The organism is Brevibacterium oceani, assembly GCF_013623835.1.
In the GTDB taxonomy this organism is placed as follows: Bacteria; Actinomycetota; Actinomycetes; order Actinomycetales; family Brevibacteriaceae; genus Brevibacterium; species Brevibacterium oceani.
On the sequence record NZ_JABKDE010000010.1, the window covers coordinates 1 to 57671 of the forward strand.

General features: G+C 65.6%; 45 protein-coding genes and 1 riboswitch (1 of these 46 running past the window's edge). Of the genes, 24 read left to right on the forward strand and 21 right to left on the reverse strand.

What is annotated here, in order from left to right:
* Nucleotides 1–156: 156 nt before the first annotated feature.
* Entirely contained in the window at nucleotides 157–1245 is a 1089-nt protein-coding gene (locus tag HK401_RS18320; RefSeq protein ID WP_258234327.1) for a glycine cleavage T C-terminal barrel domain-containing protein, read from the forward strand.
* 244 nt (nucleotides 1246–1489) lie between these two features.
* On the opposite strand, the gene HK401_RS18325 is transcribed toward HK401_RS18320, so the two are convergent.
* The 3 genes from HK401_RS18325 to HK401_RS18335 all read right to left on the reverse strand — a co-directional run bounded on the left by HK401_RS18325 (nucleotide 1490) and on the right by HK401_RS18335 (nucleotide 5134).
* Nucleotides 1490–2950 carry an APC family permease gene (locus tag HK401_RS18325; RefSeq protein WP_181276096.1) on the reverse strand — a complete coding sequence of 487 codons (1461 nt, stop codon included), beginning with the start codon at nucleotides 2948–2950 and terminating at the stop codon, nucleotides 1490–1492.
* A 283-nt stretch (nucleotides 2951–3233) separates the two neighbouring features.
* A complete protein-coding gene (locus HK401_RS18330; RefSeq protein ID WP_181276097.1) occupies nucleotides 3234–3530 on the reverse strand; it encodes an antibiotic biosynthesis monooxygenase family protein in 297 nt (98 codons plus the stop codon).
* A 224-nt stretch (nucleotides 3531–3754) separates the two neighbouring features.
* Nucleotides 3755–5134 carry a site-specific DNA-methyltransferase gene (locus HK401_RS18335; protein ID WP_181276098.1) on the reverse strand — a complete coding sequence of 460 codons (1380 nt, stop codon included), beginning with the start codon at nucleotides 5132–5134 and terminating at the stop codon, nucleotides 3755–3757.
* 37 nt (nucleotides 5135–5171) lie between these two features.
* On the opposite strand from HK401_RS18335, the gene HK401_RS18340 reads away from it, so the two are divergent.
* The 3 genes from HK401_RS18340 to HK401_RS18350 all read left to right on the forward strand — a co-directional run bounded on the left by HK401_RS18340 (nucleotide 5172) and on the right by HK401_RS18350 (nucleotide 9300).
* Entirely contained in the window at nucleotides 5172–6857 is a 1686-nt protein-coding gene (locus tag HK401_RS18340) for an FAD-dependent oxidoreductase (protein WP_219922075.1), read from the forward strand.
* 119 nt (nucleotides 6858–6976) lie between these two features.
* A complete protein-coding gene (locus HK401_RS18345; RefSeq protein ID WP_181276099.1) occupies nucleotides 6977–8005 on the forward strand; it encodes an ABC transporter substrate-binding protein in 1029 nt (342 codons plus the stop codon).
* Nucleotides 8002–9300, forward strand: coding sequence for an alpha/beta hydrolase (locus tag HK401_RS18350; RefSeq protein WP_181276100.1), 1299 nt, complete (start codon nucleotides 8002–8004; stop codon nucleotides 9298–9300). Before HK401_RS18345 ends, HK401_RS18350 begins: the two co-directional genes overlap by 4 nt.
* A 31-nt stretch (nucleotides 9301–9331) precedes the next feature.
* Here HK401_RS18350 and HK401_RS18355 read toward each other — a convergent pair whose 3' ends face one another.
* A complete protein-coding gene (locus HK401_RS18355) occupies nucleotides 9332–10783 on the reverse strand; it encodes an XRE family transcriptional regulator (protein WP_181276101.1) in 1452 nt (483 codons plus the stop codon).
* A 181-nt stretch (nucleotides 10784–10964) separates the two neighbouring features.
* On the opposite strand from HK401_RS18355, the gene aceA reads away from it, so the two are divergent.
* Nucleotides 10965–12275, forward strand: a complete 1311-nt coding sequence (aceA, locus tag HK401_RS18360) for an isocitrate lyase (RefSeq protein WP_181276102.1) — start codon at nucleotides 10965–10967, stop codon at nucleotides 12273–12275.
* A 308-nt stretch (nucleotides 12276–12583) separates the two neighbouring features.
* Complete coding sequence (aceB, locus tag HK401_RS18365; protein ID WP_181276103.1) at nucleotides 12584–14194, forward strand: malate synthase A; 1611 nt, start codon at nucleotides 12584–12586, stop codon at nucleotides 14192–14194.
* Nucleotides 14195–14280: 86 nt separating this feature from the next.
* On the opposite strand, the gene HK401_RS18370 is transcribed toward aceB, so the two are convergent.
* Nucleotides 14281–14886, reverse strand: coding sequence for a mycothiol transferase (locus HK401_RS18370; RefSeq protein ID WP_181276104.1), 606 nt, complete (start codon nucleotides 14884–14886; stop codon nucleotides 14281–14283).
* A 185-nt stretch (nucleotides 14887–15071) separates the two neighbouring features.
* On the opposite strand from HK401_RS18370, the gene HK401_RS18375 reads away from it, so the two are divergent.
* A complete protein-coding gene (locus HK401_RS18375; RefSeq protein ID WP_181276105.1) occupies nucleotides 15072–16127 on the forward strand; it encodes a helix-turn-helix transcriptional regulator in 1056 nt (351 codons plus the stop codon).
* 263 nt (nucleotides 16128–16390) lie between these two features.
* Nucleotides 16391–16780 (forward strand): universal stress protein, encoded by a 390-nt coding sequence (locus HK401_RS18380; protein ID WP_181276106.1) that lies wholly within the window; start codon nucleotides 16391–16393, stop codon nucleotides 16778–16780.
* Nucleotides 16781–16879: 99 nt separating this feature from the next.
* Here the strand turns inward: HK401_RS18380 and HK401_RS18385 are convergent, their stop codons facing one another.
* Nucleotides 16880–19957 (reverse strand): FAD-binding and (Fe-S)-binding domain-containing protein, encoded by a 3078-nt coding sequence (locus HK401_RS18385; RefSeq protein ID WP_258234328.1) that lies wholly within the window; start codon nucleotides 19955–19957, stop codon nucleotides 16880–16882.
* Between the two features lie 271 nt (nucleotides 19958–20228).
* Here HK401_RS18385 and HK401_RS18390 point away from each other — a divergent pair, with 271 nt between their 5' ends.
* Together HK401_RS18390 and HK401_RS18395 are read left to right on the forward strand one after the other, a co-directional pair.
* Nucleotides 20229–20483 carry a hypothetical protein gene (locus HK401_RS18390; RefSeq protein ID WP_181276214.1) on the forward strand — a complete coding sequence of 85 codons (255 nt, stop codon included), beginning with the start codon at nucleotides 20229–20231 and terminating at the stop codon, nucleotides 20481–20483.
* 492 nt (nucleotides 20484–20975) lie between these two features.
* Nucleotides 20976–22001 carry an inositol monophosphatase family protein gene (locus HK401_RS18395; RefSeq protein ID WP_181276107.1) on the forward strand — a complete coding sequence of 342 codons (1026 nt, stop codon included), beginning with the start codon at nucleotides 20976–20978 and terminating at the stop codon, nucleotides 21999–22001.
* A 121-nt stretch (nucleotides 22002–22122) separates the two neighbouring features.
* On the opposite strand, the gene HK401_RS18400 is transcribed toward HK401_RS18395, so the two are convergent.
* On the reverse strand, nucleotides 22123–22620 hold the full coding sequence (locus tag HK401_RS18400) for a hypothetical protein (protein ID WP_181276108.1): 498 nt from the start codon (nucleotides 22618–22620) through the stop codon (nucleotides 22123–22125).
* A gap of 70 nt (nucleotides 22621–22690) precedes the next feature.
* On the opposite strand from HK401_RS18400, the gene HK401_RS18405 reads away from it, so the two are divergent.
* Nucleotides 22691–24637: an amidohydrolase gene (locus HK401_RS18405; protein WP_219922076.1), complete on the forward strand. Its 1947-nt coding sequence runs from the start codon at nucleotides 22691–22693 to the stop codon at nucleotides 24635–24637.
* A 51-nt stretch (nucleotides 24638–24688) separates the two neighbouring features.
* Nucleotides 24689–26005 carry an acyltransferase family protein gene (locus HK401_RS18410; protein WP_181276110.1) on the forward strand — a complete coding sequence of 439 codons (1317 nt, stop codon included), beginning with the start codon at nucleotides 24689–24691 and terminating at the stop codon, nucleotides 26003–26005.
* Between the two features lie 53 nt (nucleotides 26006–26058).
* Here the strand turns inward: HK401_RS18410 and fabG are convergent, their stop codons facing one another.
* The 4 genes from fabG to HK401_RS18430 all read right to left on the reverse strand — a co-directional run bounded on the left by fabG (nucleotide 26059) and on the right by HK401_RS18430 (nucleotide 30183).
* Nucleotides 26059–26877 carry a 3-oxoacyl-ACP reductase FabG gene (gene fabG / locus HK401_RS18415; protein WP_309136044.1) on the reverse strand — a complete coding sequence of 273 codons (819 nt, stop codon included), beginning with the start codon at nucleotides 26875–26877 and terminating at the stop codon, nucleotides 26059–26061.
* A gap of 92 nt (nucleotides 26878–26969) precedes the next feature.
* The gene (locus HK401_RS18420; protein WP_181276111.1) at nucleotides 26970–28133 is read right to left on the reverse strand and encodes an acyl-CoA dehydrogenase family protein; all 1164 of its coding nucleotides are present in this window, start codon (nucleotides 28131–28133) and stop codon (nucleotides 26970–26972) included.
* A complete protein-coding gene (locus HK401_RS18425; protein WP_181276112.1) occupies nucleotides 28120–29349 on the reverse strand; it encodes a CaiB/BaiF CoA transferase family protein in 1230 nt (409 codons plus the stop codon). The genes HK401_RS18420 and HK401_RS18425 overlap by 14 nt, the downstream gene beginning before the upstream one ends.
* 324 nt (nucleotides 29350–29673) lie before the next feature.
* On the reverse strand, nucleotides 29674–30183 hold the full coding sequence (locus HK401_RS18430; RefSeq protein WP_181276113.1) for a DUF1990 family protein: 510 nt from the start codon (nucleotides 30181–30183) through the stop codon (nucleotides 29674–29676).
* Nucleotides 30184–30376: 193 nt separating this feature from the next.
* On the opposite strand from HK401_RS18430, the gene HK401_RS18435 reads away from it, so the two are divergent.
* From HK401_RS18435 to HK401_RS18475, 9 genes are all read left to right on the forward strand, one after another.
* Nucleotides 30377–31165 carry an SDR family oxidoreductase gene (locus HK401_RS18435; protein WP_181276114.1) on the forward strand — a complete coding sequence of 263 codons (789 nt, stop codon included), beginning with the start codon at nucleotides 30377–30379 and terminating at the stop codon, nucleotides 31163–31165.
* A 159-nt stretch (nucleotides 31166–31324) separates the two neighbouring features.
* Nucleotides 31325–31443: riboswitch (glycine riboswitch) on the forward strand.
* 124 nt (nucleotides 31444–31567) lie between these two features.
* Complete coding sequence (gcvP, locus tag HK401_RS18440; RefSeq protein WP_181276115.1) at nucleotides 31568–34501, forward strand: aminomethyl-transferring glycine dehydrogenase; 2934 nt, start codon at nucleotides 31568–31570, stop codon at nucleotides 34499–34501.
* Nucleotides 34501–35772 carry a glycine cleavage system aminomethyltransferase GcvT gene (locus HK401_RS18445; RefSeq protein ID WP_181276116.1) on the forward strand — a complete coding sequence of 424 codons (1272 nt, stop codon included), beginning with the start codon at nucleotides 34501–34503 and terminating at the stop codon, nucleotides 35770–35772. The genes gcvP and HK401_RS18445 overlap by 1 nt, the downstream gene beginning before the upstream one ends.
* 164 nt (nucleotides 35773–35936) lie before the next feature.
* Nucleotides 35937–36335 (forward strand): glycine cleavage system protein GcvH, encoded by a 399-nt coding sequence (gene gcvH / locus HK401_RS18450; RefSeq protein ID WP_181276117.1) that lies wholly within the window; start codon nucleotides 35937–35939, stop codon nucleotides 36333–36335.
* Between the two features lie 90 nt (nucleotides 36336–36425).
* A complete protein-coding gene (locus HK401_RS18455; protein ID WP_181276118.1) occupies nucleotides 36426–37904 on the forward strand; it encodes an L-serine ammonia-lyase in 1479 nt (492 codons plus the stop codon).
* A gap of 599 nt (nucleotides 37905–38503) precedes the next feature.
* Complete coding sequence (ectA, locus tag HK401_RS18460; protein ID WP_281412351.1) at nucleotides 38504–38998, forward strand: diaminobutyrate acetyltransferase; 495 nt, start codon at nucleotides 38504–38506, stop codon at nucleotides 38996–38998.
* 299 nt (nucleotides 38999–39297) lie between these two features.
* A complete protein-coding gene (ectB, locus tag HK401_RS18465) occupies nucleotides 39298–40596 on the forward strand; it encodes a diaminobutyrate--2-oxoglutarate transaminase (RefSeq protein ID WP_181276120.1) in 1299 nt (432 codons plus the stop codon).
* Nucleotides 40597–40728: 132 nt separating this feature from the next.
* A complete protein-coding gene (locus HK401_RS18470; protein WP_181276121.1) occupies nucleotides 40729–41136 on the forward strand; it encodes an ectoine synthase in 408 nt (135 codons plus the stop codon).
* A 230-nt stretch (nucleotides 41137–41366) separates the two neighbouring features.
* Nucleotides 41367–42077: a hypothetical protein gene (locus HK401_RS18475; RefSeq protein ID WP_181276122.1), complete on the forward strand. Its 711-nt coding sequence runs from the start codon at nucleotides 41367–41369 to the stop codon at nucleotides 42075–42077.
* Nucleotides 42078–42129: 52 nt separating this feature from the next.
* Here the strand turns inward: HK401_RS18475 and HK401_RS18480 are convergent, their stop codons facing one another.
* The 7 genes from HK401_RS18480 to HK401_RS18510 all read right to left on the reverse strand — a co-directional run bounded on the left by HK401_RS18480 (nucleotide 42130) and on the right by HK401_RS18510 (nucleotide 49638).
* A complete protein-coding gene (locus HK401_RS18480) occupies nucleotides 42130–43149 on the reverse strand; it encodes a ketopantoate reductase family protein (protein WP_181276123.1) in 1020 nt (339 codons plus the stop codon).
* A gap of 16 nt (nucleotides 43150–43165) precedes the next feature.
* Nucleotides 43166–44008 carry an SDR family NAD(P)-dependent oxidoreductase gene (locus HK401_RS18485; protein ID WP_181276124.1) on the reverse strand — a complete coding sequence of 281 codons (843 nt, stop codon included), beginning with the start codon at nucleotides 44006–44008 and terminating at the stop codon, nucleotides 43166–43168.
* Nucleotides 44005–45318, reverse strand: coding sequence for an MFS transporter (locus HK401_RS18490; protein ID WP_181276125.1), 1314 nt, complete (start codon nucleotides 45316–45318; stop codon nucleotides 44005–44007). The genes HK401_RS18485 and HK401_RS18490 overlap by 4 nt, the downstream gene beginning before the upstream one ends.
* Nucleotides 45319–45461: 143 nt before the next feature.
* Nucleotides 45462–46406 carry a polysaccharide deacetylase family protein gene (locus HK401_RS18495; RefSeq protein WP_181276126.1) on the reverse strand — a complete coding sequence of 315 codons (945 nt, stop codon included), beginning with the start codon at nucleotides 46404–46406 and terminating at the stop codon, nucleotides 45462–45464.
* A gap of 92 nt (nucleotides 46407–46498) precedes the next feature.
* Entirely contained in the window at nucleotides 46499–47530 is a 1032-nt protein-coding gene (locus HK401_RS18500; protein WP_181276127.1) for an Lrp/AsnC family transcriptional regulator, read from the reverse strand.
* Between the two features lie 158 nt (nucleotides 47531–47688).
* Nucleotides 47689–47997, reverse strand: coding sequence for a hypothetical protein (locus tag HK401_RS18505; protein ID WP_181276128.1), 309 nt, complete (start codon nucleotides 47995–47997; stop codon nucleotides 47689–47691).
* Between the two features lie 129 nt (nucleotides 47998–48126).
* On the reverse strand, nucleotides 48127–49638 hold the full coding sequence (locus HK401_RS18510; RefSeq protein ID WP_181276129.1) for an alanine/glycine:cation symporter family protein: 1512 nt from the start codon (nucleotides 49636–49638) through the stop codon (nucleotides 48127–48129).
* 375 nt (nucleotides 49639–50013) lie between these two features.
* Here HK401_RS18510 and HK401_RS18515 point away from each other — a divergent pair, with 375 nt between their 5' ends.
* Nucleotides 50014–50880, forward strand: coding sequence for a glycerophosphodiester phosphodiesterase (locus HK401_RS18515; protein ID WP_181276130.1), 867 nt, complete (start codon nucleotides 50014–50016; stop codon nucleotides 50878–50880).
* Between the two features lie 92 nt (nucleotides 50881–50972).
* Here the strand turns inward: HK401_RS18515 and HK401_RS18520 are convergent, their stop codons facing one another.
* Both HK401_RS18520 and HK401_RS18525 read right to left on the reverse strand, forming a co-directional pair.
* Entirely contained in the window at nucleotides 50973–51425 is a 453-nt protein-coding gene (locus HK401_RS18520) for a pyridoxamine 5'-phosphate oxidase family protein (protein WP_181276131.1), read from the reverse strand.
* A gap of 201 nt (nucleotides 51426–51626) precedes the next feature.
* Nucleotides 51627–52679: a hypothetical protein gene (locus HK401_RS18525; protein ID WP_181276132.1), complete on the reverse strand. Its 1053-nt coding sequence runs from the start codon at nucleotides 52677–52679 to the stop codon at nucleotides 51627–51629.
* Between the two features lie 100 nt (nucleotides 52680–52779).
* On the opposite strand from HK401_RS18525, the gene HK401_RS18530 reads away from it, so the two are divergent.
* Entirely contained in the window at nucleotides 52780–55335 is a 2556-nt protein-coding gene (locus tag HK401_RS18530) for a thioredoxin domain-containing protein (RefSeq protein ID WP_181276133.1), read from the forward strand.
* A gap of 83 nt (nucleotides 55336–55418) precedes the next feature.
* Here the strand turns inward: HK401_RS18530 and HK401_RS18535 are convergent, their stop codons facing one another.
* Entirely contained in the window at nucleotides 55419–56372 is a 954-nt protein-coding gene (locus HK401_RS18535; protein ID WP_181276134.1) for a TetR/AcrR family transcriptional regulator, read from the reverse strand.
* Nucleotides 56373–56507: 135 nt separating this feature from the next.
* Here HK401_RS18535 and HK401_RS18540 point away from each other — a divergent pair, with 135 nt between their 5' ends.
* A protein-coding gene (locus tag HK401_RS18540) for an MFS transporter (RefSeq protein WP_181276135.1) crosses the window boundary here: on the forward strand, nucleotides 56508–57671 show its 5' portion. 303 nt of this gene lie beyond the right edge of the window; only the first 1164 of its 1467 coding nucleotides appear in the window; the start codon lies at nucleotides 56508–56510; the stop codon falls past the right edge of the window.

The following is a 57671-nucleotide window of genomic DNA, read 5'->3' on the forward strand; positions in this document are numbered from 1 at the left end:
CGATCCGGTATTCCGGGGTGTAAGAGCGACGCTGTCGCTTCTGATCTGACATATTGAACATCCTTCCAGCAGGACTGCGAATCCCGCTAACTTGGGTGTCCACTATTCGAGGGTAGCCTCACGCGCGGCTACATTCCCCGGGACGAGGGCGGGATGATGGCCGAGTACCAGTCCCTCGTCAATGACGTCACCCTGTGGAACGTCGCCGTCGAACGTCAGATCCAGGTCAAAGGCCCCGACGCCGAGGCGTTCGTCAACTTCGTCATCACCCGTGATGCGACGAAGATCCCGGTGATGCGCGCCCGCTACGTCATCCTGTGCAACGAAGCCGGCGGCATCCTCAACGACCCGATTCTGCTGCGAGTGGCGATCGACGAATTCTGGTTCAGCCTCTCCGACACCGACCTCATGCTCTGGCTGCAGGGCGTCAACGCCGGGCACCGGTTCGATGTCACGATCGGCGAGATCGACGTCGCGCCCGTCCAGGTCCAGGGCCCGAAGTCCGTCGACGTTATCGCCGATCTCGTCGGAGAGGAAGGACGCACGCTGCCGAGCTACGGTCTCATGGAGGCCCAGGTCGGCGGCCATGAGGTCATCATCTCCCAGACCGGGTTCACCGGTGAGAAGGGGTACGAGATCTACCTCAAGGATGCGACGAAGTACGCCGAGGACATGTGGAACGCCGTCCTCGAGGCGGGCGCGCCCTACAATCTCAGGGTCGTCGCTCCCAGCCACCACCGCAGGATCGCCGCGGGCATCCTCTCGTGGGGGCAGGATATGGACTTCGAGACCCTGCCGTTCCAGGTCAACCTGTCCTACCAGGTGCCGAGGAAGAAGGAAGCCGACTACATCGGCAAGGCCAAGCTCGAGGAGGTGCGGGCCCAGATCGAGGCCGGAACGCCGCCGTACCGGACCCAGCTGGTGGGGCTGCTCGTCGGCGGCAAGCCGATCACCGACTATGCCCCGGACTTCTGGCTCGTGTCTGCGACATCCGATGGAGAGGCCGTCGGCTATGTGACATCACCGTGGTACTCGCCGGAACTCGAGGCGAACATTGCGATGGCCCACGTGCCCGTGGAGTCGACGGCACTGGGCACCGAATACTGGGTGCATCTGCCCGAACCGTTCGCGGATACTCCGGGAGTCCCGGTCCGCGCCGAGGTGGTCGAGATGCCGTTCCGCCCGAGCGTCAACCCCAACCAGCGTGAGCGGCTGAAGATGAGGGGTCTCGACGCCGCCGTCTGACTCCACGCCGCCGTCTGAGAAGCGTTCTGCCACTCCCAGGACCGGGCGCGGTCGCCGTTGCGCAACGCCGGCGGCCGCGTTCGTACGTCCTGGCATCCAACACCGTTAGCGGCATCTCCTCCAGATACTCACGCATCCCTCACCTTTCGCGACACAACACCCCTTTGCGCCGGTGTGATTTGTGGCAAACGGCGAGGGATGCGCTGCTGCCCCGCCGAGGTGTCGTGAAAGCGTCGTCGACCCTTCACTTCCGGCGCAGCGACTTCACCTTCGCGAGCAGCTCCATCTCCGCGTTCGGGCCGGCCTTGATGCCGGTCGGCAGCCGGAACATGAAGACGATGCCGACGAGCAGCCACGCCGCGAAGCCGACCCACGACTGCCAGGCCAGCTGTGCTGAGACCGGGGTGATCGGGACGTAGAGGATGAAGAGGATGAGCGTGAGCACGGATGCGATCACTCCGATGACCACGCCGCCTCCGCGCGGGCCGCCGATGCGCAGGGGCCGTTCCATGTTCGGCTCACGTATGCGCAGCACGAGGAATCCGACGCTGACGAGGAAGTAGGCGATGACGATGGCGGGCGATCCGGCATCGACGATCCAGCCGAGCGCTGCAGTGCCGAGGAATGGGGCGATCGCCGAGAGGGTGCCGATGAAGATGATCGCGTTCGACGGAGTGCGGTATTTCGGGTGCAGCTTGCCGAACCACTTCGGGATCATGTCGGCAGCGGCCATCGCCCACATCAGGCGGGAGGATCCCATGAGGAACGCGTTCCATGAGGTGATGATGCCGGCGAGACCACCGGCGATGACGATCTTGCCCCAGATCGTCGACCCGAACATGACCGACAGGGCGTCGGCGGTGACGAGGTCGTGGGTGCCCAGCTGATCGGCGGGCATTGCCATCGAGGTGGTGCCGATGATGATGACGTAGAACGCGATGGCCATGATCACGGAGATGACGACGAGCTTGCCGATCTTCGCGGGCGGAAGTTTGACCTCCTCGGCGGATTGGGGGATGACGTCGAAGCCGACGAAGAGGAACGGCACCACGGCCATGACGCCGATGAATCCGGCTCCGCCGCCGGTGAACAGCGGTTCGGTGTTCTCGAAGTCGCCGCCGACGAATCCGCCGGTCAGCAGCATGAGGCCGACGATGATGAGGAACCACACGACGAAGGTCTGGACGAGCGAGGCGACCTTGACGCCGCGGATGTTGACCCACGCGATGATGATCGCGGTGATGGTTCCGACCAGCGCCCAGGTGAGGTAGACGTCGAATCCGGCGACGTTCCACAGCTTGATCTGCTCGAGGTTCGGGAACAGGTAGAGCGCGGTCTTCGGCACCGAGACCGCCTCGAACATGACGACGCTGATGTAGCCGCCGGTGATCGCCCACGACCCGAACAGAGACACGCGCGGACCCATCGCGCGGATGAGGTAGTTGTGCTCACCGCCGGCGTGGGGCATGGCCGCCACCATTTCGGAGTACACAGTGCCGACGAAGCACATGATGATGCCGCCGACGACGAAGGCGAGGATCGCACCGAGCGTTCCGGCCCCGTTGAGCCATTCCCCGGTGAGCACGACCCAGCCGAAGCCGATCATCGCGCCGAAGCCGATGAACAGGGCATCGACCGTGCCGAGCGCGCGGACGAAGCCGTGGCCGCGGTCGTGAATGACTGTCTGTGCGTCGGGCTGACTCATGGTTACCTCGTCACTTTGATGTGGGTGGCCGAGGACTCGATCCGCTGCGAGATCGGGTCGACTCTGGAACTCTGAAAGCAGAGTAACAGCAATCTGAGCGTTATCGGAGCGCTCCGTGGACAACGGAGAGCAGCGTCGCGGTCGACGAGGTGACCTGAGTGTACGCAGACGACTACAGGACGCCGACTCAATGGTCGACGTCCTCTGCTTGATCTTCACTCGCCGAGGTGGTGCGGCGGTTCGTTTGAGACGATGCGCAAGGCTGCCCGGCGGTTCGTTCAGCTCATTCGTCGAGGTCGACGACCTCGAATTCGAGGAGCTCCGCGGCGCTCGAGAGGGGCTCCTTGCCGGTGGACTCGTGCGAGGACTTGCGGCCCTGCTTCCAGTTCTCGAAGTCTTCCTTCGTGGCCCACTGGGTGTAGACGAAGTACTTGTCGCCGCCGGCCACGGGGCGCAGCAGCTGGAAGCCTTCGAAGCCCGGAGCACCGTCGACGGAGTGCTTGCGATCGGCGAAGCGCTTCTCGAGTTCGGCGCGTGCCGGTTCGGGAACGGTGAGGGTATTGATGGCGACGACTGACATGCGAACTCCTTCTCATCAGAGGCGTTGGTTGTCGGTGAGCGGCTGGCTCACCTCGACCCTACGACTCGGAGCCGAGTGCTGTCTGAAGAGTCCGACTGTTCGCCTCCGGTGTCTCAGAATCAGCCTTCTGGGAGGTGAGTGTTTGGTCGATCCGCCGTGTTCACGAGCTTCAGAACGCCGCGGATCGACCAAAGATCTCAGCGGCGGATGGAGGCGGCGAGGCACTATGGGCCGTCGACCACGCTGACCACGTCGAGCTGCGTGAACTGCAGTCCCGGTGCATGGACTTCGGCGGCGCGGCGGATGCGTTCGGCGGTGAGCTCGCTGATCGTCGGGAACGCGGCCTCGGTCCCGTCACCCGTGACGCCCGTGACCTCGCCCCCTGCGGTGGCGTCATCGCGCCCGCCACCCGCGGCACCCACGCCCATCACGGCCTGCGCGTTCTTCGAACGCAGCGGCTCCGGGGTCTGGACGAGCACGAACGACCGCGAACCCTCGTCGCGCCGGTTCGCCTCCATCACCGCCTGCGCAGTGGTCCCGGAACCGGCGAAGAAGTCGAGCACGATCGCCTCGGGGTCGAAGAACGTCTGCGAGTCCACGAGAGCCTTGACCAGCTCCACCGGCTTCGGATAGCTGAACACCCCGCCGAGTCCCAAGGGGTCCAGATCGTTCTGCCCGCCGAGCGCCTTGATGATCGAGTACATCTTCGAACTCGCCTTCTCCGCCGGGGTCACCCGCACCACCGCATGCTTGCCCGCATCATCCCAGGGCCGCAGGATGTACTCACCCGTCGCCAGCTTCGCGTCCACCTCGGCGAGTTTCTTCGCCCCTTTCACCGACAGGATGTCCTCGTACATCAGCCGCCGCTCGGACCCGCGGGCGTACCGACCGAACCCGGCACGCAGCACATCGGTCTCCACGAGCATCCGACGCCCGTCAATGACCTCGAGCTTCGCCGGCGACTTCTTCTCCGTGAGGAACGGCCCGACCAGACTCGCGTTCCGCCCCCACACGTGGATGTAATCGTGCCCGCGGACGAACGAACGAGCGTTGCCTCCGCCCTTCGCTCGCTGGTGAATGAGCGTGCCCAGCGAATTGTCCTCGCCGAAGATCTCGTGCCCGAGCAGCTGCGCCCACGCGCTCTCCCGGTCATCGAGATGGAGGAAGAGGACCCCGTCCTCGCGCATGAGCTCGCAAGCCAGCAGCAGCCTCGGCGCCATGAAGGACAGCCAACTGTCGTGATCATGCCCGTGATCCTTGTATGTGTGCGCATTGCCCGTGTTGTACGGCGGATCGATGTAGACGACCTTGACGCTGCCGCGATGCGTGGCCAGCAGCGCCGTGAGCGCGGGCAGATTATCCCCGACGACGAGCAGATTGTCGCGCGGATCGGGAACCGCGATCGATCCGTCGTCGCTGCGCAGGTGCGGACCGTGGTCACCTTCGCCGAGGTGGGGGCCGGGCTTCGCATCGCCACCGCCGAGGTGGGGGCCGGGCTTCCCGTCGGACTCGCCGAGGTGGGACCCGGGAATCGCTGAGTCGATGAGGCGACGGCCGAGAGCGAAGGCGGCGGCCTTGCCCGGCCATTCCAAGACGGTCGTCATCCTTCTCCTTCATCCCGAACGGTGCCAAGATTGCTGTATGAGTATTTCACGAGTGGCCGTCGTCGGTGCCGGACTCCTCGGTCTCGCCGCCGCCCGCGAGATCACCCAGCGACTTCCCGATGCCGAGGTCACCGTCTTCGACAAGGCCGATGCCGTCGCCGCGCATCAGAGCGGTCACACCTCGGGCATCGTCGACTCCGGGCTCGAACAGATCCCCGGCTCCGAGGCGGCGAAGCTCGCCCGCCGAGGCGTGCAGAAGCTGGTGCCCTATATGGCCGAGAACGGAGTGCCCTACCGCGAATGCGGACAGCTGCTCATCGCTCAGAACACCGATGAGGCCGAGCGGCTGGAAGAGCTCTTCACCCGAGCCAAGGACAATGGAGTCCCCGGCGCCCGGCTGCTCGAACGCCACGAGATCGCGGCAGTCGAACCCGCGGCCCGGGGCGTGCTCGGGCTGTTCGCACCCCATGCCGCGGTCGCCGATTTCGCCGCACTCACCGAGGCGCTCGCCGTCGACGTGCGCGCTGCCGGCGGCACGATCCGACTGAGCACCGAGGTGACCGACTTCGATGTCATGAGCAACGAGGTCCGCCTGCGCGGACGGACAATTGCGCCAGGGGCGCGGAGTGAGCGCAATGCCGCGGATGATGCCGGCGGTGAGGGCGACTCGGACGCGGGAAACACCGGAGACGCCGATCGCGGTGGTCGTGCTGGTGGCTCGAACGATTCGGACAGCTCAAGTGATGCCGACATCGACGAGCAGGTCTATGACCGTCCCCGGACCTACCGCGGCAGCGAGGGCCGGGAACCGGTCATCGGCATCGGCGATGAGCTGCGCAACCGCTTCGGCGAACAGGAGTGGTTCAAACAGGCCGAATCGACGATCGGCGACTGGGCGGACAGGCTCTCGAGCTCATGGTCGCGCGGTTCGAGCACCACAGGTACGGGCACACACGGTTCGGATGCGCGTGGTTCGGGCGCGCGCGGCTCGGGTCGCGATTCCGACCGCGCCTCGGGGAACGAGCGTGGCGCGGGTTCAAGCGCCGAGGAGGTGCTGGGCACCTTCGACATCGTCATCGTCTGCGCGGGGCTGCAGGCCGATCGCCTCGCAGTCGCCGCCGGATTCGACGAGCAGCCTCGCATCGTTCCCTTCACCTGCGACTACTACACCGCGCAGGCATCGGGAACCGGACGGCCCTCCGGCCCCGAGTCGACATCTGGCACCGCAGAGGTTCGCGGCATCATCGGCACCGTCCCCGACCCGAATGCGCCCTTCGCCGAGACCTCGATCATCCGCGGACTCGGACACTCGCTCACCATCGGACCGAACACCTTCGTCGCCCTCGGTCGAGAGTCCTACGCCCGGCGCGGATTCGACCTCGGCGACATCGGCTCGACCGCGCGATTCAAGGGATTTTGGAAGTTCGCCGCCCAGACCGCGAAGTCCGCGGCCAAGGGGGTGAAGACCGTGGTGAGCAAGTCCGCATTCGTCGACGAGGTGCGCAGAATCGTCCCCGAACTCGACGCCGATGCCGTCAGCACAGGCACGCGCGGAGTCCGGGCGCAGGCGATGAACGACGATGGTGAGCTCGTCGACGGTCTCACCGTGACCCGGCGCGGAAGACTGACCGTCGTCAGGGCCGTGCCGAAGTGGGGAGCCACCTCGGCGCTGGCCATCGCTGAACGGATCGCCGACACGGCATTGGACGCTCACGGCCGCTGAGCTCACTTCGACGGGCGGACGTCGCTGTGTACGGATCGTACGGCCGCCCTGGGCCGCCGACTGCTCCTGTGGTAACTTAACTGAGGCTAACCAAACCTCCTGTGAAAGTGACACTGCCCTTGAGCGCATCCCGACACATCCCCGCTTCGACATTCTCGACCCGCCCGGGACGTCGCCGCCGATATGCGGCCGTGTCCCTCGCACTCGCCCTTGCTCTCACCGGATGCGGAGGAGGATCCGCCGAGGATGAGGGTGAGGGGCAGGCGAGTGCCGGCAGCGTCGAAGACGCCTACGGCTCTGTCGACATCGCGAAGGCCGAGCGTGTGGTAGCGCTGTCGGTCTCCGACGCGGACGCGGCACTGGCCGCCGGCGTCGTTCCTGTGGCGATGACCGAAGCCCCTGTCGAGCCCGTGATGCCGTGGGCGAAGGACACGATCGACGAACTCGGCGGAGACGACCCGGAACTCTTCCAATGGTCGACCGAGGACACGATCCCGTACGAGGACATCGCGGCGTGGGAGCCTGACCTCATCCTCGCCACCGGCAACATCATCGGTGAGGACACCTACGACCAGCTCGGCGAGATCGCCCCGACTCTCACCACCGCCGAGGAGGGCACAGCCGACAGCTGGCAGTCCCAGACAGAGCGGATTTCGACTGCGCTCAACAGGAAATCCGAGGGTGAGAAGGCCGTCAAGACCGCACAGTCGGCGCTCGACGATGCGGCGAAGGCTCATCCTGACCTCGCCGGTGAGTCCTTCCTCGTCGCGCTCTTCCACAGCCCGGACGAGGCCGGTGTCCTCTATGACAAGGACGCGGCGACCGTGCAGTTCTTCAGCGAGCTCGGTCTCACTCTGGATCCGGTGGCCGAGAAGATGGCAGCGGGCGACGTTCCCGACAGTCTGTCGCTGGAGAAGCTCGACGTCCTCCAATCCGATGTCCTCGTCGGTTACTTCCCCGAGGCTCAGCTGCAGAAGAAATATGAGAACGTCCCCACATTCACGAGCCTGCCGGCGGTCGAAGGCGGGCACTTCTACCAGCCCACCGATGAGGAATGGCGCGGGCTGCGCTCGGTCTCCGCACTCGCGCTGCCCGAGATCGTCGACCCGATTGCTGAGAAGCTCGACAAGGCCGTGGCCGGATTATGAGTGCGTCGGGACAGCAGGTCCAATCGGAGGATCCGGTCTCCGCAGTGTGCGCGTGGAGCGAGGCCGGTGAGTCGTGGCGACTGCGACTCGTGCTTCCGGACTCACTCATCCCCGCAGCGGCGGGGCCAGGTGCGGACGAAGACGTCTTCGCCGACGTCAACGGCATCACCGATCGGCGCGATGTGCGGGGCGGGGTGATGCCCCGGGTTACCGGAGAATCGCAGGAACAGCGTTTACTCGATCTCACGGTTCCGCGCGGATTCCGAGGCAGCCTGCAGTTCCTGCCCGTGGCACGCGGTCTCGGCGTCGCGGACCGGTCCACGTGGCTCGCGGCGCTCGAGCGGGCGTTTCTGCCGCTCGGCGCGTACGGGCTGCGAGAGGTCACGGACATCCGCGGCCGGCGGATCCTCGAACTCTCGGCCCCCGATGCCCGACCGCTGGTCTGGACCGGAGAAGGCGCGCCGGAGGTCGGGGCTTCCGCCTCCTCGGGGCCGACGGTCGGAACGTCTGCCTGCGACGAACAGGTCGTCACCCTCGATTCCACGCCGCGCAGGATCTGGATCCATCGTCCGGAACGGGCTCCCGCCTCGGCGCCGGTGCTCGTTGTCTTCGACGGGGAATGGTTCGTCCGTGGAGGTCTGCTTGCCGGCATCGACGAACTCATGCGCCCGCCGTCGGTGGTCATCGCGATCGACCATGCCCCCTGTGCCGAGGCGACGGTGTCGACCGATGCATCAACGTCGGCCGATGACTACGCGGCAGCGGATCTGCGCGCCAGCGATCTCGTGATGAATCCGCGGTTCTGCGACGATGTGCTCGACCTCGTCCGCCGCATCGCGCCGGACGCGCCAGAGCGGGCACTCGTCGTCGGCGCCTCGTACGGCGGACTCGCCGCGACCTATTTCGCGTTGCGGCACCCGCGGTCATTCCGCGGCATCAGCCTGTCGCCCTCGTACTGGCAATCCGATGAACAGGGCCGACGGATCTGGGACTTCGTGCCGGAGGTCGGGGGCCTCGCCGAAACCGTCGATCAGAGTGCCTCTCACGAAGGCGTAGGCCAAGGTGCGGGGGATGGTGCAGGGCAGGGCGTGCGGCGGGGCGGAACCCGCGAGCAGGCCGAGTTCTGCGTCGACCACGGAACGCTCGAAACGACGATCGCCGATTCCGTCGCCGAAGCCGTCGGGGAGTTCGCCGCTCGCGGCATCGACATCGCACCGACGCCGTTCGTCGGAGGCCACGAAGTCCTATGGTGGCGCGAGCTCATCCTCGTTCGCCTGGCTCAGATCCTCGCGTGAGCGACTGAGTCGCTGCGTCCAGTCCTGGTGCCTACTGCGAGTGACGTTCGAGGAACTCGTAGACCTCGGTGTCGTCGACACCGGGTACCGCTCCCGGAGGGACCGCGGCCAGCAGGGAGGCGTGCATGCGCGCCGACGGCAGCGACTTCTCCTCCCACTTCTCCGCGAGGTCCCCCGGCGCCTGCCGGCAGCACGACGGATCGGGGCACTCGGACCGTGAGCGGATGGTGGATTCGCGGCCCTCGAACCAGCGGACATGGCCGAAGGGAACGCCGACGCTGATCGCGTAGTCGCCGCCGGGCAGAACGCGGGCGGTGCACCAGAACGACCCCTGCGGAGTGTCGGTGTACTGGTAGTAGGGGCTGAAGCGGTCGGCGACGCGGAAGACTGTGCGCGAGGTGAAGCGCTTGCACGCGAACTGGCCCTCGATTGCACCGAGCGGATCGGTCGGGAAGGGCAGACCGTCGTTCGAGTACGCCTTGTGGATCGTCCCCGAGTTGTGCACCTTCATGAAGTGCACGGGCAGACCCAGGTGCTCGGTGGCGAGGTTCGTGAACCGGTGCGCGGCCATCTCGTAGCCGACGCCGAACATATCGCGTAGGTGCTCGACGGAGAGCACGCGCTTCTTCTTCTCCTCTACGAGCATCGGCACCGCCGCACGTTCGGGCAGCAGAATCGCGGCGGCCAGATAGTTCGCCTCGACGCGCTGTTGGAGGAACTCGTGGAAATCCTTCGGTGAATCGTAGCCGAGCACATGCGGAGCCAGACTCATGAGCAGGTGGGAGCGCGGATCGAAGGCGGCATCCGTGTTCGGCAGGTAGAGGCGCTTGTTCTCCGTGTCCGAGATCGACCGGGTCGAATCCGGCAGGTCCGAGACGTAGTGGAGGCTGAACCCGAGCTTCTCCGCGATGAGCGCCGTCTGCCGCTGTGAGACCGTGCCCGATTCGTAGCCGACGAGGTCAAGCAGCTCCGTGGCAGTGGCCTCGAGATCGGCGAAGTAGTTGTTCTTCTCTTTCATCCGATCCCGCAGCTCACGGTTCGCGCGCCTGGCCTCCTCGGGGGTCGCGGCCCTGCGTTCGAGGACCTCGCCGAGCTGTCGCTGCAGACCCACGATCGCCTCGAGGGCATCGGCAGGCAGGGACTTGATGCGCACCTGCGGCAGTCCCAGCGACGAGTACATGGGGGAGGCCTGATTGCGTTCGGCCTCGAGCTCGAGAGCCTGACGTTCGTCGATCGGGGCGGGGTCGATGAGGTCGGCGACATCGGTCTTCAGTGCCTTCGCGATCGCGGCCAGGAGCGTGACAGAAGTTTCTCGCTTGCCGTTCTCGATCGTCGAGATCTGCGAGGCCGCACGTCCCACTTCCTGCCCCAGCTCGCTGAGGGTCAGACCGCGCTGTTTGCGAAAAAATCGGATTCTTCTGCCGATGCTCAACGGATCGGTCTGTTGCTCTTCGGGTTCGACTTCCGCTTCGATGCTGACCACGGCGGCTCCAATCACTTCTGTGCCTCGCTTCACACGTTCGGAAATCAGTATGACAGAACACGAAAATTTCTGAAACCGGAAATATCGAGATTATTCACCCGAAAAAACTCTGTCGAACCCCTTGCAGCCCCTCCAGACTGGATACATCAACAACCCCGAACGAACGAGAAAGTGAAGGACAATGACTGAGAACACCACGCAGAGCAACTTGCACGATGCTGAAGCCATCCGCCGCGACTGGGCGACCAACGCCCGCTGGTCGGGAATCGCTCGCGACTACGAGCCCGAGGATGTCGTCAAACTGCGCGGTTCGCTGATCGAGGAGCACACCCTGGCTCGCCACGGAGCCGAGCGCCTGTGGAACCAGATCACGGCCGGTGACATCCACTCCGGCGACTACGTCAACGCGCTCGGCGCGCTGACCGGCAACCAGGCCGTCGAACAGGTCAAGGCCGGCCTCAACGCCATCTACCTCTCCGGCTGGCAGGTCGCCGCCGACGCGAACGCCGCCGGACAGACCTACCCCGATCAGTCGATCTACCCGGCCAACTCGGTGCCGCAGGTCGTGCGTCGGATCAACAACGCGCTGATGCGCGCCGACCAGATCGAGACCTCGGAAGGCAACAAGAAGGTCGACGACTGGTTCGCTCCGATCGTCGCCGACGCGGAAGCCGGATTCGGCGGTTCGATCAACGTCTACGAGCTCATGCGCTCGATGATCAGCGCCGGCGCTGCCGGTGTCCACTTCGAGGATCAGCTCGGATCCGAGAAGAAGTGCGGCCACCTCGGCGGTAAGGTCCTCGTTCCGACCTCGCAGCACATCCGCACACTCAACGCGGCTCGCCTTGCGGCCGACGTCGAGAACGTGCCCAGCCTCGTCATCGCCCGCACCGACGCCGAGGCGGCCACGCTGATGACCTCGGACATCGACGAGCGCGATCAGAAGTTCGTCACCGGTGAGCGCACCTCGGAGGGCTTCTACAAGATCACGAACGGACTCGAAGCCGGCATCGCCCGCGGTCTGTCCTACGCTCCCTACGCGGATCTGCTGTGGATGGAGACCTCGACGCCGGACCTCGAAGCCGCGAAGAAGTTCGCTGACGCGATCCACGCCGAGTACCCGGACCAGATGCTGTCCTACAACTGCTCGCCGTCCTTCAACTGGAAGAAGCACCTCGACGACGCCACCATCGCGAAGTTCCAGCGCGAGCTCGGCGCCATGGGCTACAAGTTCCAGTTCATCACCCTGGCCGGCTTCCACGCCCTGAACTACTCGATGTTCGATCTCGCCCACGGCTACGCCCGCGAGCAGATGAAGGCCTACGTCGACCTGCAGGAACGCGAGTTCGCTGCCGAGGATCGCGGCTACACCGCGACCCGCCACCAGCGTGAGGTCGGCACCGGCTACTTCGACCTGGTGTCGACGGCTCTCAACCCGGAGTCCTCGACCACCGCGCTGGCCGGATCGACCGAAACCGCTCAGTTCAGCTGAGCAGATGAGGCTGCTGGGCCCCGGGCAGACTTCCGGGGTTCGCGGAGCCCCGCACACCCGGGCTCACGGGCCCGGGTAAGGCGCCGGCCAACGGCCGCCACGAACCCGGCGCGGGTCGGCAATGTTTTCACGGGGTTTGCATTGTCGGTCCGCGCCGTCACACCACAGATCGAACAACCCCGCCAGGCGTCACACGCCTCCACCAGCAGCACCACCGCACCAGCACCACCGCACCAGTACCACCGCACCAGCACCACCGCCACCACCGCACCATCCAGGCAGCCACTACGACGGGTGAGGAGAAGCCCATGTCTTACATCAAGATCAACGCGCCGCTCGAAACCGGCTTCGGCACCGTCCTCTCGGAGCCCGCTCTGACCTTCATCGCAACCCTGCATGACGAGTTCGCCGGCACCATCAGCGACCTGCTGCGCGCACGAGCTAACCGGGCCGAGGAGATGAACGGCGGAACCCTGCCGCGCTTCAAGCCCGAGACGGCCCGCATCCGCGCCGACCGGTCCTGGACCGTCGCCGGCTCGCAGGACGCTCCCGGTCTCGAGGACCGCCGCGTCGAACTCACCGGTCCGGTCACCGAGCCCGAAGTCGTGGCAGCGCTGAACTCGCAGGCCAAGGTGTGGCTGGCCGACCTTGAAGACGCCACGAGCCCGAACTGGGCCAACATCATCGGCGGTCAGGTCAACCTCTTCCGCGCCATCCGCGGTCGGCTGCCGGGAATCAACAATGACAACCAGCCGACGATCGGTCTGCGTCCGCGCGGTCTGCACCTGCCGGAGAAGCACCTGCTCTACGTCGATGACAACGGCGAGGAGTTCGCGACCTGGGGCGCCCTCGTCGACTTCGGCCTCTACTTCTTCCACAATGCCCGCCACCTCATCAGCAACGGCTCCGGACCGTACTTCTACCTGCCGAAGCTCGAGTCCTCGCAGGAGGCTCGTCTGTGGAACAAGATCTTCGTCAAGGCCCAGAACATGCTCGACATCGAGCAGGGAACCATCCGCGCCACTGCTCACATCGAGACGATCACGGCCGTGTTCCAGATGGAGGAGATCCTCTACGAGCTGCGCGATCACTGCGCGGGACTCGAGGCCGCCGGCTGGGACTACCTGTTCTCCGTGGTGAAGAACCTGCGCTACGCCACCGACTACGTGCTGCCCGACCGGGAGCGCCTGACGATGGACCTGCCGCTGATGAAGGCCTTCACCGACCGCCTCGTCGCCACCTGCCACCGTCGCGGTGCGCATGCAATCGGCACGATGTCGAACCTCATGGCCGACCACCCGGACAAGGAGTTCGTGGCCGCCGAGTTCGAGCGCATGCGTGAGGACAAGGCCCGTGAGGCCTGGCAGGGCTTCGACGGCACCTGGGTCGCCGATCCGGCTCTCGTTCCCGCCGCACTGGCAGTGTTCGACGCAGCTCTCGGTTCGAAGCCCAACCAGCTGGAGAACATGCGCCCCGACGTGCAGGTGACCAGCGCGAACATCCTCGACGTCACCGGCCTCGAGCCGATCGTGACCGAAGAGGGTGTGCGGGTGAACATCCGCGTGGCCATCGGGTACATGAACGAATGGCTCGGCGGCAATGGTCACGTGGCGCTGGAGAACCAGCTCGAGGACGTATCGACCGCGGAGATCTGCCGCTCGCAGATCTGGCAGTGGATCCACCATGAGGTGACCCTCGACAACGGCCAGCAGGTGACCCGTCACCTGGTCGAACGCTACCTCGGAGAGGAGCTGGCTGCGATGGATCGCCGCCCCGACGATCACTTCGACGAGGCCGTGGAGATCTTCCGCTCCACCGCTCTCGACGAGCCCTTCGCCGAGTTCCTCACGATGCCGGCCTACAATGACCACCTGGTCGACCGGGTGTCGAAGACCGACGCGGAACTCTACGTCGCCTGACCCCTATTACTACCCGACGGCGGCCCAGCAACCTTGCGCCAGGTTGCTGGGCCGCCGTCACGTAGTTCTGGGAGGACGGGAGCCGGTCAGGACCAGTCGTCCATGCCCTCGGGCGGCCACGGCTCGCCGTCGGCCTCGGCGTTGAGCTGATAGGCGATCGCTCCGTCGATGGACTCGCGGATGATGTCGGCGTGACCGACATGTCGGGCCACCTCGGTGTTGAGATGCAGGAGAATCCAGCGCACGGACATGACGAAGTCCTGCGGCATCCACGGATTCGGCGGAGTCGCGCTCACGGCCCCGAGATCGACACCCGTGTCGACGACGGTCTGCCGGACCTCATCGATGCCTGTGATGACGCGTTCGAAGATCTCCACCACCTCGGCGATGTTGAGATCGGGCACGGCGGAACTGTCGAACATCCCCTCGAGGCCGAGCTCGGCATTGATCGCAGGAAACTCCTCGAAGGGAACCACCCGATCGGGGTTCTCGACTTGCTTGAGCCAACCGTTGATCACCTGAGCGACATGGGCGATGAGGCCCTTGATGCTGGCGGAACTGGTCGTCGGAGTGCTGACTGACTGCTCATCGGTGAGGCCGCGGGCGGTGAGTTTGAGCTGCGTGCACTGCTGAGTGAGGAAACTGAAGGCTGCATCGGTCTCGTCGGTGACGCTGGGTGCGAAGAAGGCCATGATCTCTCCTGATCGTCCGTGTCCGATCCGGTGTTCCGGTTCGTGCCTTCGAGTATTGACCTTCATGAGGACATATAGTGTCCGCATTGGGCGGTGTGATCGGAATGGACACGGCACCGAGGCGAGGACCGAGCCGAGTGTCGAACTGAGCACCGAACCGGGCACCGCATAGAAGAGGAGCCGTCATGCGATCAGAGACGAGGCTGCTGTCGCTGCTGGGGATGTTCGCGTCGGGTCGGACGTATTCGGCGCAGGAACTCGCCGCTCACTTCGAGTGCACACCCAGGACCATCAGGCGCGACATCGCCGAGCTGCGCGAGCTCGGCTACGTCCTCGGGTCCGTGCCGGGAACAGCCGGCGGCTACCGGGCCGAGTCCCGGACGATGCTTCCGCCCCTGCAGTTCGAGGCGGGGGAGGCACTGGCCACCGCGGTCGGTCTCGCCCTGCTGCGCGGCGCAGGTTTGGACACTGCGAATGCGGAGTTGGCGACCGAGAAGCTGCGTGGAATGCTCCCTCCGGAAGCGCGCAGTGCCGTCGATGGGATCAGTGCTGCGGTCTCCGTTCCCGAAGGACACGTGCCCGGAGTCGACCTCGACGCGGTCATCACCCTCGCCGCGACCATCGCCGCCCGCACGGTCACGACTTTCGACTACCTGAAGCGTCCGCCGTCCTGGGGAGAGACCGCCTCGACCGGCGATGAGAACGTACGCGGTGCGACGGCGCAGGCCTCCCGTGCGCAGGGGCAGGCCACTGGTGCGCAAGGGCAGGTCCGTCGCGTCGAGCCCGTACAGCTGGTCGTCCTCGGCGGCCACTGGTACCTCTACGCCTGGGACCTCGAGCGCAGCGATTGGCGCGTCTTCCGCCTCGATCGGATGAGCGGCGTCCACGCCACGACCTTCGTGTTCTCCCCCAGAGACCATCCCGACGCCGAGGCTGCCGTGAGTTCCGCTGTCACCTCGGCCGCGTACCGCCACACGGTGATCCTGCGGACCGATGCGGGTGTGGATGAGGCGAGACGATGGTTCCCGAGCAGGGCTGCGACGGTCGCCGAGGCTGCCGACGGTGTCCGTGTCACCTTCGGTGTCGACGACCTGAGATGGGCGGCGGTGATGGTCGTGATGACTCCCGAACCTTTCGACGTCATCGAACCGGGTGGACTGTTGGCCGAACTCACGGCGCTGGCAGACCGGGCGCGGTCCATCGGCCAGACAGGGAAGTCGCCGCTGGGAGCAGGCGAGTGAACCGCGCCGGTCGCGCGCGGAGCTTCAGGCGAAACGCGACTGCCGCGAGAGCAGTGACTCGGTCGTTGCCGGATCGGCCGAGCCACCATGGCGAGCGGGGTTGGATGCAGTCTGACTCGAGCCCCACCCCCAATTACTACCCGACGGCGGCCCAGCAACCTCGCGCCACGTTGCTGCGCCGCCGTCGGGTAGTAAGGAGGGGAGGTGAAGGGGTGGTGAGACCCGAATGAATGAATCCTGGGTGAGTCCATATACTGGGGGCCATGACGATTCTCATTGGCTACCTGCCCGCTCCCGAGGGTGAGGCCGCTCTGCGTGCGGGATTCGCGGAGGCCAAACTGCGGTCGAGCGCTGCCGTCGTGATCAACTCACAACGACGAGGTGCCAGCGGAACCCCGACCGAGATCGGCCCCGATGAGATCAAACGGATCGTCGACCTCGGCAAGGAGTCCGACGTCGACGTCGAAGTGCTCCAGCCCGACCACGAGGACGATCTGCCCGGCACCCTCAACGACCTCGCCGTCGAATACGAGGCCCAGCTCATCGTCATCGGACTGCGCAAACGCTCGGCGATCGGCAAGTTCATCCTCGGCTCGCAGGCCCAGCGCATCCTCCTCGAGGCCGAAGTCCCGGTGCTGACCGCGAAAGCCTGACCGCCTCACAGTCGGGGGTCGATCGCCTCGCCGAGGAGACCTGGGAACTCTGCGTCGAACGGACTGAAAACCTTCGCCGAGGCGGCTCTGCCATTGACATCAACGGCGCGGTTCCAGCCCCCACCCCCACGCGAGGAGCTCGGCCAGTGACACACCATCGGCGTCGCTGAGATCCGTGATCTGCGTCCGGCACGAATAGCCGTCGGCGAGCACGACCGACGTCTGTGACTCCGATTCGGGCGCGGTCCCGACGTGGCCGCCGGCCTGAACCGAAACCCCGTCGTTCCCCGTCGCTGCGCGACCAGAGCGGGCAGGGGAGGATCTGGCCCGGTCGCCGGCTCGCATACCCCGCTCCCGCAGCGCGGGCAGCAGCGCTACCTCGGCGACGGCGACCGAGGTCTCATAGTGTCCCTCCTCGACGCCGAAGTTCCCGGCCAGGCCGCAGCACCCGCCGAGGAACCGACTGCTCGCCCCGGCCCTGGCCAGCAGCTCCTTGTCCGCCGCGGTGCCGAAGATCGCCGACTGATGGCAGTGCGGCTGAACGAGCGCCTCGACACCGGAGAGATCCGGCAGTTCCGCGCCGATGCTCAGCAGATATTGGGCCAAGGTCTGCACGCGAGCCGCCACCCGGTTCGACGCCTCGTCGGCGACGAGCTTGCGCGAATCGTCCTTGAGCGTGGCCAGGCACGAGGGCTCGACGCCGATGATCGGCACATCCCCGGTGGCATCGAGGGCATCGATCGTCTGCGACAGATTCGCGCGAGCGGCATCGAGCTGACCGGTCGAAATGAGTGGCAGACCGCAGCACACCGTCTGGTCGATCACCCGCACGGTCACCCCCGCCCGCTCGAGCACGGCCACGGCCGCCGCGAGGATGCGCGGGGCGAAGTGGTTCGACCATGAATCGGCGAACAGCACCACCTCGGCGGTCTTCGACGTACCCGCAGGCCGCCGCGCGCCCGCGCCCGACTGCGCACCTGCCTCGGCGCCGGTGCGACCATCCGCAGGCACTGCACCCGCACGCGCACCCTGCCACCACTTCCGGAACGTCGTCGACGCGAACTGCGGGATCGACCGGCGGACGTCGATGCCGGAGATCCGCTTCGCCACGGTCGACAACACCGGCAGCCCCGACACCCGGTTGAGTACCGGCGCCACCGGTGTGACCAGGCGCGCGAGCTGCGGGAGGAACCCGAGCGAGTAGTGCTTCATCGGCCGCAGTCGGCCCTTGTAGGACTGGTGGAGGACCTCGGCCTTGTACGTGGACATGTCGGTGCCGGTCGGGCACTCGGTCCCGCAGGCCTTGCACGACAGGCACAGATCGAGAGCCTCGGCGACCTCGGGCGAATCCCACCGCGGCTCGAGCAGGTCTCCTGACACCATCTCCTGCAGGACCCGGGCACGCCCCCTGGTCGAATGCCGTTCATCGCGCGTGGCCTGGTAGGACGGGCACATCGTCCCGCCGCCGGCCGCCGAATCCGCGCGGCACTTGCCGACGCCGGTGCACCGATGCACCGCCGAGGCGAAGCCCGCCGATTCGCCCTCATACGCCATCGCCAGCCCACCGGGCAGCTCCTGCCGCAGCGGCAGCTCGGTGAGCCGGATCGATTCGTTGAGCGCGTCCGGATCGACGATGACCCCGGGATTGAGCAGATGCTGCGGGTCGAACAGCGCCTTGACCTGCGAGAACAGATCGAGCGCGGCAGGGGTGTACATGAGGCGCAGCAGCTCCGACCGCGCCCGACCGTCGCCGTGCTCACCGGAGACCGACCCGCCGTAGCGGGCCACGAGTTTCGTGGCCGCGACCATGAAATCACGCATGATCTGGGGCCCGTCCGGGTCCTCGAGCGGGAAGTCGACCCGCATGTGCAGGCACCCGTCCCCGAAATGCCCGTATGGAATCCCCCACAGCCCATGTTCGTCGAGCAGCGCCATGAGGTCGTGCAGATAATCGCCGAGGTGGTCGACCGGAACCGCCGAATCCTCCCACCCCGCATGAGCGTCCCGCCCGTCCGGGGTGCGCGAGACCAGACCCGCGCCGTCGGCGCGGATCGCCCACACCTCGGCGGCGGCCGCGGCATCGAGGACCGCGGAGTCCAGGGACTGCGATTCGGCGATGAGGCGCTGGGTCTGTCGGTCGAGCTCGTCCTCGTCCTCACCGGTGAGTTCGACGACGAGCCAGCCGGATCCCTCGGGCAGCGTGGGGACCGCCTCGGCGCCCTTGGTTTCGATGACCCGGGCGAGCATCCGCGAATCGAGGCCCTCGCAGGCGGCGACGGGGAAGTCCTTCAGCAGCGGTGCATCGTGGGCGGCGGCGACCATGTCCTCATAGCCGAGCACGACCGCCGAGGTGTGGCTCGGGTCCTTGACCAGGCGCATCTTCGCGGCCAGGACGATGCCCCAGGTGCCCTCGGTGCCGGCGAAGGCGCGGCGGACGTCGAAGCCGTTCTCCGGCAGGAGGGACTCGAGTCCGTAGCCGGAGACCTGGCGGGAGAAGGTGCCGAAGTTCGTGCGGATGGTGCCGAGGTTCGCAGCCACGAGTTCGTGCAGTCGGGGGAAGATACCGGACGCGTCCGAGTCGTCGAGGGTGACGACGGTGCCATCGATGAGCATGACCGTGAGCGCGAGGATGTTGTCCCCGGTTCGCCCATAGCCCAGTGCCCGGGGCCCGCACGCATTGTTGCCGATCATGCCGCCGATCGTGCACCGTGTATGCGTCGACGGGTCGGGGCCGAACCGCAGCCCGTGCGGCTTGACCTGCTTCTGCAGGTGGGCATGGACGCAGCCGGCCTGCACCCATGCCGACTGCGCGTCCGGGTCGAGGTCGAGCACAGCATTCATATGGCGAGAGAAGTCGAGGATGATGCCGCGTCCGATCGCATTGCCGGCGATCGAGGTCCCGGCCCCGCGGCTGGTGATCGGTACCCCGCGGCGGCGTGCGATCGCCAGGGCGGCCCGCACATCGTCCTCATTGCGAGGGAAGACGATGGCGGCGGGGACGAGCCGGAAGAGGGAGGCGTCGGAGGAATAGGCGGCTCGGTCCGTCGCCTCGATGCTGAAGTCGTCGATGCCCGCAGCACGGAACTCGGCGTCGAGGGCGGCAGGCAGCGTCGTCGTGGACTCGTCTTCGTCGACGGTCGCCCGATTCGCACCGGTGGGATGGGCCATAGTCGTCATGCTTCGCATTGTGCCACTTGGGTTGTCGGAACATCGACTCATTTCACCCCCGGGGTGTGTGGCAGCTCACGATTCGAAATGTGGGCGCGTCGTGCCGATCAGGCCACCTCGGCGTTACCGTTTCGTTATATTACATGCTCAGAGCGGTGCCGTTATCTGGCGTTGATTCCAATATCCGGGAATTCTTGGTGTATTGGCATATTCGTGGTATCTAATGGGACTATACGAATTCGTGGCAACGGGCCACAGTGGGAATGCAGGGGAAGAAACCATGTCGCGCAGAGCTCGAGAATTGACAGTTGATCAGACGGCGTTAGTCGGCGTCGTGCGAAAGGTTGCTCGGCAACGTTCAAAAATCAACACCGACTATGTGATGGCCATTCTGCGCGCCCGTGAAGAGGGCGCGACCTTCGGTGCGATCGCCGAGGCGGCCGGCACCTCATCGCAGGCCGTGCAGGAGATCGTGCGACGGCATGCGCCGGTCAAGCGCAGCGAGCCGAAAGCGGGTGTCGCCGGAGGCGCCTGAACCTTGACATGACGGGGCCGAGGAGGCTCCGGTCGGACCGCTGAGCGCGCACCTTTCCCGCGCCTGCACCAGGGCGGTGACCCCTATCGGATATGGGTCACCGCCCTTGTGTGTTCCGTGAACATTTCACGACCGTTTCATGCTCACTTCGTGTCAGGGTCGCCCTGCCCCTCGAAACAAGGAATCTTATTGTGCGAAATCGGTTCGGCGAGGAAGGCGATCTGCCGAATCGACCATGCGATTCCCCGCACGAAAACCGTTGCCCATTGTCCCGGGCTCGACCGAGAGAAAGTTCGGCTCTGGCGCTCGACGGAAGAATCCGCAGACGCGTTCCGCCCGCGGCGAGAATGTCGAATCCTCGGACTTCTGCACCGCGTTCGAGCGGCTTAGATACAAGAAGTACATACTCGGCGCTGTATTGCAATCTTGTTACAGGGTGCGGGAGAGTGGACTCTGCGCGGCTGCGTCGCGTTCTGTGTCTAGAGTGGCGGTATGCCTCTCGAATCCGAAACCCTGCCTGCCGAGGTCGCCGACCTTGCCCTCATTCGCATCGCCTGCGACCTCTCTCTCATGGCGTGGGAGCAGATGCGGGCATTCCGACCGCTGCTCGGCGCGAGCCTCGACGCGCGGGTCGTCGACACGAAGACCTCACCCAATGATCTCGTCACTCAGGCCGATGCACAGATCGAAGCACTCGTCCGCGGCTATCTGTCCCAAGTGAGGCCGAACGACCTCATGGTCGGAGAAGAGGGTTCGCCTGCGCTCGACCCGGTCGAGTTCTACTCCGCCGAAATCCTCGGACGTCTCCATGCCTTTGACGCTTCGACAGGAGGGCTGGTCGACCTCAGCGACAGCGGACCGTCGCTTGAGTGGCACGTCGATCCCATCGACGGGACCGTCAACTTCGTCCGCGGCATCGAACATCACGCCTTCTCCGTCGGCGTCTGCGAGGGCTCGGCGTCCGATGATGGACTCGGCCTCGGCCGGTGGCTCATCGGGCTCGTCGCCTCACCCGGACTCGACGCCACCTGGCTGGCAGCCGATGGTGTCGGCGCCTATCGGGTCGATGGCCGCCTGGCCGACCACTTCACGGCGGTGTCTGATTCCATGGCGGTCTCCGATGCTCTTCCCTCAGTGGGTGCGGAAGACGGTCAGGCCTCGGCAGGCATCCCCGCGCGGCGGCTGCACGGCACCCCGGCCGGACTCTCCGGCCGACTGCTCGCCACCGGCTTCGCCTACACCGGAGACAACAGAGGTCCGCAGCTGGCCAAGCTTGAGAACCTCATGGACGGCTATGACGATCTGCGGCGCTGCGGTTCGGCCGCAATCGACCTGTGTATGGTCGCAGAGGGCCGCATCAACTCCTATGCCGAACGCGGCTTGGGCATCTATGACTATGCCGGCGGCGCTGTCATCGTCGAGGAGGCCGGGCTCCTCGTCAGCCGCGGAGGGTCCGGCGGGCCGACCGCCGCTGCCGATTCCCAGGAAGAGGTCGACAGGCTCGTCGCCGCGATCTGAATCGAGTCGCCGTCGCGATCATCTCAACCGACCTATATGTGGACCACAGAGTCGTCCCGCCGCCGGATCCGATTCTGCGCGACTGGCGCAACTCGGGGCTCTCGCGCTCGGTCGTCGACCGTCAGTCTCCCTGGGCCGCGCCACCCACACCTGGACGGACGCTCACCCACCGGCGGACGCCGAGGATGAGCGCGGTGACCAGCCCGACGATGAGCAGGCCGTCGGCGGCGATGTAGAACAGGTGCAGGGCAGAGCCGCCGTTGTCGATGCCGGCGAGCACGGCATCCGTGCGCTGGTTGAGCAGCGGGCGGATGACGACGACCTTGATGATGAGCACACCGATGAGCCCGCAGGCCAGCGTTCGGAAGACGCGGTCGACCCCTGACTTCAGCAGCGTCCAGAGCAGGATCACTGCGATGACCAGCTCCACCCAGTTCATCGCCGCGAATACGAGGCGGCCGATGCCCAGTCCGAGTGGGATCGTGATGCCGGGAGCTGTGAACTTCAGCGGAGCCTCGATGAGCGAGATCCCGATGATGAGACCGAGCCACACAGCCGGCAGGAGGATGCGCGCTCCCGCCGCCAGACGGGTGTCCTGAGTGCTGAAGATATTGGCCATGATCGGCATTCTACTCCGAGTAGAAAGGGGCTTCCGCGGGCGAGCTGAGGCGGCCTTTAGACTGGTGCCCATGCGTCTGTTCTCCAACGCCGTCGTGCGCACCTTCGCACCCACGCCGGACCCGTCGGCATCCGCGACGGACCCCTCAGCCCCCGCCGCCGATCCGTCGGCACCCACCCCCTCAACACCCACGCCCGACCCCGGCACCTCGGACACACCGCCCGACGCGATCCTCGTCGACGGGGAGACCATCGTCGCCGTCGGCACCCGGGCCGAACTGCTCGACATCGCCGCCGCGGAATCATCGACGACGGCGGCGCTCGCCTCGGCGGGCGGGGTCGGTGCGACCGCGGTCATCCCCGGCCTCGAGATCGACGAGATCGACTGCGGCGGGCAGGTCATCCTCCCCGGCTTCGTCGACGGGCACATGCATTCGATCGCCTACGCCGATTCGCTCACCGACCTCGATCTGTCCCAGACGAAATCCCTCGCCGAGGCGGTCGCGGCCATCCGCGAACGCGCCGATGGTCTGCCGGTCGGCACCTGGGTGGTCGGATCGGGCTGGGACCTCAACAAGTGGGACGATCCGCGCTACCCCGACCGGGAGCTGCTCGATCAGGTCGTGCCGGACCATCCCGTGGCGATGTGGTCGGTCGACCTGCACACCCTGTGGACCAATGGGCACGGCCTCGAGATCGCTGGCATCGACGACCTCACCATCGACCCCTTCGGCGGAGAGTTCGTCCGCGACGAACAGGGAGTTCTGACCGGGCTCGTGCGCGAAGACGCCACCGAACTCGTGGCCAGGTACATTCCCGAACCCGGCCGCGACGAGCAGATCGAACGTCTCGACCGCACGCAGAAGCTGTTCCTTTCCCAAGGCCTGACCGGGATCCACGACTTCGACGGGATCGCCTCGACGCTGGGTTGGGCCGACCTCCGTGCGGCCGATCGCCAGCACATCCGCGTGACGAAATACCTGCGTGGCAACGAGGTTCCCTGGGCGATCGAGACCGGGTGGCACACCGGCGACGGTGACGACTGGCTGCGCCGAGGCGGCCTCAAACTCTTCTCCGACGGAGCCCTGGGCTCGCACACCTCGCATATGTCCTCACCGTTCCCCGAGCAGGAGAGCTTCGACGAAGAAGCGGCCGGCGCCGAATCGTCCGACTCCGACCCCGGGACCTACACCTACCCCGGCCGCGTCCCCGCGGGGACACTGAGCACCGAACCCGCCGAGGCCAACTACGGCATCGCGCAGATGTCCGAGGACGACCTCTTCGACAACGCCCGATGGGCCACCGAAGCAGGGATCTCGGTCGCGATCCACGCGATCGGCGACCAGGCCAATCACCACGTCCTCAACGTCTTCGAACGTCTGCGCGAGACCACCCTTGCAGCCGAGGAACGATACGGTCGACCCCTGCGTCATCGGGTCGAACACGCCCAATTCATCCAGCCTGCAGATGTCTCCCGTTTCGCCGAACTCGATGTCATCGCCTCGATGCAGCCGCGGCACTGCATCTCCGACCTCCACCTGCTCCACCTCATCGACGAGTCCGCACAGCTGGCCGCCTACGCCTGGCCGGATCTCCTCAAGACCGGTGCGCAGGTCGTCTTCGGCTCCGATGGGCCGGTCGAGCCGGCGAACCCGTTCGCCGCGATCTATGCGGCGATGACCAGGGCGGACATCTCCGGTGACGCGTCCACGTCCTTCCAGCCTCGGCGCCGGCTGACCGCCGTCGACGCCATCCGCCTGCACACGCAGGGACCCGCGTACGCCTCCGGTCTGGAGGATCGGCGCGGATATCTGGCGCCGGGAATGGACGCCGACTTCATCCTCGTCGACACCGACCCCTGCGTCGCCGAGGGCCTGAACGCCGAGGCGGCCGTGGGCGATTCCGACGGTCTCCTCGGTTACGATTCCGAAGAAGCGCTGTTCGCCCACGCCGAGGCGATCCGCGACACCTGTGTCGCGCTCACCGTCGTCGGAGGCGAAATCAAGTACCAGGCCTGACCCCGGCCGTGAGGCCCGACCCCGGCCGTCGACCGAGAAGGAGACCGCAGAATGCCCCGATCGTTCCTGGCCCAGGCCCGCAGGATCGATGCGGCCACCCCGGACTCGCGCAGCCGCGAGGTGGACTTCCTGCGTGCGGCGGCGATCACCGTCGTCGTGCTCGGTCACTGGACGATCATCGCCGTCAGCGTCTCAGGCGGCATCAACCCGCACGGACTGCTCGACCAGGCCCGCTGGACGCACCCGCTGACCTGGGTGTTCCAGGTGATGCCGATCTTCTTCCTCGTCGGCGGTTACTCCAATGCTCTGTCGTGGCGCTCGGCCCGGCGCAAGAACACCGGTTACGCCGAGTGGCTGCGCGCCCGTCTGCGTCGCCTGGGTCTGCCGCTCATCCCGCTGCTGCTGACCTGGCTGGTCACGTGCGTCATCGCCCTGGCCGCCGGGGCTGCGCCCGCCGCCGTGCAGCTGGCTTCGCAGATGGCCCTCGTGCCGACATGGTTCCTCGCCGCCTACCTGCTCGTCGTCATCGTCGCCCCGCCCTGCCTGCTGCTGTGGGAGCGATGGGGCTGGTGGTCGATCATCCTCGGCATCGGGCTGGCCGGCATCATCGATGTCATCAGCATCACCACAGACAGCACGCTCGCCGGATACCCGAACTACCTCCTCGTGTGGGCGAGCTTCCACCAGTTCGGGTATGCCTGGCTCGACGGTCGACTCTCGAACCTCAAGCGCTGCCTGCTGCTCTTCGTCATCGGGGCGGTCGGCCTCGGGCTCCTCGTCGGGCTCGGACCGTACCCGGTCTCGATGATCACCGCGGGAGGCGACGCCATCTCGAACTCGGCACCAACCCGCGTGACCATGGCCTTCCTCGGCATGGCCCAGGCCGGAATCGTACTCATGCTCCAACGCCCACTGGCGACACTGCTGCGCAGCCCCGGCCTGTGGTTCCTCACCGTCCTGGTCAACCAGCGCATCATGACCTGGTTCCTCTGGCACCTGACCGCACTGACGGCACTGGCGAATGTGCTCCTGGCTCTAGACGCTCGGGCCCTTCTGCCCGCCCCGCTGACCGGGATCTGGTGGCTGACCCGTCCGCTGTGGGCACTCGCCCTGCTGGCGATCACCGGAGTGCTCGTGGCCGTCTTCGGCCGCTTCGAATCACCGGCGCCCGACGATCGGCCCGCGCCGCCGATGTGGATGCCGATCGCCGCCTCGGTGGCCATCTGCGCGGGGCTGGCGATCATGGCCGATACCGGAATGGTCAACGCCGATGGGGTGACCTGGATCTGGCCGCTGCTGCCTTTGGTCGGCATGCTCGTCTTCGGCGTCGTGCGCCTGCCCGACCGCCGCACGAGCGCTAAGGGCTGATCCTCAGGGGAGGACGGGAAAGCCGCCCTGCCTCGGCGAGGGGACCATGCAGGTCAGATGTGGCGGCCGCCGGAGATCTCGGTGACTGTGCCGGTGAGGTAGCTCGAGAGTCCGGAGGCGAGGAAGAGGACCACCGAGGCGACCTCCTCGGGTTCGCCGGCGCGTCCGAGCGGGATGTCAGCAAGCTTCGAATCGATCGCGTGCTGCGGCATCGCGGCGGTCATCGCGGTGTTGATGAAGCCGGGCTGGATGGCGTTGATGCGGATGTTCTTGAACGCGACCTCCTTGGACACAGCCTTCGTCATGCCCACGATCCCGGCCTTCGCCGCCGAGTAGTTCGACTGGCCGGCGTTGCCGACCTTGCCGCTGATCGAGGACACGTTGACGATCGAGCCGCCGCGGTCCTGCTCGCGCATGAGCGCGGTGGCGACCTTGAGCCCGTTCCACGTGCCGCGCAGGTGGACGGAGATGACGTCGTCGAACTGCTGCTCGGTCATCTTCCGGATCGTCGCATCACGAGTGATGCCGGCGTTGTTGACCCAGATATCGACGCCGCCGAAGGTGTTCGCGGCAGTGTCGGCGAGTTCCTGGACGGCCTCGAGTGAGGAGACGTTGCAGACGACGCCGGCAGCGATATCGGATCCGCCGAGTTCGCTCACGGCGGCCTCGATGGCTTCGGCATTCATATCGCCGATGACCACGCGTGCCCCGGAGTCGACGAGGCTGTGCGCCATCGCCAGTCCGAGGCCCTGAGCGGCTCCGGTGATGACGGCGACCTTGCCGGTGAGCAGGCCGGGGACAGCGGTGATCCCGCCGACCTCGGTGGCGGTGATCCCGGAGTCGGAATTCGCTGGTGTGGTTGAGTCGGTCACGATGTGTCCTTTCGTCGGTGTTCGGTGGTGTGTGGAGGTCGCCGAGGCGGCCCGCCTTTGTGCTTGTGCGTGAACAGTCCTGTTCGTGCAGGTCAGAGGTTGAACTGGGGCTTGTGCGCGCCCTTGAGCAGCTGCTTGGCGACGACGACGCGCTGGACCTCGGAGGTGCCTTCGTAGATCCGGAACAGGCGGGCATGGCGGTAGAACCGCTCGACCGCGGACTCGCGCATGTAGCCCATCCCGCCCTGGACCTGCACTCCCTTGTCGGCGACGCGGGCGAGTGCCTCGGAGGCGAAGAGCTTCGCCGAGGAGGGGCCGAGCTTGCGGTCGGTCTCGGCGTCCCAGCGCTGGGCGGCCGAGAGGACGAGCGACTTCGCAGCGGCCGTGTCGGTGTAGATGTCGGCGAGCATCCCCTGGACGAGCTGGAACCGGGAGATCGGTTCCCCGCCCTGCTTCGCCTCGGCGGCGAACTTCACGGATTCGTCGAGGATGCGGATGCACTGGCCCACGCAGATCGCGGCGATGTGGAGCCGGCCCTTATTCAGCGAGGCCATGGCTGCGTAGAACCCCTTCTCCTCCTCGCCGCCGATGAGGTTGGCGGCGGGCACGCGCACGTCGTCGAAGAAGATCTCCGAGGTCCAGGCCCCGGCCTGACCCATCTTGTGGTCGTGGGGTCCGACGGTCACACCTTTGGACTTCGTGGGCACGAGGAAGACGGAGATCCCCTTCGACCCGGTGGCGTTCGGGTCCGTGCGGGCGAAGACCATGAGCACGTCGGAGGATTCGGCGTTGGTGATGAAGCGCTTGGAGCCCGTGATGACGTAGTCGTCGCCGTCGCGCACGGCCTTGGTCCGCAGGCCGGAGGGGTCGGACCCGGCCTCGGACTCGGTCAGGGCGAAGGAGGCGACGACCTCGCCGGAGGTCAGACGCGGCAGCCATTCGGACTTCTGCGCATCCGTGCCGTAGTTGACGAGGACCTGACCGGCGATGCCGTTGTTCGTCCCGAACAGCGAGCGGAACGACGGGGTCGTATAGCCGAGCTCCATGGCCAGCAGCGCGTCCTGTTCGGCATTGAGGCCGAGCCCGCCGTACTCCTCCGGCAGGGCCCAGCCGAAGAGTCCCATCTCGGCGGATTCTTTGATGATGCTTTCGGGGAAGGCGTCCTCGTCCTCGACCTGGGTCTCGAGCGGGACGACCTTCTCGCGGACGAATTCGCGGACGGCGTCAAGGATGTCGTCGAGTTCAGTGGTGTCCATGGTGTGATTCTCCTTCATCAGCGGCGGTGGTGCCGAGCGTCGTGGCGGCGGGGGAGTGCCGGAGCCAGTCGCGAACCCGTTCGGAGTCCCTGCCGAATTCGGGTGGCGCGAGGTCATAGGACACCTCCGACTTCGACAGACGGATCGGATTGCGGATGGTCGGGATGATGCGCTCGCCTTCCCCTGCCTCGACGATGGGATCGAGGCCGAGGTCCTTCGCACGCTCGACCCCTTCGGCAATCGAATTGATCGGGGCGCAGGGAATTCCGAGAGGCGTGAGTGCATCGAACCATTCGTCCGCCGTGTGAGCCCGCAGCGCCTCGAGGATCTCCGGCTCGAGCAGTTCCTGGTTGGCATTGCGGATCTTCGCCTTTGCGAAACGGTCGTCTTCGGCCCAATCGGGACGTCCGAGCGCCTCGGCGAAGGTGGCGAACTGGCCGTCGTTGCCCACCGCGATGACGATCTCTCCGTCCTTCGTCGCCATCGGCTGGTAGGGGTAGATGCTGGGATGGGCGTTGCCCATGCGCGTCGGGTTCGCCCCGGCCGCTGCATAGGCCCCGGACTGGTTGACCAGGCCGGACATCGCCGAGGACATGAGGTTCGTCTCCACCAGCTGGCCTTCTCCGGTCAGCATTCTGTGCTGGACGGCGGCGAGGATGCCGATCGTCGTGTGCAGTCCGGTGATGACGTCGAAGACCGCAACTCCGGCACGGTAGGGCGATCCTTCGGGGCTGCCGGTGACCGACATGAACCCCGACATCGCCTGGACGAGGAGATCGTAGCCGGGCAGGGGGTTGTCCGGGCCGAAGCCGGTGATGGAGGCGTAGACGACCGCGGGGTTGCTCGCTGCGACGGTGTCGTAGTCGAGGCCGAACTTGGCGAGTCCGCCGGGTTTGAAGTTCTCGACGATGATGTCGGCGCGTGCGGCCAGATCCTGGGCGACTGCGAGGTCGTCGGCGTCGGCGAAGTCGAGCACGATGTCGAACTTGTTGCGGTTGACCGAGAGGAAATAGGTCGCGTCGTCGTCGCGGACCGGTGGTGCCCAGTGCCTGGTGTCATCGCCCTTGGGGCCTTCGACCTTGATGACGGTGGCGCCGAGGTCGGCGAGCATCATCGTCGCATAGGGACCGGCAAGGACCCGGGAGAAGTCGACGACCACCTGGCCGGACAGCGGGCCGGAGCCTGCGCGGGTGAGGAAGTCGTCACGGTCGGTCATCGTGGGGGAGTCCATTCTCGTTCGATCCGGGGTTCTGGGGCTCGGTCAGTTCTGCGGCTGGGCCAGTTCTGTGGCTCAGTCCACCTTAACGCTTGATCGGTCATAATTGAAGGAGATTATTGCGATTTGGTTCATGAATCTCTATCGTCGACGGATCCACCCTGTTCGTGCGAGGTGAGGAGAGCCATCGCATGCCGACCCGCGGTGAAGGCCTCGACCAATCGCAGCTCAAGATCCAACAGCACCGCGGTGGATCTGAGTGCCTGCTCCTGCGCGGTCAACATAGTGGCATCGCATCGTCCGGTTGTCGTCGCGGCTCCAGAGTCAGGCCCGGCGAGCGGAGTCGGAGGTGGGGCGGGCAGCAGTGAGTGCCCGGCGCAGGCCGGCGGCGTAGCGACGGGCCATCATCCGCTGTGCTGCCACGGATAGGGGCGTCACGGCCGCAAGCAGCGGGTGCCCGGGCACAGAGTCAGAGACGATAGAAGCAAAAAGCCGGCCACTCGGCCGCCGTTGGACAAGAAAGATCTGCTCGCCCGACTCGAGATGTCCGGGCAGCGTGCGGTAGACGAAACCGGCGCGGGACTCCTCATCGATGACCTCGGTGACCACGCACGAGCCGACGCGGAGCGTGAGATCGCGACCGCGCGACCGCCTCGGCGAGATCGGCCAAACGGGATTGAGTCGAAGATCGACGACCTGGTCGAGGTGAACGCGCCGGACCGGACGGGCAATCACTCCGGCGCCTTCTTGGAGTCCCCAGGTGAGGACGACTTCGCGGGCGAGCGGGAACAGCTCCACCGGGCCGATGTCGAGGTGATGCTCGAGGTGGTTCATGCGTCCATTCTCGCCTGCGACGTGCTCACCTGCAGTGGAGGCTCGGATTCCCCGTGTCGGCGCCAGTCTTGTCTTCGGACATATGCCGTGACTACGATGAGTCCAGATACTGAACGAACGATCAATCTCGGGCCCGATCAGCGGGTCCGTTGCAGACAGCCAATCGCCGTCGACAGAACACTGGAGTTCACGCATGTCAGAGTCCACCACCCCGCAGTCCGGACAGCGCTTCGCCGGCCAGGTCGCGCTCATCACCGGGGCCAGCCGCGGCATCGGCCTCGGCATCGCCCAGCGCCTCAACGCCGAAGGCGCCACCGTCATCCTCACCGCACGCAAAGCAGAGGCCCTCGCCGAGGCGGTCGCGCAGTTCCCGGACGGCACCGCGGTCGGCATCGCCGGGAAGTCCGATGACCCAAACCATCGGGCGGAGGTCTTCGACACCATCGCGGAGAAGTTCGGACGCCTCGACGTGCTCGTCACGAACGTCGGCATCAACCCCGTCTACGGGCCGCTCATCGACATCGACCTCGACGCCGCGCGGAAGATCCTCGACGTCAACGTCATCGGTACGCTCGCCTGGATCCAGGAGGCCGTGCACCACGAGCGCCTGAACTTCCGTCAGAACAAGGGCCGGGTCGTGTCCATCTCCTCCGTCGCCGGGCAGGTCCCGAGCCCGGGCATCAGCTTCTACGGCATCTCGAAGGCCGCGGTCTCGCACCTCACGCGGTCCCTGGCAGTCGAACTCGGACCCGACATCCGCGTCAACGCCGTCGCCCCTGCGGTCGTCAAAACCGACTTCGCCACCGCACTCTACGAAGGCCGCGAGGCCGAGGTCGCCGCCACCTACCCGGCGGGCCGACTCGGCACCCCTGAGGACATCGCCGGTGCCGTCGCCTACCTCGCCTCCGCCGACGCCGACTGGATCACCGCCCAGGTGCTCACCGCCGACGGCGGCGTCATCACCGCCGGCGGCTCGGCCTGAGTCGGCAGCGCAGAACATAGGTCACCATCGGATACTTCCTGCCGCCGGAAAGCATCCGATGGCGACCTGCGCTTCGGTCGGAGCCCTCCCCGAACAGGCTGTTTGGCCGCCGTGTGAGCATTGACTAGACTGAGACGTGGATAACTTCATACGCCGCTAAGACATGAGGTGGGAGAGCTGCCCGCTGCCGCAACGACCAGTTGCCAGCAGTGCGACGCAGCGCCGTAGGTGCAATTCCCTCCCCGGGAAACTCTCAGGCCCAGTACCACCGATTGCAGGCACTTCTGAAGGACGCGAGATCGCCGCACAACCGTGGCGCTCTCACGCGCCCGACAGATCGGGGAGGACACAGTGCACAACGCGTCCTCCATCGGTGGGCGCGACACCGACCCAAGGACGGCAATGACAAGTTCACTCGCCCACACCACCGCAGTGACCGGGGATACCTCGCGCCCCTTCTCCGACCGCCACATCGGCCCCCGCGCCGACGACGTGCAGGCCATGCTCGACGAACTCGGCTATGACTCGCTGGCGGCCCTGTCCAATGCCGCCGTCCCCTCCTCGATCCAGAACGAGGACCTCGACCTCCCCGCCGGCCGCTCCGAATTCGAGGTGCTCGCCGACCTCCGAAACCTGGCTGCCCAGAACGTCATGCGCACCCAGTTCATCGGCCAGGGCTACTACGACACGATCACCCCCGCAGTGATCCGCCGCAACCTCGTGGAGAACCCCGCCTGGTACACCGCCTACACCCCCTACCAGCCCGAGATCTCCCAGGGCCGACTCGAAGCGCTGCTGAACTTCCAGCAGGTCGTCCAGGACCTCACCGGCCTCGACATCGCCAACGCCTCCCTCCTCGATGAGGCCACCGCCGTCGCCGAGGCGGTCCTCCTCATGCGTCGAGCCGTGAAGAAGGGGACAACCGTCGTCCTCGACTCCGAGCTCCACCCGCAGACCATCGCCGTCGTCCGCGCCCGGGCCAAGGCCATGGACTTCCGCGTCACCGTCGCCGACCTCGCCGAAGGCCTCGTCGGCGAAGACATCTTCGGCATCGTCTGTGCCCAGCCCGGCACCACCGGTGCCATCCGCGACTTCACCGAGGCCGTGACCGGTGCCCACGACCGCGGTGCACTCGTGACCTTCGACGCCGATCTGCTCGCGCTCACCCTGCTCAAGGACCCGGGCTCCCAGGGCGCGGACATCGCCGTGGGCTCGGCCCAGCGCTTCGGCGTCCCCCTCTTCTTCGGCGGCCCCCACGCCGGCTTCATGGCCGTGAAGTCCGGCCTCCAGCGCCAGCTGCCCGGCCGCCTCGTCGGTGTGTCCAAGGACGCCCAGGGCAAGCCCGGCTACCGCCTGGCCCTGCAGACCCGCGAACAGCACATCCGCCGCCAGAAGGCCACCTCCAACATCTGCACCGCGCAGGCTCTGCTCGCCAACGTCGCCTCGATGTACGCCGTCTACCACGGCCCCATCGGCCTGACCCGCATCGCCTCCCGCATCCACCGCCTCGCCCACGCCTTCGCGAAGGCCGCGGACACCGCACCCGGCGCCGAGGTGGCCACCTGGGAATTCTTCGACACCGTCGCCGTCCGCGTGGCCGACGCCGAAGCCGCCCGGGCCGTCGCCGACCGGGCCGGATTCAATATCCGCGTCATCGACTCCACCACCGTCGGCGTCTCCTTCGGCGAACCCCACACTGTCGCCGACGCCAACGGTCTGCTCGAAGCACTCGGCATCTACGCGCGGGTCGACGCGGACGACTTCGAGGCCGCCTCGGCGGGAACGTTCGGAGCCAACGCCGTGCCCGAGCCCGCCTTCGCTGCGTCGTTCCACCGCGACACGGAATTCCTCACCCACCCCGTGTTCAACACCCACGGTTCCGAGACCTCGATGATGCGCTACCTGCGCACCTTGGCCGACCGGGACCTGGCACTAGACCGGACGATGATCCCGCTCGGCTCCTGCACGATGAAGCTCAACGCCGCCGTCGAGATGGAACCGATCACCTGGCCCGAATTCGCCTCCATCCATCCCTTCGCCCCAGCCGAGCAGACCCAGGGATGGCGCACGCTCATCACCCGACTCGAGGACTCGCTGACCGCGGTCACCGGCTACGACCGGGTGTCCCTGCAGCCCAACGCCGGCTCCCAGGGCGAACTCGCCGGACTGCTCGCGATCCGCAACTTCCACGTCGCCAACGGCGATGAGGGACGCTCCGTCGTGCTCATCCCGCAGTCGGCGCACGGCACGAACGCCGCCTCCGCGGTGCTCGCGGGTCTGCAGGTCCAGGTCGTCGCCACCGCTGACGACGGATCGGTCGACATGGACGACCTCGATGCGAAGATCGCCAAGCACGAGGGCAAGATCGCCGCGATCATGATCACCTACCCCTCGACGCACGGCGTGTTCGAACCGCAGGTGCGCGAGGTGTGCGAGAAGGTCCACGCCGCCGGCGGCCAGGTCTACGTCGACGGAGCGAACCTCAACGCCATGGTGGGGCTGGCCAAGCCCGGCGAGTTCGGCGGCGACGTCTCCCACCTCAACCTGCACAAGACCTTCTGCATCCCCCACGGCGGCGGCGGACCCGGCGTCGGACCGGTCGCAGTGCGCGACCACCTGGCCCCCTACCTGCCAGGCGACCCCACTACCGCCGAACTCGTCGCGGGCGATCCCGACGCCCACGAGCTGCCGATCTCCGGATCACTGTTCGGCTCCGCCGGCGTCCTGCCCATCAGCTTCGCCTACCTCGAACTCATGGGCGCCGAAGGCCTGCGCGAGGCCTCCCGGGCCGCACTGCTGGGCGCGAACTACATCGCGAAGAAGCTCGGCGACGTCTTCCCCGTCCTCTACTCGGGTGAGAACGGACTCGTCGGTCACGAAACGATCCTCGATCTGCGGGCGATCACCTCGGCGACGGGAGTCACCGCCGAAGACGTCGCCAAGCGTCTCATCGACTTCGGCTTCCACGCCCCGACGCTCGCATTCCCGGTCCCCGGCACCCTCATGGTCGAACCCACCGAATCCGAGGACAAGGCCGAACTCGACCGGTTCATCGAGGCGATGCGCACCATCCGCGCCGAGATCGACGAGATCGGTGACGAGTACTCCTACGAGGAGTCGCCGCTGGTCGGAGCCCCGCACCCGGCGAGCGTGGTGATGGACGACTGGGACTCCAAGTACTCCCGCGAGACCGCGGTGTTCCCCGTCCCCGGCCTGCGCCACACGAAGTACTTCCCGCCGGTCAGCCGCATCGACGGAGCCTACGGCGACCGCAACCTGGTGTGCTCCTGCCCGCCTCCCGAGGCGTTCGAAGAGTTCGAGGAAGAGGACAAGTGATGACTGAGAACACGCAGGGTGAGACCACCCAGACCAAGGAGACCCCGCTGCACGCGATCCACGCCGAGCTCGGTGCCTCGTTCACCGACTTCGGCGGCTGGGACATGCCGCTCAAATACGGATCGGAGCTCGCCGAGCACCGGGCCGTTCGCGAGGCCGCCGGCCTCTTCGACCTCTCCCACATGGGCGAGGTGCGCCTCAGCGGGACCGACGCTGCGGCGTTCCTCGACTACGCGCTCGTGGCGAAGTACTCGACGATGAAGGTCGGCAAGGCCAAATACGGCGTCATCGTCAACGAGTCGGGTTACCTCCTCGACGACCTCATCACCTACCGCATCGGTGAGGAGGAGTTCCTCATCGTCCCCAATGCCTCGAACACGCCCGCCGTGGTCGCGGCCCTGAAGGACCGTGTGGAGCACTTCGTCCACGAGGTGATCCCGGGCGCCGACGTCCGCCTCGTCGACGAATCCGACGCCACCGCGCTCATCGCCGTCCAGGGCCCGAACTCCGAGGCCATCATCCTCCGCGCCCTCGACGACGGCGCCGACGGCGAATTCGGGCCCCGCACCGGGGCCGGGGACAAGGCGAAGGCCGAGGTCACGGACGCCGCCAACGGGGGAGCCACCTCGGCGGGGGATGAGACCATCACCATCGGTGAGGCGGTGCGCGAGCTGAAGTACTACGCGTGGATGCCGCTGACGATCGCCGGGATCGACCTCATGCTCGCCCGCACCGGATACACCGGCGAGGACGGCTTCGAACTCTACGCCCCGAACATCGGCGCCACCCGGCTGTGGGAGACGCTCGTGACCTCGGGTGCCGACTACGGGCTCGTGCCCTGCGGGCTGGCCTCGCGCGATTCGCTGCGCCTGGAGGCCGGGATGCCGCTCTACGGCAACGAACTCGACCTGAACACCACCCCGTTCGATGCGGGACTGGGCCGGATGATCGGGTTCAAGACGAAGGAGTCCTTCGTCGCACGGGAGGCGCTTGAGAAGCTCGGGGAGACCGAGCCGGCGCGCGTGCTCGTGGGCCTGACCTCGGAGGGACGCCGCGCCGCACGTTCGGGTGCGGCGATCGTCGTCGACGGTGCCGAAGTCGGCACCGTGACCTCGGGGCAGCCTTCCCCGACGCTCGGCCATCCCATCGCCCTGGCCTACCTCGACCGGGAATTCGCCGAGGCGGGAACCGCGGTCACCGTCGACATCCGCGGCAAGGCGCACGGCTTCACCGTTACGCAGCTGCCGTTCTACAAACGCCAGTCGCACTGATCGGGTCCTGCCCGCGCCGAGGTGGATGAACCGCCTCGGCACGGACGGGAATCGCTCACCCAGAGTTCAATCGGGTGCTGCCGGTGGCTCGTACACTGGTCTCACCTGCCCCAACAACGTCGCGGCCGTTGCGCCCAAGCGTCGGTCGCAGAGAAGGAAGAAACATGGCACAGCTGCCCCCGCTCCCCGAGAACTTCACGTACTCCGCCGAGCACGAATGGGTCGACGGACCCGCCGACGGCCTCGTCGGACAGACCGTCAAGGTCGGCATCACCGCCGTCGCCTCCGATGCGCTCGGCGAGGTCGTCTACGTCGATCTGCCCGGCGTCGGTGACTCCGTGACGGCTGGCGAGACCTGCGGTGAGGTCGAGTCGACGAAGTCCGTCTCCGACCTCTACTCGCCGGTCTCCGGTGAGGTCGTCGAGGTCAACGAACTCGCGACGGCAAACCCCGGTCTGCTCAACTCCGATCCGTACGGCGAGGGTTGGCTGGTCAAGGTCAACGTCACCGAGGTCGGCGAGGTCATGGACGCTGCCGCCTATGCCGAAGCCAACTCCCTCTGAGACGACTCTCCCCGCAGCGGGGCCGACACCAGGCCGAGCCGGCCTCTCGTCGGCCCCGCTGTGCATATCCGCAGAAACGAAGTGATTGCCATGCCCTTGAGCGTCTTCGACCTCTTCACCGTCGGCATCGGACCCTCGAGCTCGCACACCGTCGGACCGATGCGTGCAGGCTCGAGCTTCATCACCCTCCTCGGCGACGCGCTGGGCTCCGTGACGGACCTGCGCGTCGACGTGTACGGTTCCCTGGCCGCCACCGGTGCCGGTCACGGAACCTTCGACGCGATCCTGCTCGGCCTCGAAGGCTGCCGCCCCGACCTCGTCGAAGCCAATGAACTCACCGCCCGCCGGACACGGATGTCCGAGACCGGGACGATCATCCTCGGCGATGCCACCGGCAACGGCGTCGAGCTGCCCTTCACCGAAGACGACATGGTCAAGCGACCCCTGACCGTCCTGCCCCGCCACACCAACGCCCTGACGCTGACCGCGTTCGACTCCTCAGGTGAGACCCTGGCCGAGGAGACCTACTATTCCGTGGGCGGCGGATTCGTCACCTCCGAGACCGAATTCCTCGAGAAGGAACAGGCAGCCGAGGCTGCCGCGGGGTCGGCGGCGGGGGAGGAACCGGAGCATGCGGTGTCCGAGTCCGTCATCGAAGCCGAACTCGAGTCCTACAGTGAGGAACTGCCCTACCCGTTCCACTCCGGGGCCGAGCTGCTGCAGCGCTGCCGCGAGAACGACATGTCGATCACCGAGATCATGCACGCCAACGAACGCTCGATGCGCTCGGAGGACGAGATCCGGCATGGGCTGCTCCACATCTATTCGGTGATGGAGGAGTGCGCCTCGGCGTCGTTGGATCGCTCGGGCTACCTGCCCGGCGGGCTCAAGGTCCGCCGCCGCGCGCACGACTGGTACCTCAAGCTCAAGGCCGAGGATCCCAACCGCGACCCCGGCTACTACCTCGAGTGGGTCAACCTCATCGCCATGGCCGTCAATGAGGAGAACGCCTCCGGCGGACGGGTCGTCACCGCCCCGACGAACGGCGCTGCCGGCATCATCCCCGCCGTGCTCCACTACGCGCTCAACTACGTGAAATCGGTCGTCGACGGCGGCGAAGGCGCCAAGCATGCGGCCATCATCGACTTCCTGCTCACCTCGGCGGCGGTGGGGGTCCTCTACAAGGAGCGGGCCTCGATCTCCGGCGCTGAGGTCGGCTGCCAGGGCGAGGTCGGATCCGCCTCGTCGATGGCTGCCGGGGGACTGGCCGCGGTGATGGGCGGGACGCCGGAGCAGGTGGAGAACGCCGCCGAGATCGCCATGGAGCACAACCTGGGCCTGACCTGCGATCCGATCTCCGGACTGGTGCAGGTCCCGTGCATCGAGCGCAACGCGATCGCGGCGGGCAAGGCCATCAACGCCGCCCGGATGGCGCTGTGGGGCGACGGCCAGCACCGGGTCAGCCTTGACGAGGTGATCGAGACGATGCGGCAGACCGGCGCGGACATGTCCTCGAAGTACAAGGAGACTGCGCAGGGCGGCCTCGCCGTCAACGTCGTTGAGTGCTGAGGGGCTGAAGGGCTGTGGTCGGGCTGAGACCGGGGCTGGCTTCGTGGCTGGCTGGAGCTGAACGCCTGGCCGGGGCCCAGCACACGCCGACCGCTCACGTTGCCGTCACTGTATCGCGCTGTGCGGTCAGCGGTGGATGGTGACGCGAGCGGTCGGCAGATTCTTTGGTCGATCCACCGCGTCTGAGGCCGCGCGGAGAACCCCGCGGATCGACCGATAAAGCGGCGGGCTCGCCTCATTGTCGGCTGCCCCTCCGACGCTGCGTGGGCCATATCTTTCGGCACGCCGCAATCGCCTTCAAGCCGTTCACTGAGCCTTCCGTGGCGTACCAGATCAGCAGGAATCCTTGCTGTCCCAAATCCGCTGCAGTGACATGGAACACGTGGAACCAGAGTTCCAACTACCCGCTAATGTAACGAAACGATAACGAAGCGAAACCGCGAAATGAGCGCGAATGAGCGCCCCGCCACATCCCAGAGATGCCATGGGGAAAGCCTGGTCTGTTACATGTCAGCGGGCCGCGGCGATCGTTGCGAAAGTGCCCCGGATTCGACAGTTGTGAGGTTGACGCTGGGTCTCATCCCGTTAGGTTTGTTGGCGTGAGAAACGCACTCGCTGAACCGAAGACGCAAACCGACGTTCGTACTCCCGAGCTGGAGGACGGACAACATCTATGGCGGCTCGCGAAAGATACAGCCGTGCTCGATCTGAACTCCTCGTACTCGTACCTGCTGTGGTGCCGTGACTTCGCGGACACCTCGGTGATCGCACGGATCGACGGAGAACCCGCCGGCTTCATCACCGGGTACACCCGTCCGGAGAATCCGGACACCCTGATGATCTGGCAGGTCGCTGTCGACGAGAAGTTCCGTGGCCATGGGCTCGCCTCGACCATGCTCCATGAGCTGGCTGATCACACCGGCGCCCTGCGCCTGGAGACGACGATCACCGCAGACAATGCGGCATCGAACCGTCTGTTCCAGGCATTCGCCGATCAGCGCGGAGCCGGTTTCGACCGTCGCCCGCTGTTCACCCCGGATCTCTACCCGGACGGCCACGACACCGAATACCTCTACGAGATCGCACCGCTGTAACGAGCCCCACCCCGATACCGCGCGAACTCCTCCGCAAGGGTGAGCCTCCGCTAGGCGGGAGCCTCCGTTGCACGAGGCGCCTCCTGTCGGGTGCTCCCGCGCCCGGTGTCCGAAGGCGGAAGCGACCGCTGGCCGATGAGCTGACCGGCCCGGACGGGCTGACTGGCCCAGACGGGCCGACCCGCTCATGAGCCGATGAGCGATCATGCGAATCGGCAGCCTGGCGGCTGAGCGGCCACCGCCTGCAGCGCCTGCTCACGTGGCAGACGCGCAATCCAGAAGTCGAAAGGACTCAAGTGATGACCGAAAGCACTACCGCACCGACCGACAAGCCCGACATCTTCGAGACCCGCGAATCCGCAGTTCGCAGCTACTGCCGTTCATGGCCGGCGACGTTTGCTCGCTCGCTGGGCGCAAAGCAGTGGGACGAAGACGGCAACGAGTACCTCGACTTCTTCTCCGGAGCCGGCGCTCTAAACTACGGGCACAACAACCCCGTGGTGATGAACCCGCTGATCGAGTACCTCCAGTCCGGTGCCGTTCTCCACTCGATGGACATGAAGACCCCGGCCAAGCGCGAGTTCCTGCAGACCTTCCAGGACCTCATCCTCAAACCGCGCGGACTCGACTACTCCGTCATGTTCCCCGGACCGACGGGAACCAACACGGTCGAAGCGGCGCTCAAGCTCGCCCGCAAGGTCACGGGCCGTCAGCACATGCTCTCGTTCACCAACGCCTTCCACGGCATGACGCTGGGATCGCTGTCGGTGACCGGCAACTCGATGAAGCGCGAAGGCGCAGGCATCCCGCTGACCAACAGTTCGAAGATTCCCTACGATGACTACTTCGACGGCGAGATCCCGGATTTCCTGTGGCTGGAGAAGGTGCTTGAGGATTCCGGCTCGGGTGTCGACAAGCCCGCCGCCGTCATCGTCGAGACCGTGCAGGGCGAGGGCGGACTGCGTGCCGCTCGCGCCGAATGGCTGCGCGCCCTGTCCGATCTGTGCAAGAAGCACGAGATCCTCCTCATCGTCGACGACGTGCAGGCCGGCTGCGGTCGCACCGGTTCGTTCTTCAGCTTCGAAGAGGCCGGAATCGAGCCCGACATCGTTTGCCTGTCGAAGTCGATCTCCGGTTCGGGTCTGCCGCTGGCGCTGACGCTCTTCCGTCGCGAACTCGATGTCTGGGAGCCCGGCGAGCACAACGGCACCTTCCGCGGAAACAACCCCGCGTTCGTCACCGCGACCGCCGCGATCAAGAACTTCTGGGCCGACAACGAGTTCCAGAACCAGCTTGCCGACACCATCGCCGAGCTGCACCAGCGTCTCGACACGATCGTCGAGAAGGCCGAGGGCGCCTCGATCCGCGGACGCGGTTTGCTGGCCGGCCTCCACTTCGAGGACACCGAGGTGGCCGAGAAGGTCGCCGCCTACGCCTTCGACCGCGGCCTGCTCCTCGAGACCTCGGGTGCCGAGGACGAAGTCATCAAGATCATGCCGGCGCTGACGATCGACTCCCGCGATCTGCAGGCCGGTCTGGACATCATCGAAGCCGGAGTGCTCGAATTCGCTCCCAAGGCCGAAGCCGTTCTGGCCTGAACCCACCTCTGCCGGGCCGGCGTCGCGACAGTGGCGCCGGCCCGCGCTCTGGGCGGAATCGGACTCGGATTGCCGGGTTCGCCGATGCCCACCCCCTGAACATCACCGTCCCTTCACGAAAGGACTTCACCTATGTACGTTGTCAACCGCGATGACCTCAACGACACCGAGCGCGACATCCAGTCCGAGACCTGGCGCAGCCGCCGCATGGTGCTCGGTCGCGAGCGCGTCGGCTTCTCCTTCCATGACACCGTGATCTACGCCGGAACCACCTCGACGTTCCACTACCAGAACCACGTCGAAGCCGTGTACTGCGTGCAGGGCAAGGGCACGCTGACCGACGAGGAGACCGGCAAGGTCTACCCGCTCCACGACGGCGTGATGTACATGCTCGATGGGCACGAGAAGCACACCGTCGTCGCCGAGGAAGAGCTGCGCATGGCCTGCGTGTTCAACCCGCCGGTCACCGGCCGCGAGGTTCACGACGAGAACGGCGTGTACCCGCTCATCGTCGAGGACGAAGCGGCACCCGCGAACTGAGCTCCTGAGCTCAGAAAGGGCGGTCCGAGCATTGCGCTCGGGCCGCCCTTTCGTGCTGTCTGCCTGCTGACGAGCCGACTGTAGGACCACTGCGACTGCAGGTGTGGTACTCTTCGTTTTGACGAAACTTCAACTATCGTGACGCAGTCTGCCGACATCACTCCAGTGACTTCGACTTTGGCATCCTCTGTTCGTTTTCATCCTGTCTCTCTCAACTCATTGGAGTGTTCATGAAGTTCCTCAAGCGCGCCCTCGTGGCGTCGATCGCTGCTGTTGCTCTCGCTGTTGGTCCGGAAGTTTCCGCCGAAGCGGTTTCTATGTCATTCGATGTGACCAAGCTGTCCGCAAGTGACATGGTCATTTCGAACTCGAACTGCAAGTACTTCAACGTCTACTTGAAGTACAAGAAGAAGAACGTTGACTCGTGGTCAGTCGACTCTGATATCGCTGGCCGACATGGAAGCACCACCGAGGCGTATTTCGGCAACTATACGAGTCCCAGTAACAAAGACCGAGTAATGGTCTGTCCCAGCTTGGAAGGGCTCGGTAAGTACAGGATTGGGCCGTCTGAGGTCGACATGGAATATGTAGATGCCGATTATGACACCCACTGGGATGCACGCACTGACAAAACTAAGGGCTACTTCTACGTCCGGGGGAAGACCTACGCCTCGCTGTCGTCCAAGCGCAGTGGAAGCACGGTCACTCTGACCTCGACGACGAAGGTCTACAACCCCGAGAAGTACGGCAAGGTCAACTACAGCCCGAAGGTGAAGTTCCAGGTCAAGTCCGGGAGCAAGTGGAAGACTCTGAAGACTGTCACCGCGAAGAAGGGCAAGGCCACGTACAAGGTGAAGTCGAAGAGCAAGAAGACTTATCGCGTCACCTTCAGCCAGGTCAGCTGGGCGACGGGAGCCACCTCGAAGTCGGTGAAGAAGTAGCAGCGAGCGTCCTATCGGAGAACGTTCGCTGCCGACTCCTGGCGCGACTGCTTCAGGCTATGCGCATCAGGAGATGGTCACCCATCGTTGCCTCTTCACGTTCGAGCTCACGGATCACCTCCACCATCGTCCGGAGTCTCGGTACGAAGATACCGTGAGCCTCGGCAATGTGCAGTACCGGCTCGTAATGTGCCGGAACTTCGGTGGGGCGTTTGCGCACGTTGATGTCCCTCCAGATTCCCGAGCGTGTCTTCGTCTGACCTGCGAGCCACTCGCAGAGTGAATCGAAAGCAGCGTCGACAGTGCTTGCCGGTGCGGCCTTCCTATAGTGATCCGGTTCGAAAGCGTCGAAGCCTTCGAGCTGGAGACCAAGGGCGTCCGAGATCGCGAAGACCTCGCGGGCGAGCTCGAGCATGGGAGCGCGGTTCTCGTTGATAACTATCGACATGTCGTGATCGATGAACGAACTGGCGGTGAGCATCGCACCGAACGCCAGTTTGGACCAGAGGAAGCCGCTGACATTGTCGCTGACGATCGGCGTTCCCCAATGTGACAGTGAATCGGCCAGGTCACGTACTCGCTCGCTTGTCCCACCGGCGAATTCGCCGACGGCGATGGTGCCGATTCCTCCGTCTTTGACGACCCCCGGCTCGACGAGATCGGCGAAGAGGTCAACGAATGCAATCACTGTACGGTCTTGGCCTACATAGTCGGCGATGGTCGCCTCGTTGAGTCCGTTCTGCATCGAGGCCACATAACCGTCGCCGCGGAGACGAGGTGCGATCCAACTCATTGCCTTCTCGGTCGCCTGAGACTTCACAGCGAGCAGCACGGGGCCCAATTCTTCCGGAGCATCGGCGGGAACAAAGGCTGGAATATCCGCTCTGATGGATCCACTGGGACCGTCGATCACCAGTCCTCGCCCGCGAATGGCCGCGACGTGGGCTCCGTCGGTGTCGACGATCTGCACGGAGTGGCCGCCGAGGGAAAGGTGTGCGGCAAGTGTGCCTCCTATGGCACCTCCTCCAACTACTGTGTAGATCACTTCTGCGGGGGGAGCGGTGGACGTCATTCGTTTGTGCTCACTTTCATTGGCGCGGGTATTGCGTGTCTGCTGCTGGCGTATCGATCTCGGTGCGTGTCTCCGGCCAATGAACCGGAAGATTGAGCGCTCCGGCGGCGGAGCCACCGTCGACTCTCAATATTTCACCGGTGATCCATTCGGCCGCAGGGGAAGCGAGCCAAAGGACGGCACGAGCAATGTCGTCGGGTCGACCCTTGCGCCCGAGAGGATTGGATGACACCTTCTCCACATAGTCGTCGCTGAGACGATTGAGTTCGCTGTCGACGACGACGAACCCGGGTGCCACCGCGTTGACCCTTATCCCCTGCGGCCCCAATTCGAGGGCGCTGGCTCGCGTAACCATCTCCAGTGCGGCCTTCGACGTCGTGTACGGTGCAGCACCGGGACGGGCTCGAAGCGCCGCCCCCGATGAGATGTTGACGACGGACGGATACCCGGTCGGCAACTCCACGGCGAGGTGACGGATTCGTTTGGCGAATTCCACTGTCAGCAGCTGCGGCGTTCGCACATTGATCGACTGAACTGCATCCCAGATCTCGGCGGTGAGGTCCAGCAGAGGGATGGCGGGGTACACGCCTGCGGAGTTGACGAGGATATGGACGTCACCGTGGGAAAAGGCTGAATCGATCACAGAGGCCGGTGCCTCTGGTCGGCGCAAGTCGCACGTGATGGTATTGACGACGGAGCCACCTTGGCGGAGGTCGTCGGCAACTACGGTAAGTGCCTCGGCATCAAAGTCGACGATGGTGAGTTGGACGCTTTGGTTAGCGTACTGATGGGCGATTTCTTTGCCGATGCCGCTGGCAGCGCCAGTGACGAGGACGTGAGGAGCGAAGTCCTTGGTCATGCGATCTTCTTTCCTTTGGTCTCCGGCATAGTGAGATAGACGGCCAACCCGACTGCGGCCGCAATGGCGCAGTAGATCCACACCTTGTCGCCGATTCCGACGTCGTTCATCCACGTGATGATGTAGGGAGCGGTCCCGCCGAAGACGGCGACAGCCAGAGCGTAGGGGAGTCCGATGCCGGTTGCGCGCACTTCGGGAGGAAATTGTTCGGCCATGATCACTGCACAGTTGGCGGAGTAGCCGAGCAACAGCGTCATGCCGACGATTTCGACGCCGAGGAAGACCCAGAAGTTGTTGTCGAGGAAATTGAGGAGCGGGAACGCGAGGATGAGGAAGCCACCAGCGAAAGCGGACATCGTCGGTTTGCGCCCGATCCGGTCGGAGAGAATGCCGACGAACGGCAGCAGGCAGATGAAGTACCCGATCGAGATGAAGTTGGCGGTCAGAGCCTGATTGAGCGGGAGGCCGGTGGCGACATGGGCATAAGTCGGCAGGTAGGAGACCCAGATGTAGTACAGCAGGGTCCCGGCGATGGTGATGCCGAAGACTCGAGCGACAGCACCGGGGTGCTTGATGAACATCGTGAGGTAAGAGCGCTTCTGCTTCGGCTCGTTTTCGCGAGCAGCTTTGGTAGCTTCGAACGACTCGGATTCGGCGACATTCGATCGCAGCCACAGTCCGAATAGTCCCAGTAGAGCTCCGAGTGCGAACGCCAGTCGCCAGCCCCAGGAATCGAGGGCATCGGAGTCGAGCGCCGAGGTGATGACTGCACCGATCCCGGCAGCGATGAGTCCCCCGGCTCCGACAGAAACCTGTTGCCAGGATCCGGCGAATGCGCGGCGTTTGGGTGCTGCGGCCTCGACCATGAAGGCCGAGGAGGCTCCGAATTCGCCGCCGGCGGAGAAGCCCTGGAGCATGCGGGCCAACACCAAGATGATCGGAGCGGCGATGCCGATCATCGAATAGTCGGGGGTGATTGCGATGAGAAGTGAGGCGCCGGCCATCAGGCCGATGGTCAGTGCCATTCCCCTCTTTCGGCCACGGCGGTCGGCGTAGTTGCCGAGGACCGCGGCGCCGATCGGCCGCATGATGAAGCCGACGGCGAAGACAGCGAGCGTAGCGAGCAGCGCCGCTGCCGGGTCGTCGCCAGGGAAGAAGTGAACGGCGAAGACCGATGAGAACGTCGTGTAGATGGCCCAGTCGACCCATTCGACCGTGTTCCCGACGGCGCCGGCGAGCAGCGCCTTTCGCCCCTTCTTCGACAGTTTGGTCTCGTAGGGCGGGTGTGTCTGACGTGCTTTAGTGGACATGATCGTTCGTTCCTTCGTGAGGCGAATGGGGTGTCAACGACCCCGGTTCCGGATGGAGGGAGCGGGATGGCTCGTTGTGACGAGATGGTGAGGAGAAGCGTCGGAACTGCGGATTGATCCAGAGAGGGGTCGAGGCAGACCAGTCAGTTCGCAGAGGGTAGTGCGAAGTGGGCTTTCAGATGATCGGCGAGCTGAGCATGAGTGCCGAACCAGATATCGTCGAACGTTCGGATGTAGGCCAGGAGCCGATCGACCATGGCAAGGCGGGAGCGGTGCCCGCTGATGTGAGGGTGGAGAGTCAGCTCGAAAACTCCTCCGGCGGCATGTGCGGCGTCGAATTCGTCGATCCAGATGCGCTCGACGTCGCGGGGTGAGAGATGGGGTCGCAAGCCTCCGAAGCGATCCATCATGAAGTAGGGGGCATCGTCCCTGATCCATTCGACGGGGATTTCGATGATCCCGGTCGGTTCGCCCTCGGCATTGAGCTCGTAGGGTTCGTCGTCGGCCATCAGGGAGGAGTCATACGCGAATCCGAGCTCTCTGATGACCCTCAATGTCGATTGGGAGAAGTCCCAGGACGGTGTGCGGATACCAGTCGGCCGAGCACCGCTGAGCCGTTCGAGCACGTCGGTGGCACGACCGATGAGGTCGAGCTCGGCTTCGTAGGGAAGAACGGTGTTGCGTTCATGGATCCACCCGTGCACGGCTACTTCGTGGCCGCCCGCAACGTACCCCTCAATGTCGTGTGGGTGGAGGAGGGCCGATACCGCGGGGACATAGAAGCTGGAGGGAATCTCGTGTCGTGCGAGCATCTCGAGGATCCTCGGTACGGCGCTTCGGCTTCCGTACTCGCCTTGGGCGAGGGAACCCGGTGAGGTCTGCCCGTCGCGCAGGTACGGTGTCTCATGATCGGAGTCGTAGGCGATGAGGACTGCGCAGCGAGCCTGCTCTGGCCAACGTTGTGTGACATCGTCGTGCACGAGACTGCGGCCAGCGCGTACGCGATCCACCTCCGCGCGCCATTGTTCCTCCGGCCATTGCCAAGGCTCGGTGCGGGCGGATTCCGATGACGGTTTCTGTGAGGACATTGCTTCTCCTGTCGGATCGGGTCGTTGTTCATCGTGATCCCAAGGCGGACTGTGCTTCTCTGTATCGTTGACGTCGTGGAGCGTCGCTTGGATCAAGCTCGTGGTCGGAGGTATTCGATCGGGTCAAGCGGCTGTCCTTCAGTCGCGTATTTACCCTCGATGATCGACGTCCACACGCGCTTGTATGTCGCCGTTTGGATCGAGAGCTCTGCATTGTGGATTCCGGGCAGTGAGCCGAGCACCTCTGTCGTGTAGTGGAACAGCTCGGTGCGATCGCGGACGATGAACTGACCGGCGAGACTGCAGTTGCCGGTCGTTGCGGTGAGGTACTTCGTGGATGGATGTTCCGCCAGCGTGAGAGCGGTCTGTCTGAGGTGTTGAGGTTCGACCACCAGCCAGAGATGGAACTCGGTGTTGAAGCCGAGCAGCTCGGGTTCGACGAGGATTCGGAAATCGAGCACCCCGTGCTCTTTCAGCTGTTCGATCGTGCGGGCGGCGGTGTTTTCGGACTTGCCGATCGCCGCTGCGAGGTCACTGAGCGAAGTCCGTCCGTCGTGCATGAGCATGCCGAGTACCTTGACCTCGGACCGGGAGAGGTCGAGGTGCGGTGCCGGCTCAGGCTTGACCGGGGCGAGACGTGTCGGCTCTGTCGACTCGAACGGAGGAGCCCAGTCCTGCCCGGAGGCGAAAGCATGTGTGAGCAGCAGGCCTTCCACCGACGCTGCAGTCCCCTCGGTGATCTCGGAGACGATTCGGCTGTAGTCCGCATCGGGAGGCAGAACCATCTCCGCGGCGATGTCGACGGAACCCAAGAGGGTGTGGAACGAGCGAACTTCGATTCGCTCTCTCAGACGGGGGATGAGCACGTCCAGGTCGCCATGGGCGTTCGAGATGCGCATGTAGATCGGAGTTCCCAGGCCCAGTCGGACGACGTCGGTGGCACCGATGACACGGATCAGTCCTCGACTGTGCAGGCTCTCATATCGCCGGCGGACAGTGACAGCAGAAACACCGACCTGCTCGGCTACCCTCGACCACGGCGCGCGGCCGTCACGATGCAAGGCATCGACGATTGCGCGGTCTACTGGATCCAAGACTTCGCGTCCGGGTGTGTTCGTGTTCACATGATGATCATATTCGTCATATGAATGAAGTCAATAGTTAATCTGCTTCAAATAATTGGTTCAAGATCGAAATATTGCCCATATATGTCGGCGCAGCGGTGTCTGTCGCAGCCATCTCGGCGCTGTGCTGAGTCTGACCAACTCTCGATTGACGGGACTCACTCGCGGATCGTCAGATCCGTTCCATCCATATATCCTCGGGATCCTCCAAATAGCTCAAAGGGACCCAGCGCCTCGCCTAGGGGAAGGCTCAAAACGCCGGGATCGTTTGTCTGGCGGCCACCGTAGCCTTTGGCACGGAGATTCTCGTTGTAACGCAACTGTCCGATCTCGGCATCGGTGACCGTCCAGATGACCACCTGCGGTGGATCATCACTGGTAAAAGTCAATCGGCGGGGATCGGCCGAGACCGACCATCCGGTCGCCTCGGCGAGGGTCTCTGCCAACTCAGCACGATCGATACTCATCGGAGTCTCCTCTCAAGGATCAAGGGGATGTTTCTGGGCGTCGGGAAAGGCAGATCGGGCGGTCCCAAGAGGGAACGCCCGATCTGCTTTTCGGGTCACTGTGCGTGCGGAATCAGACTGCTCGCGACCTCACTCGGCGCGAGCAGCGTCATCAGCGTCGGAACGCACCTTCTTGCCGCGGTCGCGCCAGAACTTCGCGGTGGTCACCTCGTCGGTGCCGTCCCAGGCGTCGACCTCGGTGTTGATGCGCTTGAACGTCGGCAGGTCCCCGCGGCGGAAGATCGGCTCCTCGCCGGCGCGACGCTGCTGCTGGTAGTTCTTCAGCAGCGAGAACACCAGCGGCGAGAGCAGCAGCAGGGCGAAGAGGTTGATGAGCGCCATGATCGCCATGAAGATGTCCGCGGCCGTCCATACGAGGTCGAGGGCGACTACCGCGCCGATGAACACGGCCGCCATGACGATCACCTGATAGATGCGCAGAGCGACCCTGCTCGTCGTCAGGTGCTCGATGTTCGCCTCACCGTAATAGTAGTTGCCGAGTATCGAGGAGAACGCGAAGAGGAAGATCGCCACGGTCAGGAAGTGGATCGCCCACTGCCCGAGCTGACCGCTCAGCGCGGTCTGCGTGAGCTGGATGCCCTCGGCTGAGCTGCCGTACTCGGGGTTCGAGAGCAGGATGATGAACGCGGTGATCGAGCAGACGAGGATCGTATCGAAGTACACACCGAGCGCCTGCACGAAGCCCTGCTTGGCCGGATGAGACGCCGAGGCCGTCGCCGCCGCATTCGGCACCGAACCGATGCCCGCCTCATTGGAGAACAGGCCGCGCTGAACCCCGATGAGCATGATCGAACCGAGCGTACCGCCGGCGATCGAATCCATGCTGAAGGCATCAGAGAAGATCGTGGCCACCATCGAGGGGACGGCGCCGATGTTCATCACCACGACGATGATGCCGACGATGAGGTAGACGCCGGCCATGAACGGCACGAGATAGGCGGAGATGTTCGAGATGCGCTTGGCACCGCCGGCGAAGATTGCGAACGCTGCGACGGCGATGATCGCACCGGCGATCGCGGCGAAGGCCCCGTTCGAGGAGTCGACGTCCAAAGACGCCCCGACTGCGTCGACGATCGAATTCGACTGCACCGAGTTGAACACGATGCCGTAGGTGATCGCGACGATGACGGCGAAGACGAGCCCGAGCCACTTCATGTTCAGCCCGTGCTTGATGTAATAAGCGGGCCCGCCGCGGAAGTTCGGACCGTCCTTGAGCTTGTACAGCTGGCCGAGGGCCGACTCGGCGAAGGCGGTGGCACCGCCGACGATCGCCGTCAGCCACATCCAGAACATCGCGCCCGGACCCCCGAGCGAGATGGCCAGCGCGACGCCGGCAATGTTCGCCGTGCCCACTCGCGAGGCCGCAGAGATCGAGAAGGCGCGGAACGGTGAGATGTTCCGGTTGCCTTCGGAATCCTGTCCGCCGGGCTCCGTCAGGGTGCGGAACATCTCGGGAATCAGTCGTACCTGGACCACTCCCGTGCGGATCGTGAAATACAGACCCGTGGGGATGAGAACGGCCACGAGGACGTATGACGAAACGGTGCTGACGCTGTCGAATGCACTTTGGAGCATCTCCATCGAGCTGCGCCTCCTTCGGCAATTGTGCTGTGGGGATCGGAGGGGCGAATGCAAGAACTCCGTCCGTGGTTGCCTCCAGTCTGCCATCCATGCGCATTCTTGGGGACGGTGGCCCTGTCGAATGGGGACTGCCTGCCGCCGCGTCCGCAGCGGAACGTCGTCAATGCCGAACACGCAGCGTTGACCAAGCGAACGTCAAGCTCCGGCACCGGCAGGATTCACGTCCCGTCCACCCGCATATCACCGGGAACTCGCCCTCGCCGCCTAGGCTGGCCGCCACAGCACCACCCGTCCACCCGCTGAGCACAGTGCGATCGGCCGCGCGCACCGACGCTCGATCCCCACCCTCGCCGTTTCCGCGGAGGAGTTCTGAAAATGCCCATCACCCTCATCACCCCCACCGCCGGATCCGCCCCCCGGCGATCCGCAGATCTAGCCGACCATGGCGCCGACCTCGCCGAATCCACTCGCCACCGTGTCCCGCCCCTGGTCATCGCACATCGCGGCGCGTCCGAAGACTGGCCGGAGAACACCATACCCGCGTTCATGGCCGGCATCGACCAGGGCGCGGACATGATCGAAACCGATGTGCACATGAGCGCCGACGGCGAACTCATCATCATGCACGACACCACCGTCGACCGCACCACCGACGCACGCAACCTCTATCCCGGGCGCATCGACCGGTCGATCGCGGCCATGAATGCCGCCCAGATCGCCACCCTCGACGCCGGGCGATGGAAGGGTGAGCAGTTCGCCGGCATCGGTGTGCCCCGCCTCGCCGAGGTGCTCACCCTCGTCCACGACACCCGCACCGGCCTGCTGCTCGAGGTCAAGCACCCCGAACGCTACCCCGGAATCGCCGAGGCGATCGTTCAGTCCCTGCGGGCCGTGCCCAATTACCTGGAGCGGGCATTGGCCGCCGGCATGCTCGTCGTCCAATCCGCCAACTGGGCGTTCATCGACGAATTCCACGGTCTCGCGCCCGAGATCCCCGTCGGCATCCTCGGTCGGCCGTGCCCTGACGAACTCCAGGACTTCGCCGATTGGGTCGACCAGATCAACCCGGAGTTCCGTGCCGCCGACGAAGGCTTCCTCACGTCCGTCCACGAGCTCGGCATGTCGAGTCTCGTGTGGACTGTCGACGACTTCGGCGAGATGGAGCGGGCCATCGACGTCGGCGCCGACGGCATCATCACGAACATCCCCGACCGCCTCGTCGAAATCGTCGAAGCGCTGTAAAGGAAGCTCTGTCAAGGACGTGATTCCGGTGGGCCTCGGAAGTCTCCCCCCTACGGCTCGGAATTCTCAGCGTGCCGAGCGCTCGGCGGGAGTCACTCCTGTGGTGCGCGTGCGACGTGACTGAGCGCTGACTCCCAGGTCGAGGCATCGGTCACGGGGAAGCGGCGACCGGTGACCACCTCGGCGAGGATGCGGATGAAGTGATTCTTGGTTCCCGCCTGCAGCGGTGACACATCAAGGGAGACGGTGTCGCGGAGCTCCTCTGGGGCGCCGATCTCCTTCGCCTCGCCCTTGACGACGACGCTGAACGCGGACCCCGACTCGATGCCGTCGATCTCGAAGGCGACGCGCGGGTGACGGCGGATGGCGTCGATCTTCGTGCCGTCGCCGGTGCGGATGACGAGCGCGGAATGTTCGACGGTGAAGTTCACCGGGAAGATCTCCGGGGCATCGTCGACGATGACGGCCAGGCGTCCGACGGAGGTCGCCCGCAGGCGTTCCCAGCAGTCCTTGGCCTCGAGGTCCCAGGTTGATTCGGCGTTCACGGTCGGCCTCCCATCCGTCGGCGGCGGGACCGGGGATCGGCTCCCTCACCGCGATTTTTACATAGTGTAGAAGAAGGGGGTGGGCGAGGGAAGAGGGTGCCGACAATCGGGATCTGGAGTCTCAGGGGCGTGTGGTGTCGGGGACTTGGGTACTGGCGGGTGCGCGTGCGGCGGGGCGCGCGGGCTCAGGGATTTGTGAGCTCAGTCGGACTTGTCCGGGGTACTGCGGCGGCTGGTCACGGCGTCGAGGGTGACGATCGCGAGCACGAAGGCGCCGAGCGTGAAGAGGATCATTCCCAGCGCCCATGCGGGGTAGCCTCCATCGGTTCCGAGGGCGGAGCCGATGGCAATGGACGTCGACGTCAAACAGAAGTAGAGACCGCCGGAGACCGTGAGGAACGTCAGCGTATGCGCAAGCTTCGGGGGTGCCTGCTTCGGCCTGGAGCCTACGACCGGATCAGGGGTCGGCAAGGCGCGTGACTCCGCGACGGCGCGGAGGGCGAAGACGGCGGCGACCGAGCCGACCGCCGCGGCGATCGCATTGGGGACATCAAACCAAGACCACAGCCCAGACCTCGTCGCCCATTCCGTGAACTGCGAGTACGGCAGGTAAAGCGGCACCGTGCGCGCCAGCCAGACGGCGATCGTCATGGCCGCCGTGATGAAGAGGACCGTCGCGGCCGTCTTGCCGTGACGGCGAGCTCGGGCGTCGAGTTCGGCGACCGCGGTGGTTGTGGCTGTGTCGGTGGTGCTGTCGGTCGTGGTGCCGTCGGCGGCGATTGCGACGGGCGTGACTCGAGAAACCGTGACGGCGAGGACCTGGGCGATGATGAGCGGATAGGCCAGGTCGGCGACGAAGACGGTCGCCGTGAGGATCGCGAGGAACGGGACATCGCCCTCGAAGCCGTCCGAGGCGAAGATCGATCCCAGCCCGGCGAGCACGAAGTAGAAGACCGTGATGACGATGAAGACGCTGCGCTGGATCGACCTCAGCTGCCGTCCGACGACGATGGCGGCCGCGCCGGCGATGATGAACAGCACGAGCCGAAGCAGGTCGAAATCGCTGGCGCCGGTGAGTCCGGTGAGTCTGGTGGGAGCGGTGAGGGCAACTGCCTTCGCTCCGATCCACGCCGCGATGAAGACGACGAAGGCGACGACCGTGATGGACATGCCCGTGCTGCCCATGGCTGTCGGTGCGGTGGGAGGGGTCGCCTCGTGGGCGGTTCCCGTGGTCTCGTTCGGGGTCACGCTCATGATTCCATCATTCCATAAAGCCAGTTTCCTTGCTTTTTGGGGTGGCGGCGATTGTTGCTCTGCCCTCGCGTGCGCCGGTCCGAAGTGAGACGCTGGGGCCATGCCGAATGAACTCGCCGCTTCGACCAGCCCGTACCTGCGCGCTCACGCCGACAACCCCGTGGACTGGCGGATGTGGAGCCAGGAACCCCTCGCCGAGGCGGCCCGCCGTGACGTGCCCCTCCTCATTTCGATCGGGTATTCCACCTGCCATTGGTGCCATGTCATGGCGCACGAATCCTTCGAAGACGAGGCGATCGCAACACTGATGAACGCACGCTTCGTGCCGATCAAGATCGATCGCGAGGAGCTGCCGGACATCGACTCCTATTACATGAACGCGCTGCAGGCGATGACCGGGCAGGGTGGTTGGCCGATGACGATCTTCGCGACCCCGACCGGCAGCCCCTTCTATGCTGGCTCCTACTTCCCGCCCGCTCCGCGCGGGAACCTGCCCGCATTCACCCAGGTCCTCACCGCTGTGTCGCAGACGTGGACCGATCGCCGCCCCGAGGTCGACCAGATGACCAAGCGCATGGACCGCGGCCTGGCCGAGATGGCCGATGCCGTGACGAGCGCTCTGCCCGCCGAGGCGGCCGCCGAGTTGCTCAGTGCCGACGAGCTCGATTCCGCTGCCGCTGCTCTCCTCGATTCCTACGATCCGGCCTGGGGCGGGTTCGGCGCGGCGCCGAAGTTCCCGCCGATGATGAACGTCCTCCAGCTCTTGGCGGCGTTCGTGCGACTGGGTGGGACCGCCTCGGCGAAGGAGGACGGCAGCGACGCGACCGCGGTGAAGCTCGCGGAGGGCGCAGGCGCCTCGACGAATGGGTCGGCCGACGGGCTGAACAACCGAACGGCTGACGAGTCGGAGACTCATCCCGTGGAACGGGCGCGGTCCGAAGGGCGGTTGGGCTGGCTCGGCGCTGATGGGCACCTGAGCGGCGAACTCGCCCTCGACTGCCTCATCGCGGTCCGCAGCACGCTCGCCAGAATCGCCTCGGGCGGCATGCGTGACCAGGTGCGCGGCGGGATCGCGCGCTACAGCGTCGATCGGCAGTGGTTCGTGCCGCACTTCGAGAAGATGCTCTACGACAACGCCCTCTACCTGCGCGCGGTGACCGCGTGGGCGAAGGTCGAACGCGCCCTGGATCCGGCGTCGAAATGGCTGGCGCTGGCCGAGCGGGAGATCGCCGACACGGCGAACTTCCTCATCAGCGACCTGTCGACCGAGGATGGGCTGATCGCCGCGCTCGACGCCGATTCGCTCAACTCGGCCGGGGTCGCTGAGGAGGAGGGGGCGGCGTATGTGTTCACGCCCGAAGAATTCGCCGAAGCCGGACAGGCGGGCCTGCTCGGCCTCGTCGATTCGCCGGCCGGCGCTGAGCTGTCGGGCCAGGTGGTCGCGGCCGTGCGCATCATCGACTGGCTGGGCATGGAGGATGTGCCCTTCGACGCCGCGCACCCCGCGCCGTGGGACATCGCCGACACCCGGCGCCAACGGGAGGTCCTCGACGAGATCCGGGCCCGGCGTGCGCAGCCGGCCCGCGACGAGAAGATCATCACCGAGTGGAATTCCTTAGGTGTCACCGCCCTCGCCGAGGCGGCCCTGTACATGGGCGCGGGTGCTGAAGATCCGCGTGGTGTGGATGGTGCCCAGAGCTCGCGGGCAGTTGATGGTGTCGCCGGAGATTCGAGTGGGGCGGAAGGTATCGCCGAGACTGAGTCGTGGGGGAGAACCGCACTGCGGTTCTGGACGGCGATGCGTGCGCGCTTCATCGGGGCAGTTGACGATGGTACGGGTGAAGACGGTGCGGGTGGCGAAGTCACGGGTGATGGAGGAGCAGCGGACCCGAACGGCGACGGGGCAGCGGATTTCGACATCCGGCGCAGCTTCACTGGCGGCAAGGCCGGGCCCGGGCGCGGGGGACTGGCCGACTGGGCGCAGTTCATCACCGCTGGAATTACGGTTCGGCAGCTCCGGGGTGGGGCCGCCTCGGTGCCGGTGGAATTCCTGACCGGGACGATCGCGCGGATGCTCGACCTCTTCACCGCGGGCGAACCGGACGAAGTGCTCGAGGTCGTCGATTCACTCGGTGACGGAATCATCGATGTGAAGTCGGCGGACCCGGTGGACAACACGGTGCCCTCGGGCCGGTCGGCCGCCGCCGAGGCGGTGCTGCTGCTCGCCGAACTCGGGGTCGAGGCGGGCGGGGCCGATCGTGGGACCGGCGCTGCCGGTAATGGCAGTGCCGGTGACGACGTTGCCGAGTCAGGCGGGGTTGAGCCGGTGACCACCGGTCGGCTGCTTGAGGTGCGCGACCGGTTGCTCGGTGTCTATCGGGCGCTCGCCGGACAGGCCCCGCGCGGCTGCGGCCACGCCCTCTGGCAAGCCGAGCGTGCGCTCGGCCCGGTTCGGGTCGCGACCCGCGAGACGGAACTGCGCAATGCTGCCGCGCAGCACCCATCGGTGACTCTGCTGACGGACTCGACCGGGGTGCCGGGGCCAGACGGAGACGAGGTGGACGTCCCCGCGGGGACGGCGATCGTCTGCCGGGGCACGCAATGCTCCCTGCCGGTCGGAACGGTCGCCGAGCTCACGGCACTGTTGGACGGGTAGGCGGGGCAGCCTCGGCGATCTGGGTCAGGTTTCGTGTGCTCGCTGGTGTGGCCGGTCGGAATTCGTGGAGCCGATTCGGCGGCTCAGCTCCAGGTGAGCCGTTCGATGCCGGAGAGGACGAGGTGGAGTCCTACGATGAACTCGGACTTCGCATCGAACTTCGCAAACTCGCCGAGGACGGAGTGGACGAAAGGGAACTCTTGCTCATCGAAGCTTGACCAACGGTCGATCTGCTCGGCGAATTCGGCATCGGCGTCGTCCATCGCGTCTCTGTCGATCGCTCCTTGCGAGACTTCCGCGCCCATGCCTGAGGCGTAGTTGACCACGGCCAGCGAGGCGTGGAACTGGGTCGTGAGGTCGAGCTCGGTGCGCTGGAGCGCCTGGCCGACCCGCTCCCAATAGGTCAGCGAGTTCGGTTCGTCCGGCCCCGCCTTGATGAGCTGTCCGGCGAGCCAGCGATGTTCGATCATCTGGACGAACAGGCAGAGAACGAGGCGGCGGATGTCGGCCAATGCCTCGGCCGTGTCCTCGCTCGTCGCCTCGCCCAGATCGATCCCCGGATAGTCGGCGAACATCGAGGGAGTCGCCTCACCAGCATCGATGAGCTCATCAGCATCATCGAGGGCGCGCCCGAGCAGTTCATCGGCGACGATCGCCATGAGCTCGTCCTTGCCCGAGGCATACCAATAGAGGCTGGCCACGCCGCTGTCGAGCTGAGCTGCCAGCCCGCGGAGAGTCACCTTCTCCGCGCCGACGGCGTCGAGCGTGGCGATCGCCGCCTCGATGATCTGGTCGAGGGAGAGCGAAGCCCGCGCACGCGGCTGCCTGCCGCCGCCTCGGCGACGGAGATCCGCACGGTCTGCACCGCGTGCTCGAGCTGCCACTCCGCGAGCCTGGGCCGCTGCCCGGCGAGCCTGCCCCGTTTCCCGGGCCTGAGCTGATCGCTGGATCCGCGCCGCCCGGGCGGCGCGTGGATCGGGTCCGGCGAATCGGGGATCGGGTCCGCTGCCTGGGCGCCGAGGTGTGTCAGAAGCCATGGTCCGAATCTACCGAGGGACTTGCCAAGTATCAAACAACGTTCTATTCTCGAACATAGTTCGACTGACTCGAACAACGTTCCATAAACGAACGACGTTCGATGAATTCCCTCCCTTCGATCTGAAAGGAACGCTATGACTACTCCGATCCCAGCTCCCGGCGCCGTGGAGACTCCGTCGCGCAAGCCGCAGAGTCTCCGCGCCGCCTGGCCCGCTCTCGTTGCCCTGTGCCTGACCATGCTCGTCGAGATGGTCGACAACTCCATCCTCAACATCGCGCTGCCGACGATCGGCCGCGACCTCGGTGCCTCACCGACTGATCTGCAGTGGATCGTCGGCGCCTACTCGCTCACCTTCGGCGGCCTGCTCATGGTCGGCGGCACGGTGGGTGACAAGCTCGGCCGACGGCGCATCCTCCTCGTCGGGCTCGCTCTCTTCGGCCTCGCCGGACTCTCCGTACTGCTCGTGACCACCCCGGCCCAGCTCATCATCGTGCGCGCCCTCTCGGGAGCCTTCGCCGCCTTCATCGCCCCGCTGACGATGTCTCTGATCTTCCGACTCTTCGATCTCGACGAGCTGCGCAACAAGGCGATCGGCCTCATCATGGTCGTGTCGATGATCGGCTTCGCGCTGGGCCCGACACTCGCCGGACTCGCCATCGCCAGCTGGCCGTGGCAGGCTCTTCTCGTGCTCAACGCACCCGTGGCGGCAATCGCCTGGCTGGGTGTGCGCTTCGGCATCGCCCCCGACGACCCCGCTGATCGGCGGACCGGCGGAGCCGACGTCCCCGGCGCTGTGCTCTCGGTCGCCGCACTCGGCTTCCTCCTCTACGGCTTCACCGCGGGAGTCGAGAACGGCTGGACCGCCCCGCTGACCATCGCCGTCTTCGCCGCCGGCGTCCTCTCACTGGTGGGCTTCATCTGGCGCGAGAAGACCGCGGCCGATCCGATGCTCGACATGAAGCTGCTCGCCCTGCCGACCGTCAGCGGTTCGGCGATCCTCCAGACCGCGACGATGATCGCCATGGTCGGCGTCATGTTCGTCTCCACCCAGCTCTACCAGTTCGCCTGGGGCTGGACGCCGTTGCAGGCCGGGCTCGCGAACCTGCCGTTCGTCGTCGGCATGCTCGTCGCCAGTCCGTTCGTCGACCGTGCCGTCGCGAAGTACGGTCACCGCGCCACGTCCATCGGCGGCGTCGGCCTCGTCCTCATCAGCGTCGTCATCTGGATCTTTGCGCTCTCGCACGGATTCCTCTGGTGCGCGATCGGCATGCTCATCATGACCTTCGGCATGCGGACC

What these genes read in the sequence shown, in the direction of transcription:
- HK401_RS18530 (WP_181276133.1), top strand. Translation starts at nt 52,780, where the DNA reads ATGCCGAATGAACTCGCCGCTTCGACCAGCCCGTACCTGCGCGCTCAC.
- HK401_RS18510 (WP_181276129.1), bottom strand. Translation starts at nt 49,638, where the DNA reads ATGGAGATGCTCCAAAGTGCATTCGACAGCGTCAGCACCGTTTCGTCA.
- gcvH (WP_181276117.1), top strand. Translation starts at nt 35,937, where the DNA reads ATGGCACAGCTGCCCCCGCTCCCCGAGAACTTCACGTACTCCGCCGAG.
- HK401_RS18320 (WP_258234327.1), top strand. Translation starts at nt 157, where the DNA reads ATGGCCGAGTACCAGTCCCTCGTCAATGACGTCACCCTGTGGAACGTC.
- HK401_RS18425 (WP_181276112.1), bottom strand. Translation starts at nt 29,349, where the DNA reads ATGACCGACCGTGACGACTTCCTCACCCGCGCAGGCTCCGGCCCGCTG.
- HK401_RS18445 (WP_181276116.1), top strand. Translation starts at nt 34,501, where the DNA reads ATGACTGAGAACACGCAGGGTGAGACCACCCAGACCAAGGAGACCCCG.
- HK401_RS18405 (WP_219922076.1), top strand. Translation starts at nt 22,691, where the DNA reads ATGCGTCTGTTCTCCAACGCCGTCGTGCGCACCTTCGCACCCACGCCG.
- HK401_RS18430 (WP_181276113.1), bottom strand. Translation starts at nt 30,183, where the DNA reads ATGAACCACCTCGAGCATCACCTCGACATCGGCCCGGTGGAGCTGTTC.
- HK401_RS18420 (WP_181276111.1), bottom strand. Translation starts at nt 28,133, where the DNA reads ATGGACACCACTGAACTCGACGACATCCTTGACGCCGTCCGCGAATTC.
- HK401_RS18505 (WP_181276128.1), bottom strand. Translation starts at nt 47,997, where the DNA reads ATGAGTATCGATCGTGCTGAGTTGGCAGAGACCCTCGCCGAGGCGACC.
- HK401_RS18535 (WP_181276134.1), bottom strand. Translation starts at nt 56,372, where the DNA reads ATGGCTTCTGACACACCTCGGCGCCCAGGCAGCGGACCCGATCCCCGA.
- aceA (WP_181276102.1), top strand. Translation starts at nt 10,965, where the DNA reads ATGACTGAGAACACCACGCAGAGCAACTTGCACGATGCTGAAGCCATC.
- HK401_RS18480 (WP_181276123.1), bottom strand. Translation starts at nt 43,149, where the DNA reads ATGACGTCCACCGCTCCCCCCGCAGAAGTGATCTACACAGTAGTTGGA.
- aceB (WP_181276103.1), top strand. Translation starts at nt 12,584, where the DNA reads ATGTCTTACATCAAGATCAACGCGCCGCTCGAAACCGGCTTCGGCACC.
- HK401_RS18410 (WP_181276110.1), top strand. Translation starts at nt 24,689, where the DNA reads ATGCCCCGATCGTTCCTGGCCCAGGCCCGCAGGATCGATGCGGCCACC.
- HK401_RS18385 (WP_258234328.1), bottom strand. Translation starts at nt 19,957, where the DNA reads ATGACGACTATGGCCCATCCCACCGGTGCGAATCGGGCGACCGTCGAC.
- HK401_RS18485 (WP_181276124.1), bottom strand. Translation starts at nt 44,008, where the DNA reads ATGACCAAGGACTTCGCTCCTCACGTCCTCGTCACTGGCGCTGCCAGC.
- HK401_RS18390 (WP_181276214.1), top strand. Translation starts at nt 20,229, where the DNA reads ATGTCGCGCAGAGCTCGAGAATTGACAGTTGATCAGACGGCGTTAGTC.
- HK401_RS18400 (WP_181276108.1), bottom strand. Translation starts at nt 22,620, where the DNA reads ATGGCCAATATCTTCAGCACTCAGGACACCCGTCTGGCGGCGGGAGCG.
- gcvP (WP_181276115.1), top strand. Translation starts at nt 31,568, where the DNA reads ATGACAAGTTCACTCGCCCACACCACCGCAGTGACCGGGGATACCTCG.
- HK401_RS18340 (WP_219922075.1), top strand. Translation starts at nt 5,172, where the DNA reads ATGAGTATTTCACGAGTGGCCGTCGTCGGTGCCGGACTCCTCGGTCTC.
- ectB (WP_181276120.1), top strand. Translation starts at nt 39,298, where the DNA reads ATGACCGAAAGCACTACCGCACCGACCGACAAGCCCGACATCTTCGAG.
- HK401_RS18395 (WP_181276107.1), top strand. Translation starts at nt 20,976, where the DNA reads ATGCCTCTCGAATCCGAAACCCTGCCTGCCGAGGTCGCCGACCTTGCC.
- HK401_RS18375 (WP_181276105.1), top strand. Translation starts at nt 15,072, where the DNA reads ATGCGATCAGAGACGAGGCTGCTGTCGCTGCTGGGGATGTTCGCGTCG.
- HK401_RS18490 (WP_181276125.1), bottom strand. Translation starts at nt 45,318, where the DNA reads ATGTCCACTAAAGCACGTCAGACACACCCGCCCTACGAGACCAAACTG.
- HK401_RS18380 (WP_181276106.1), top strand. Translation starts at nt 16,391, where the DNA reads ATGACGATTCTCATTGGCTACCTGCCCGCTCCCGAGGGTGAGGCCGCT.
- HK401_RS18495 (WP_181276126.1), bottom strand. Translation starts at nt 46,406, where the DNA reads ATGTCCTCACAGAAACCGTCATCGGAATCCGCCCGCACCGAGCCTTGG.
- HK401_RS18455 (WP_181276118.1), top strand. Translation starts at nt 36,426, where the DNA reads ATGCCCTTGAGCGTCTTCGACCTCTTCACCGTCGGCATCGGACCCTCG.
- HK401_RS18470 (WP_181276121.1), top strand. Translation starts at nt 40,729, where the DNA reads ATGTACGTTGTCAACCGCGATGACCTCAACGACACCGAGCGCGACATC.
- HK401_RS18475 (WP_181276122.1), top strand. Translation starts at nt 41,367, where the DNA reads ATGAAGTTCCTCAAGCGCGCCCTCGTGGCGTCGATCGCTGCTGTTGCT.
- HK401_RS18335 (WP_181276098.1), bottom strand. Translation starts at nt 5,134, where the DNA reads ATGACGACCGTCTTGGAATGGCCGGGCAAGGCCGCCGCCTTCGCTCTC.
- HK401_RS18350 (WP_181276100.1), top strand. Translation starts at nt 8,002, where the DNA reads ATGAGTGCGTCGGGACAGCAGGTCCAATCGGAGGATCCGGTCTCCGCA.
- HK401_RS18515 (WP_181276130.1), top strand. Translation starts at nt 50,014, where the DNA reads ATGCCCATCACCCTCATCACCCCCACCGCCGGATCCGCCCCCCGGCGA.
- HK401_RS18435 (WP_181276114.1), top strand. Translation starts at nt 30,377, where the DNA reads ATGTCAGAGTCCACCACCCCGCAGTCCGGACAGCGCTTCGCCGGCCAG.
- HK401_RS18525 (WP_181276132.1), bottom strand. Translation starts at nt 52,679, where the DNA reads ATGAGCGTGACCCCGAACGAGACCACGGGAACCGCCCACGAGGCGACC.
- HK401_RS18370 (WP_181276104.1), bottom strand. Translation starts at nt 14,886, where the DNA reads ATGGCCTTCTTCGCACCCAGCGTCACCGACGAGACCGATGCAGCCTTC.
- HK401_RS18325 (WP_181276096.1), bottom strand. Translation starts at nt 2,950, where the DNA reads ATGAGTCAGCCCGACGCACAGACAGTCATTCACGACCGCGGCCACGGC.
- HK401_RS18330 (WP_181276097.1), bottom strand. Translation starts at nt 3,530, where the DNA reads ATGTCAGTCGTCGCCATCAATACCCTCACCGTTCCCGAACCGGCACGC.